General features: G+C 29.0%; 34 protein-coding genes, 1 pseudogene and 1 riboswitch. Of the genes and pseudogenes, 5 read left to right on the forward strand and 30 right to left on the reverse strand.

Annotated elements, in window-relative coordinates:
* Nucleotides 1-38: 38 nt before the first annotated feature.
* The 11 genes from KGF42_RS12255 to purE all read right to left on the reverse strand — a co-directional run bounded on the left by KGF42_RS12255 (nt 39) and on the right by purE (nt 12,764).
* On the reverse strand, nt 39-353 hold the full coding sequence (locus KGF42_RS12255; protein ID WP_227821313.1) for a FliM/FliN family flagellar motor switch protein: 315 nt from the start codon (nt 351-353) through the stop codon (nt 39-41).
* A 23-nt stretch (nt 354-376) separates the two neighbouring features.
* Nucleotides 377-805 (reverse strand): YaaR family protein, encoded by a 429-nt coding sequence (locus KGF42_RS12260; RefSeq protein ID WP_227821314.1) that lies wholly within the window; start codon nt 803-805, stop codon nt 377-379.
* 8 nt (nt 806-813) lie between these two features.
* Complete coding sequence (locus KGF42_RS12265; protein ID WP_227821315.1) at nt 814-1,482, reverse strand: transglycosylase SLT domain-containing protein; 669 nt, start codon at nt 1,480-1,482, stop codon at nt 814-816.
* Between the two features lie 448 nt (nt 1,483-1,930).
* Nucleotides 1,931-5,737, reverse strand: a complete 3,807-nt coding sequence (locus KGF42_RS12270; protein ID WP_227826422.1) for a phosphoribosylformylglycinamidine synthase — start codon at nt 5,735-5,737, stop codon at nt 1,931-1,933.
* Between the two features lie 24 nt (nt 5,738-5,761).
* A complete protein-coding gene (purD, locus tag KGF42_RS12275; protein ID WP_227821317.1) occupies nt 5,762-7,012 on the reverse strand; it encodes a phosphoribosylamine--glycine ligase in 1,251 nt (416 codons plus the stop codon).
* A gap of 10 nt (nt 7,013-7,022) precedes the next feature.
* Nucleotides 7,023-8,555 (reverse strand): bifunctional phosphoribosylaminoimidazolecarboxamide formyltransferase/IMP cyclohydrolase, encoded by a 1,533-nt coding sequence (purH, locus tag KGF42_RS12280; protein WP_227826423.1) that lies wholly within the window; start codon nt 8,553-8,555, stop codon nt 7,023-7,025.
* Nucleotides 8,548-9,141, reverse strand: coding sequence for a phosphoribosylglycinamide formyltransferase (gene purN / locus KGF42_RS12285; RefSeq protein ID WP_107618913.1), 594 nt, complete (start codon nt 9,139-9,141; stop codon nt 8,548-8,550). The genes purH and purN overlap by 8 nt, the downstream gene beginning before the upstream one ends.
* Nucleotides 9,135-10,211, reverse strand: a complete 1,077-nt coding sequence (purM, locus tag KGF42_RS12290) for a phosphoribosylformylglycinamidine cyclo-ligase (RefSeq protein WP_227821320.1) — start codon at nt 10,209-10,211, stop codon at nt 9,135-9,137. The genes purN and purM overlap by 7 nt, the downstream gene beginning before the upstream one ends.
* Complete coding sequence (gene purF / locus KGF42_RS12295) at nt 10,205-11,572, reverse strand: amidophosphoribosyltransferase (RefSeq protein ID WP_003420968.1); 1,368 nt, start codon at nt 11,570-11,572, stop codon at nt 10,205-10,207. The genes purM and purF overlap by 7 nt, the downstream gene beginning before the upstream one ends.
* An 11-nt stretch (nt 11,573-11,583) precedes the next feature.
* Entirely contained in the window at nt 11,584-12,282 is a 699-nt protein-coding gene (gene purC / locus KGF42_RS12300) for a phosphoribosylaminoimidazolesuccinocarboxamide synthase (protein ID WP_054272227.1), read from the reverse strand.
* 5 nt (nt 12,283-12,287) lie between these two features.
* Nucleotides 12,288-12,764 (reverse strand): 5-(carboxyamino)imidazole ribonucleotide mutase, encoded by a 477-nt coding sequence (gene purE / locus KGF42_RS12305; protein WP_003425290.1) that lies wholly within the window; start codon nt 12,762-12,764, stop codon nt 12,288-12,290.
* Nucleotides 12,765-12,940: 176 nt separating this feature from the next.
* Between purE and KGF42_RS12310 the strand changes: the two genes are divergently transcribed.
* The 3 genes from KGF42_RS12310 to KGF42_RS12320 all read left to right on the forward strand — a co-directional run bounded on the left by KGF42_RS12310 (nt 12,941) and on the right by KGF42_RS12320 (nt 14,380).
* Nucleotides 12,941-13,315, forward strand: a complete 375-nt coding sequence (locus KGF42_RS12310; RefSeq protein WP_227826429.1) for a nitroreductase family protein — start codon at nt 12,941-12,943, stop codon at nt 13,313-13,315.
* A gap of 550 nt (nt 13,316-13,865) precedes the next feature.
* Nucleotides 13,866-14,081 carry a hypothetical protein gene (locus KGF42_RS12315; RefSeq protein WP_003420960.1) on the forward strand — a complete coding sequence of 72 codons (216 nt, stop codon included), beginning with the start codon at nt 13,866-13,868 and terminating at the stop codon, nt 14,079-14,081.
* A 5-nt stretch (nt 14,082-14,086) separates the two neighbouring features.
* Entirely contained in the window at nt 14,087-14,380 is a 294-nt protein-coding gene (locus KGF42_RS12320) for a spore coat protein (protein WP_003425293.1), read from the forward strand.
* A 199-nt stretch (nt 14,381-14,579) separates the two neighbouring features.
* Here the strand turns inward: KGF42_RS12320 and KGF42_RS12325 are convergent, their stop codons facing one another.
* The 9 genes from KGF42_RS12325 to KGF42_RS12365 form a co-directional block, all read right to left on the reverse strand.
* Nucleotides 14,580-16,643, reverse strand: coding sequence for a sulfatase-like hydrolase/transferase (locus KGF42_RS12325; protein WP_227826424.1), 2,064 nt, complete (start codon nt 16,641-16,643; stop codon nt 14,580-14,582).
* Between the two features lie 21 nt (nt 16,644-16,664).
* Nucleotides 16,665-17,387, reverse strand: a complete 723-nt coding sequence (locus KGF42_RS12330; RefSeq protein ID WP_227826425.1) for a sugar phosphate nucleotidyltransferase — start codon at nt 17,385-17,387, stop codon at nt 16,665-16,667.
* A gap of 375 nt (nt 17,388-17,762) precedes the next feature.
* On the reverse strand, nt 17,763-18,494 hold the full coding sequence (locus KGF42_RS12335; RefSeq protein ID WP_227821325.1) for an HAD family hydrolase: 732 nt from the start codon (nt 18,492-18,494) through the stop codon (nt 17,763-17,765).
* Nucleotides 18,495-18,581: 87 nt separating this feature from the next.
* Nucleotides 18,582-19,847: a class II D-tagatose-bisphosphate aldolase non-catalytic subunit gene (locus KGF42_RS12340; RefSeq protein WP_054272223.1), complete on the reverse strand. Its 1,266-nt coding sequence runs from the start codon at nt 19,845-19,847 to the stop codon at nt 18,582-18,584.
* A gap of 103 nt (nt 19,848-19,950) precedes the next feature.
* Nucleotides 19,951-20,259, reverse strand: coding sequence for a PTS fructose-like transporter subunit IIB (locus KGF42_RS12345; RefSeq protein ID WP_054272321.1), 309 nt, complete (start codon nt 20,257-20,259; stop codon nt 19,951-19,953).
* A gap of 63 nt (nt 20,260-20,322) precedes the next feature.
* On the reverse strand, nt 20,323-21,378 hold the full coding sequence (locus KGF42_RS12350; protein ID WP_107594434.1) for a PTS fructose transporter subunit EIIC: 1,056 nt from the start codon (nt 21,376-21,378) through the stop codon (nt 20,323-20,325).
* Nucleotide 21,379: 1 nt separating this feature from the next.
* On the reverse strand, nt 21,380-21,832 hold the full coding sequence (locus KGF42_RS12355) for a PTS sugar transporter subunit IIA (RefSeq protein WP_054272220.1): 453 nt from the start codon (nt 21,830-21,832) through the stop codon (nt 21,380-21,382).
* Complete coding sequence (locus KGF42_RS12360; protein WP_227826426.1) at nt 21,829-23,859, reverse strand: PTS sugar transporter subunit IIA; 2,031 nt, start codon at nt 23,857-23,859, stop codon at nt 21,829-21,831. Before KGF42_RS12360 ends, KGF42_RS12355 begins: the two co-directional genes overlap by 4 nt.
* A gap of 260 nt (nt 23,860-24,119) precedes the next feature.
* Nucleotides 24,120-26,363, reverse strand: coding sequence for a GGDEF domain-containing protein (locus KGF42_RS12365; protein ID WP_227821327.1), 2,244 nt, complete (start codon nt 26,361-26,363; stop codon nt 24,120-24,122).
* Nucleotides 26,364-26,742: 379 nt separating this feature from the next.
* On the opposite strand from KGF42_RS12365, the gene uvrA reads away from it, so the two are divergent.
* Entirely contained in the window at nt 26,743-30,171 is a 3,429-nt protein-coding gene (gene uvrA / locus KGF42_RS12370; protein ID WP_227826427.1) for an excinuclease ABC subunit UvrA, read from the forward strand.
* 530 nt (nt 30,172-30,701) lie between these two features.
* Here the strand turns inward: uvrA and KGF42_RS12375 are convergent.
* Nucleotides 30,702-31,268: a chromate transporter gene (locus tag KGF42_RS12375; protein WP_227821331.1), complete on the reverse strand. Its 567-nt coding sequence runs from the start codon at nt 31,266-31,268 to the stop codon at nt 30,702-30,704.
* Nucleotides 31,265-31,828 (reverse strand): chromate transporter, encoded by a 564-nt coding sequence (locus KGF42_RS12380; RefSeq protein WP_227821332.1) that lies wholly within the window; start codon nt 31,826-31,828, stop codon nt 31,265-31,267. The genes KGF42_RS12375 and KGF42_RS12380 overlap by 4 nt, the downstream gene beginning before the upstream one ends.
* Nucleotides 31,829-31,890: 62 nt before the next feature.
* On the opposite strand from KGF42_RS12380, the gene KGF42_RS12385 reads away from it, so the two are divergent.
* Nucleotides 31,891-32,055 carry a hypothetical protein gene (locus KGF42_RS12385; RefSeq protein WP_227821333.1) on the forward strand — a complete coding sequence of 55 codons (165 nt, stop codon included), beginning with the start codon at nt 31,891-31,893 and terminating at the stop codon, nt 32,053-32,055.
* A gap of 436 nt (nt 32,056-32,491) precedes the next feature.
* Here the strand turns inward: KGF42_RS12385 and KGF42_RS12390 are convergent, their stop codons facing one another.
* The 8 genes and pseudogenes from KGF42_RS12390 to KGF42_RS12425 all read right to left on the reverse strand — a co-directional run bounded on the left by KGF42_RS12390 (nt 32,492) and on the right by KGF42_RS12425 (nt 41,785).
* On the reverse strand, nt 32,492-32,698 hold the full coding sequence (locus KGF42_RS12390) for a hypothetical protein (protein ID WP_227826428.1): 207 nt from the start codon (nt 32,696-32,698) through the stop codon (nt 32,492-32,494).
* A 376-nt stretch (nt 32,699-33,074) separates the two neighbouring features.
* Nucleotides 33,075-34,610, reverse strand: a complete 1,536-nt coding sequence (gene guaA / locus KGF42_RS12395) for a glutamine-hydrolyzing GMP synthase (protein ID WP_003425341.1) — start codon at nt 34,608-34,610, stop codon at nt 33,075-33,077.
* Nucleotides 34,611-34,830: 220 nt separating this feature from the next.
* Nucleotides 34,831-34,932: riboswitch (purine riboswitch) on the reverse strand.
* Nucleotides 34,933-34,991: 59 nt separating this feature from the next.
* Nucleotides 34,992-36,175: pseudogene (gene larC / locus KGF42_RS12400) on the reverse strand (nickel pincer cofactor biosynthesis protein LarC).
* An 84-nt stretch (nt 36,176-36,259) separates the two neighbouring features.
* The gene (gene larB, locus KGF42_RS12405) at nt 36,260-37,000 is read right to left on the reverse strand and encodes a nickel pincer cofactor biosynthesis protein LarB (RefSeq protein WP_227822770.1); all 741 of its coding nucleotides are present in this window, start codon (nt 36,998-37,000) and stop codon (nt 36,260-36,262) included.
* Nucleotides 37,001-37,263: 263 nt separating this feature from the next.
* Nucleotides 37,264-38,892, reverse strand: coding sequence for a chaperonin GroEL (gene groL, locus KGF42_RS12410; RefSeq protein ID WP_227822769.1), 1,629 nt, complete (start codon nt 38,890-38,892; stop codon nt 37,264-37,266).
* Between the two features lie 32 nt (nt 38,893-38,924).
* Nucleotides 38,925-39,209 (reverse strand): co-chaperone GroES, encoded by a 285-nt coding sequence (gene groES / locus KGF42_RS12415; RefSeq protein ID WP_227822768.1) that lies wholly within the window; start codon nt 39,207-39,209, stop codon nt 38,925-38,927.
* Between the two features lie 192 nt (nt 39,210-39,401).
* Complete coding sequence (gene cls / locus KGF42_RS12420; protein WP_227822767.1) at nt 39,402-40,892, reverse strand: cardiolipin synthase; 1,491 nt, start codon at nt 40,890-40,892, stop codon at nt 39,402-39,404.
* Between the two features lie 17 nt (nt 40,893-40,909).
* Nucleotides 40,910-41,785 carry a DNA glycosylase gene (locus tag KGF42_RS12425; RefSeq protein WP_227822766.1) on the reverse strand — a complete coding sequence of 292 codons (876 nt, stop codon included), beginning with the start codon at nt 41,783-41,785 and terminating at the stop codon, nt 40,910-40,912.
* Nucleotides 41,786-42,004 lie beyond the last annotated feature (219 nt).

Raw genomic sequence — 42,004 nt, forward strand, 5'->3', positions numbered from 1 at the left:
CTAATATAGAATAATCTAAGGGGATATTTTTTAAAGTATTAATTTATGTCTGAATCTTCTATTTTAGATAATCTTACATATAATGTTTCATTTGTAATAATACTTTCTCCATAAGCAAACAACCTGTCATTTGCATATATGTCTAATTTTTCATCTACATTCTTATTTAGTTTTATTATAGAACCTTCTTTTAAATCTAATATTTTTTTTATTGTTTCTGTTGTGTTTCCTATGGAAACAGCCACATTTACTTTCGCATTAAAAACATTTTGATTTTCCTCTATAATCCCAGTCTTTTCTTCTATTAATTGACCAAAATTCAATTCATATATATCTTCTTTTTTGCTATTCATAAAAATTTTCTCCTTGTGTAATCTTATCTATACATATCTATCAATAAACCTTGTATCATATCAACAGTAGAAACAATATCTATATTTTCTTTTTCTTCACTAAGTAGTTTACTAGTCATATTCTCAAGTTTGTTATCAATAATCTTTACATTCTTATAATATTGATGCTCCCAGAAACCACCACTTTTATCAAGTGAATACATATTATCTACAACAGATTTTAGGTATTCTTTTACTGCATTTTTATATCTACTAATATCACCATAATTTTGTGTAAGTACAAGCCTTTCCCCAGCCTTTTTTACACTATCTAAATTCTTTTTTATATCTTCTAGTGAAGAAGATTGTTTTACAAAGTTTAAGCTATCAGAAAACTTGTTATTTTCCTTTGTTTTTTTAACTTCTATACTTCTACTTGGACTTATATTTAGCTTGTCTATATTTATACCCATAATAAATTCTACCCTCTATAATATTTCATAACCTTAGGTATATAATTTTGTGTCTCTTTTGGCATTTTATACAAGTCCGAAATTGATTCTACGCCTCTACTTCTCATTCTACCAGGTCCACCATTATATGCCATCAATCCCATTTCTATACTACCTCCAAACATATCTATATACTCCTTAATATGTCTAGTCCCAGCATCTATATTTTGTTCTATGTTAAAAGGGTCTGTTACTCCTAAATCTCTGCAATTTTCTGGCATAAGTTGCATAAGACCCTTGGCCCCAGCAGAAGATACAGTATTTGGGTTAAAATCTGATTCAACTTTAATTATTGCCTTTATAAGATTTGCATCTACATTATATTTCTTTGATGCTTGCTCTACAGCATTTTCAATTCTCGACTTTACACTTTTATCTTTTGTATCAACTTCAATAAACTTACCAACTGTATTATTTACTACACTATCAAGTTCATTAAACAGTTTTTCAGAATTAGATGATAAATTATATCCATTAGAGGTTTGTTGATTATTTTGTGATAATGCTTTCAACAATGTCATCATAATCATGTCAAATCCAGACGAATTATTATATCCACAGTTGCATTGATTTGTGGTATTACTACCAGATAATTGTGTCAATGCCAATATATTTATTAGTGAACTTATTTCGTTCAAAATAAAACTCCCCTTTCTAAATTTTATAAACTTTAAAGTTGTCCTTATATAATTCAAGATACTTGAGTTCCTATAAAGTCTTCTTGTTATAGACTCCTTTGTTAAATTAATTTCTTTTATATTCATTAAAACTCTAAATTTAGTTTCACTACATTATGATTATCGGATAAATAAAAAAAATATTTATACTTAAATTATTTACTAATTATTTTTTTAATTGACTACTAGACTCTTTTTATTAATACTTTACTTTATTATAATTACTACTAATAAACAATCAATTTTAATTAATTATAACACAGCTTGTATTTTAACTTAAGTTGAACTTATTATTTCTTACATAAATAAAAAGAGATGTAATATTAAATGATTATCATCACATTATTACATCTCTTCAAATCTAAATATCTAAAATATATATTGTAACTAACAGTTAATCATCAGAGCTTTATCTAAAATACTTAACTCCAGATTCAAATATCTCTTGGTCTTTTTCACCTATGATATTCTTAAATACTTCCTCTCCGATTCTCTCAGAATGTCCCATTTTACCAAACACTCTACCATCAGCACTAGTTATACCTTCAACAGCATAGAATGAACCATTTGGATTAAACTCAATATCATAAGTAGCCTCATTATTAAAATCAACATACTGAGTTGCTACTTGCCCATTGGCAATTAATTCTCTCATAACATCTTCACTAGCAACAAATTTACCTTCTCCATGAGAAATTGCTATATTGTGAATATCTCCAACATTAGTTTGAGCTAACCAAGGAGATTTATTAGATGAAATTCTAGTTCTAGCAATCTTAGCTTGATGACGACCAATATTGTTGTAAGTAAGTGTTGGTGCATTTTCGCTTGGAACTCTTATTTCTCCATATGGAACTAATCCTAATTTAATTAGTACTTGGAATCCATTACAGATACCTAGCATTAGACCATCTTTTTGAGTTAAAAACTCATTTATAGCTTCTTGTACTCTAGGATTTCTAAATACAGTAGCTATAAATTTACCAGAACCATCTGGCTCATCACCAGCACTAAATCCACCTGGTAACATTATTATTTGAGAAGATTTTATTTCATTTACTATTGTATCTATAGAATCTTCTATGTCTTTATAAGTTAAATTCTTAAATACTCTTATATTTGCACTAGCTCCTGCTCTTTCAAATGCTCTTGCAGAGTCATATTCACAGTTTGTTCCAGGGAATGCTGGTATAAACACTCTTGGAGTAGCTATACTTAATGATGATTTTTTAGCCTCTCCTTGTGATATATAACTTATAGTCTCTATCTTTGATTTTACATCTTCTGTTTTAGTTGGGAATATAGGCTCTAAAGTACTACAATGTGCTTTATATAATTTATCTAGTGAAAGTTCTTCACCTTTGATAAATATACTAGCTTCTTTAACTGTACTTCCAAGCACTATGTAATTATATCCATCTAGTATACTCAAATCATCATTTGCTAATTCAAGTACTATATTTCCATAACTAGCCTCAAATAATTTATCAGCTGTAAATACTTTTTCAGCTTCTTCACTAAACTTAAATCCTATTTTATTACCAAAAGCCATTTTACTTATTGCTTCACCTACACCTGCAAATCCCAATGCGTATGTTGATAAAACTTTGTTTCCATGTATAAGTTCTCTTACTTTGTCTAAGTTTCTCTTTAATTCTTCAAAATCTATAACATCATTTTCTGCCTTGTTTACACATAACATTACTACTTTTGAATCTACTTTTTTAAATTCTGGAGATACTACTTTCTTAGCATCTACTGTATCAACAGCAAATGAAACTAGTGTTGGTGGAACTTCAATATCTTTAAATGTACCAGACATACTGTCTTTTCCACCTATAGCAGGTATCTCAAATTTACTTTGTACATAGAACGCCCCTAAAAGTGCTGAGAATGGTTTACCCCATTTTTCTGGATTGTTACCAAGTTTCTCAAAATACTCTTGGAATGTAAGTCTTGTTGTACTATAATTTCCTCCAATAGCAACCAATTTACACACAGATTCTACTACTGCATATAAAGCACCATGGAATGGGCTCCATTTTCCTACCTTTGGATTGTATCCATAAGTCATTATTGTAGAAGTATTAGTTTCTCCTCCAAGTACTGGTATCTTAGCAACCATACCTTGAGTTGGAGTAGCTTGATACTTTCCTCCAAATGGCATAAGCACTGTATTACCACCAATTGTATTATCGAACATCTCAACTAATCCTTTTTGAGAACAAACATTAAGGTCAGATAATACTTTTGTAAACTTGTCTTTCATACTTGCACACTTAACATCTTTTATTATTTCATTAGAATTAAAGAATGTATTTTCTTCATCTACTTTAGTAACATGAACATCAGTAGTTTGTTTTACTCCATTTGTATCCAAGAACTCTCTATTTATATCTACAATTGCTTTTCCATTCCAGAACATTCTTAAATATCCCGTATCTGTTACTGTAGCTACATGTGTAGCTTCTAAGTTTTCTTCTACTGCTAATTGTATAAATTTATCTTTATCTTCTTTTTTTATAGCTACTGCCATACGCTCTTGTGACTCTGAAATTGCAAGTTCAGTTCCATCAAGTCCATCATATTTTTTAGGCACTAAATCTAAGTTTATATCTAAACTATCAGCAATCTCTCCTATAGCAACACAAACTCCACCTGCTCCAAAATCATTACATCTCTTTATCATTTGAGCAACTTCTTTATTTCTAAAGAATCTTTGTATTTTTCTTTCGTTAGGAGCATCTCCTTTTTGAACTTCTGCACTACAAGTTAAGATTGATTCTTCACTATGTTCTTTAGATGAACCAGTTGCTCCTCCACAACCATCTCTTCCTGTTTTTCCACCAAGAAGAATTATTACATCTCCTGCTTCAGGTCTTTCTCTTACTACATTCTCTTTTGGCGCTGCTGCTATAACAGCACCTATTTCCATTCTCTTTGCAACAAAGTTTTCATCATATACTTCTGCAACTTGCCCAGTTGTAAGACCTATTTGGTTACCATATGAACTATATCCATGAGCAGCTTCTGTAGTTATTTTTCTTTGCATAAGTTTTCCAGGCAAAGTATCCTCTAAAGTTGTTCTTGGGTCAGCACTTCCTGTAACACGCATTGCTTGATAAACATAACTTCTTCCTGATAGTGGGTCTCTTATAGCTCCACCTAAACAAGTAGCTGCCCCACCAAATGGCTCTATTTCAGTTGGATGGTTGTGAGTTTCATTTTTAAACATTACTAAATATTTTTCCATCTTACCATCAACTTCAACATCTACATTTATACTACATGCATTTATTTCTTCACTTTCATCTAGGTCATTTAATTTTCCGTTTTTCTTTAATTCTTTTACTGCAACTGTAGCTATATCCATTAAACATATATCTTTGTGTCTATTTACATATACATTGTCTCTTGAGTTAAGATACATTTGATACGCTTCTTTTACTATATTATTAAATTTACCATCTTCTATTTTTACATTTTCTATTTCAGTCATAAAAGTAGTATGTCTACAATGATCAGACCAATAAGTATCTAGAACTTTTATTTCTGTTATAGTTGGATTTCTCTTTTCTGTATCTTTAAAATATTTTTGAACGTGTTGTAAATCTCCTAAAGTCATTGCTAACCCTTTTTCACTTACAAATGTTCTTAATCCATCTTCATCTAAATCTATAAATCCATCTAATACTTCAACTGTTGTTGGTATCTCCGTTTCCATTTTTAATGTTTCTGGTTTTTCTAAAGATGCTTCTCTACTATCTACTGGATTTATACAGTAATCTTTTATTTTAGAAAACTCTTCATCAGTTATTTTACCTGATAATATATAGACTTTTGCTGTATTAATGGCAGGTCTTATCCCTTGATTTACGATTTGGACACATTGAGCTGCCCAGTCACCTCTTTGGTCATATTGACCAGGAAGAAATTCTATTGCAAACACTCTTTCACCATTTAATTCTGGTATTTCTTCATAATATACTACATCTAGATTTGGTTCAGAGAATATTGTCTTTGCTGCATTTTCATAAACTTCTTCTGATATTCCTTCTACATCATATCTATTTAATATTCTTAAATTTTCTATATTACTTATGTGTAAACTTTCCACCAAGTCTTTTTTTAAAGCTTTAGCCTCAAGGTCAAAACCTTCTCTTTTTTCAACTAGTACTCTTCTAACCATTGAGTCTTTATTTTCAGTATTCAACATACCTTATCCTCCATTTTAGAAAAATTATCTTCCTATGTCTGTTCTATAGTGCATTCCTTCAAAGTTTATCTTCTTTATGTTTTCATAAACTTTTTCTGCTGCATCCTTAACTGTAGCTGACTTTGCAGTTATACCAATTACTCTTCCTCCATTGGTAACTAAATTACCATCAAGCATCTTAGTGCCACTATGGAATACTACTATATCATCATCCAAGTTTTCAAGACCAGTTATAATTTTCCCTTTTTCATAACTGTCTGGATACCCTCCTGATGTAAGCATAACACATACAGCTTCATCATCACTATAATTTATTTCTATATCTTTTAATTTATTATCCAATATAGCTTCCATTATCTCATGTAAATCTGTTTCTAATCTAAATAAAACAGATTGTGTCTCAGGATCTCCAAATCTTACATTATATTCAAGTACTTTTTCTCCATCTTCAGTTATCATAAGACCAACAAATAAAATACCTTTAAAGTTAAGTCCATCTTTTTTGAATCCTTCTAAAGTTTTTTCTAATACTGTCTCTTTTACTTTATTTGCTAATTCTTCTGTATATATTTCACTAGGTGAAAAAGTCCCCATTCCACCAGTGTTTGGCCCTTGTTCATAGTTGTTTACCTTCTTATGGTCTTTTGCACTTGCCATAGGAACTATTGTATCATTATCTACAAATGCCAAAATTGAAGTTTCTATTCCTTTTAAAAACTCTTCAATTACTATTTTATCTCCAGCAGTTCCAAACTTCTTATCTGACATCATTTCTTTTAAAGTTGCTATAGCATCTTCTCTATTTTCAGGTATTACAACACCTTTTCCAGCAGCTAATCCGTCTGCTTTTATTACTACCGGATATCCAAAGCTATCTATTTCTGATATAGCTTCTTCTAAGTTTGTATATTCTTTATATTTTGCAGTAGGTATGTTATGTTTTATCATAAAATCTTTTGAAAAAGCTTTACTCCCTTCAAGTTGAGCACATTTTTTATTAGGTCCAAATACTCTTAACCCTTCTTTTTCAAACTCATCTACTATTCCCATAACTAGTGGTACTTCTGGTCCTACTATTGTCAGACCTATTTTATTTTCTTTGGCAAATTTTAAAAGTTCTTCTATATTAGTATCACCTATATTTAAACATTCTGCTACATTTGCAATTCCTGCATTACCTGGCGCGCAATAAATTTTTTCTACATTCTTTTCTTTGCTTAGTTTCCAACATATAGCATGCTCTCTTCCGCCACCGCCTACAACCAATATCTTCATAATATCCTCCTTAGTGTTTGAAGTGTCTTATTCCTGTAAATACCATAACCATATCATACTTATCACAAGCTTCTATTGAATCTTTATCTTTTATAGAACCACCTGGTTGAACTACTGCTGATATTCCATATTCATGAGCTAATGTTACACAATCATCAAATGGGAAAAATGCATCTGATGCTAAAACAGCTCCTTTAAAATCTTTATTTTTGTTATTTTCAAGAGCATTTTTTAATGCCCAAATTCTTGATGTTTGTCCACAACCTAAAGCTAGAGTTTGTCCATTTTTTACTATTGCAATTGCATTTGATTTCATATTTTTTACTACTCTCATACCAAATTCCATGTCCTTAAGTTGTTCATCTGTTGGTTTTGCTTTTGTTACATTTTCACTTTTTTCTGCTAATATATTATTTCTATCTTGTATTAATAATTTTCCATCTAAATATTTCATTTCATATGGTTGTAAACTATTTTCTATCTTAGCTAATTTTAATATTCTTAGATTTTTCTTTTGCTTAAGTATCTCTAAAGCTTCTGGTTCAAAATCATATGCTACTACTATTTCTAGGAATATTTCATTTAATTTCTCTGCTGTAGCCTTATCTATAGTAGAAGTTATTCCTACTATTCCTCCAAATATTGAAATCTTATCCGCTTCATAACATTTTGTATATGCTTCAAAAGCATCTTTTCCTAGCCCTACTCCACATGAATTAGCATGTTTTATAGCTACTGAAACTACTTCTTCACTATCTTTAAATTCTCTCATTACTTCTAAACATCCATGTAAATCGTTTAAGTTGTTAAAAGAAAGTTCTTTACCGCCTAATTGCTCATAATTTAAGATTGGATTTTTTGCATTTGATTGTGAATATAAGAAACCATTTTGATGTGGATTTTCTCCATATCTTAAAGTTTGTTCTTTTTGGAAAGTTAAATTTAATATGTCAGGATACGTATCTCCAACTTCTCCAGCAAAATAACTAGATATTAACGCATCATATCTTCCTGTAGTTGAGAAAGCTTTATATGATAATTTTTTTCGGTCTTCTAATGTCATTGTGTCTGTTTTTAATTTTTCTATTATAGAATCATAATCTTTTATATCTACTACTACTATTACATCTTTATAGTTTTTAGCAGCAGAACGTATCATAGATGGTCCACCAATATCTATATTTTCTATCATTTCATCATGGCTTTTTCCAGCTTTTAAAGTTCCTTCAAAATCATATAGATTTACAGCTACTAAATCTATTGAACATATTTTGTGTTCATTTACAGTTTCTACATGAGATTCTTTATCTCTTTTATAAAGTATACCACCATGTATATATGGATTTAATGTTTTTACTCTTCCATCTAATATTTCTGGAAAGTTTGTAACATCTTCAACTTGCATTACATTAACTCCATTTTCTTTTAATGTCTTAAAAGTATTTCCTGTAGATATAATTTCATAATCTAGCTTATTTAACTCTTTAGCAAATTCCACTACACCTGTCTTGTCAGTTACACTTATTAAAGCTCTCTTACTCATTTATAAACACTCTCCTACCTTGAAGTTTTAATTTATTTTCACAAAAAAGACTTATACTTTCTTTTAAAATCCTATGTTCAACTTCTAACACTCTTTTTGCAAGTGTTTTTGCATCATCATCTTGATTCACTTTAACTACATCTTGCATTATGATTGGTCCAGTATCAGCACCTTCATCAACAAAATGAACTGTAGCACCAGTTACTTTAGCTCCATAATCTATCACACCTTGATGAACTTTTTCTCCATAGAATCCAGCTCCACAGAATGAAGGAATTAATGATGGATGTATGTTTATCATTTTGTTTCTAAACTCATTAACCAGCTTTGGGCTGATTATTTTTAAATAACCAGCCAATACTACTAAATCTATTTTATTTTCTTTAAGAATTTCTATTATCTTGTCTTCATTAGTTTCACAAATTGCCTTTATGTTATGATTTTTAGCTCTCTCTAATCCATAAGCATCTTGCTTACTTGAGATAACTACTTTAACCTGACCTTTGATTTCTCCAGACTCAGTGCCATCTATAACTGCTTGTAAATTTGTTCCTCCACCAGATATTAAAACTCCTATATTTAGCATAATTCTACACCTTCATGACTATCTACTACTTCACCAATTATATAAGCTTTATCTTCTAGTAATTCACTGTATTTTTTATCTACATAAGCAGCATTGTCATTTTCTCTATTATTTATAAAGTTTACAACATTGTCAGCATTTTCTTTATCTACTATTAAAACTAATCCAATACCCATGTTGAAACTCTTATGAAGTTCTCTCTCATCAACAGCATTAAAACCTTCTATCATTTTGAATATAGGAGGCTTCTCCCAAGATTTTTTATTGATATCTAATCCTAACCCTTTAGGTATAACTCTTGTTATGTTTTCTATAAGCCCTCCACCAGTTATGTGAGCTATAGCTTTTATGTCATGTTTCGCTAGTACATCTAAAGCTAATTTAACATATATTTTAGTTGGTGTTAAAAGTGCTTCTCCAACTGTCATTCCTAGTTCTTCAACATATTGTTCCATTTTATAATTGTAAGTTTCCAAAAATATCTTTCTTATAAAAGAAAAACCATTACTGTGTACTCCACTTGAAGATATACCAACCAATACGTCTCCTGATTTAACATTGTTTCCAGAAACAATCTTTTCTTTGTCTGCTATTCCTACAGAGAATCCTGCTAAATCATAGTCATCTTCTCCATACATTCCAGGCATTTCAGCAGTTTCTCCACCAATTAGTGCACAACCAGATATTTTACAACCATCTGCAATTCCACCAACTATTTTTTCTATATGCTCAGGAACTAATTTCCCAAGAGCTATATAATCAAGGAAAAATAATGGTTTTGCTCCTTGACAAATCAAATCATTTACACACATTGCAACTAAATCTATTCCAACAGTATCATGCTTGTCCATCATTTGAGCTATTTTTAATTTAGTCCCAACACCATCTGTAGATGCAAGCAAAACTGGTTCTTTCATACCTACAAAATCTTTTAAACTGTATAGCCCACTGAAGTTACCTAAATCTCCAACTACATTTCCATCATAAGTTCCTTTTATTTTACCTTTTATAAGGTCTACTGCTCTATTTCCTTCATCTATATCTACACCTGATTCTTTATATGTTAACATGAAAGTAGTTCCTCCTTATCAATTTTCTTAACTGGGTATTCCCCATCAAAACAAGCTTTACAGAAAGTAGACTTATGTTCTGTTGCATCTAACATTCCTTCTATATCTAGGAATTTTAAACTATCACATCCAATATATTCTCTCATTTCTTCTACGTTGTTACTTGATGCAATTAACTTAGAGCGATTTGGAGTATCTATTCCATAGTAACAAGAGTAAGCTACTGGAGGAGATGTTATTCTAAGATGAATTTCTTTTGCTCCTGCTTCTCTTAAAGATTTTACTAATTGTTTAGATGTAGTTCCTCTTACAATTGAGTCATCTACTAAAATTATAGACTTTCCTTTTATTATTGTTGAAAGAGGATTTAATTTTATTTTTACTGCTATTTCTCTTTCTTCTTGTGTAGGTTTTATAAATGTTCTTCCTACATATCTATTTTTAACTAAGCCTTCACTTATTTTTAATCCACTAGCATTTGCATAACCAATAGCTCCTGGCCAACCTGAATCTGGAACTGGAACTACCATATCTGCTTTTACAGTTTCATTCTGAGCTAATCTTTCACCACATTTAATTCTGAATTCATACGCATTTACATTGTCTATAGTTGCATCATTTCTTGCAAAGTATATGTGTTCAAATATACAACTCTTCTTAACTGGCTTATAATTTTCTGAATAAAAATATGATTTTAATTCTCCATCTTTAACTACTATTATTTCTCCTGGCTCTACATCTCTTATAACTTCTCCGCCAAGTATATCTATTGCACAATTCTCTGATGCAAATATATATTCATCACCCTTTTTACCAAGTACAAGAGGTCTGAATCCATGTGGGTCTCTAACTGCAACCAATTCTTCTTGACTCATTATTACAAGAGCATATGCACCTTTTATATAATCCATTGTCACTTTTAAGCTTTCTACTATATCCCCTTTGTAATATCTTGCAAGTATATATAAAATCACTTCTGTATCTGAATTAGTTTGGAACATATATCCATCTTCTTCTAGCATGTCTTTTAAATAATTTGCATTGACTAGATTTCCATTATGAGCTATGGCTAATTGTCTTTTTCTACAGCTTCCAACTAAAGGTTGACAATTAGAAACATGACTTCCTCCAGCTGTTGAATATCTAACATGTCCAATCCCTATGTTTCCTTTTAACTTAGATAATTCACTTTCCTTAAAAACATCTCCAACTAATCCCATATCTTTTTTGTACTTAATTTCTCCATCATCTAAAAGAGCTAAACCACAGCTTTCTTGCCCCCTGTGTTGCATAGAATATAAAGAATAATACAGTTCTTTAGTTACATCTTTATTAGAGTAAATCCCTAAAACTCCACACATACATTTGCCTCCTATTTATTATTCATTCTTGAAAGTACTTCCGTATAACCTTCTACAAGGTCTCCAAGGTCTTTTCTAAATCTGTCCTTATCTAACTTTTCATTTGTATTTACATCCCAAAGTCTACAAGTGTCTGGTGATACTTCATCTGCCAATATTATATTTCCTTGAGAATCTTTACCAAATTCTATTTTAAAGTCAACTAACTTTAGGTTTAATTTTAAGAAAAATGCTTTTAGTAACTCATTTATTTTTAAAGTTTCTTCTCTTAAGAATTTTAATTCTTCCCTAGTTGCTAACTTCATTGCTACTGCATAATCGTCATTTAGCATTGGGTCACCATAAGCATCATTTTTGTAGCTTATCTCAAAAATTGGCTCGTCGAAAACCACACCTTCTTCAAGACCAACTCTTTTACAAATAGAACCAGCAGCAATATTTCTTACTATTACTTCTAATGGTAAAATGTCTACCTTTTTAACTAACATTTCTCTATCTGATAAACTTTTTATAAAGTGTGTATTTATATTATTTTCTTTTAACATTTCAAAGATTATTGTTGATATCTTATTATTTAGTATACCTTTTGAAGATATTTCTGCTTTTTTTTCTCCATTAAATGCTGTCGCATCATCTTTATAATAAACAACATATTCATTTTCATTATCTGTAGAATATACTTGTTTTGCTTTTCCTTCATATAATAACATTTCTGTTACCCCCTTAAATTCTTGTCGTCTTCTAGCACCTTTTGTGCCATCTCTTCTCTATATGATTTCAAATCCTCTTTTAATTTTGGGTATTTTAAAGTCATTATTTGTAATGCCAATAAAGCTGCGTTTAAACCTAAGTCTATTGTAACTGTTGCAACTGGTATTCCTTTTGGCATTTGAACTATTGATAAAAGTGAGTCTAGTCCATCCATAGTTGATGATTTAATAGGTAATCCTATTACAGGAATTAATGTTTGTGAAGCTATTACACCTGGAAGGTGTGCTGCTTTTCCTGCTGCTGCTATTATTACATCTGTATCATCTTCTATTTCTTTTAGGAATATTGAAAGTTGTTCTGGTGTTCTATGAGCAGATAATGCTCTTGCTACAACTTCTATTCCATATTTTTCAAGCAGTTTTATCCCTTCTTCTAATTTTGGATAATCTGATTTTGAACCCATAACTACTGCTACTTTCATTAGACTTCCCCTCTCCGTTTATAAGTTATTTTACACTCTAAATCATTCGTATAATTATACGAATTATATATATTAAATTTTATATTAATATACATATATTATCAACTCTTTTTTGAAATTTTTTAAAAAAAATATTACTTGTAATTTTTTCATTCGCCACCTGTCGAACATTATTCATATTTTTTTGTAAAAATAAAAAAGGAGCTGTCTCAAAATCACAGCATAGAGCAAAGCATATAGAATTCGCACCATTATATATAGTCGTACTTGGAAATAGAGATAAATTCTTAAAGCCTGGTAAATGGATACAAGATTTAGGTGCTTGCACACAAAATTTATTGTTAGAAGCTACTAATCAAGGTCTAGCTACTTGTTGGGCAGGAGTATTTCCTAAAAATAAAGTGGTAAATAAGGTTAGACAAGCTTTAGACTTACCAGTAAAATTAATACCATATGCCCTTATATCTATAGGATATAGTGAAGAAAAAAATGAATTTATAGACCGATTTGATGAAAATAAAATACATAGAAATGCATATAAAAATAGATAAAGTTCTATTTCCATAGACCATCTGGGTCATAAAAATCTCCTGTATCTACTAATGCTATATTAGGGGACTTTTCTTTATTTTGAAATTGATATTAAACAAGACTTAAAACCTTGGTTTTATTTTTAAAATTCATTTTATCTCCCTATAAAATTTAAGATATAGAAAGTATAGCAGTTAAGTATTTTAAATTTGTTGATAATATCCTAAAATTAGCCATTTTTCCTTAAAGTATTTTAATAAGTTAATACTTCCCGTCAAAACTTAAAGAAAAATATACCATTTAATGATTATCATTAAAATTAATCTTTGTACAAAAATTCATATTGACTCTTGAAGAAGTACATACAAGTAAATTTTGTTTAATGAATATTTAAATAATTTATCTGATAGATATTTAATGATAACTCTCCTACAAAATTTTATTAGTATATAAGTTAACTAAACTTTGATATAAAGAGAATATAAAATACTGTAAAAAAGTGTTATGGTTATTTCGTTAAAAAGAAAGACATACTATTAAAGCATAAATTACAATATAGGAGATGATTAAATGAGAATACTTTCAGAAACTGAAAAAATATCTTTAGCAGCAGTTATAAAAATGGAATCTGATGGATTACTTATGCAAAGAGCAATAAATATGTTAATATCAGATGAAGACCTAAAAAGACAATCAGAATCTAGCATATTAGCAACAGAAGGAAGAATTAAAGCTATACAACAATTTATAGTTGAAAATGAAATACTAATTTCTGAGGAGGTATAGATAACATGAGAAATATGATAGAAAATCTAATTAAGAACAATACTTATATAGACGATAAAGTAATAATGTTAAGTATGCTTTCATCTGCTAAAGCATCTGCCAATATGTATCTTAATTCTGCATTAACAAGTAGTACACCTGAATTAAGAGCTATATATTCAGCTTCACTAACTCAAATGGTAGAAGGTCACACAGCACTTACAGAATTAAGTATTAATAAAGGATGGGTTAAACCATATGATAAACCTATTCAACAGTTAACATGTAGTTATAAAGAATCCCAAAATGTTATTGATTAATCTAAATAAAATATACTCCTAATTATTTTATTTTAACTATATAATAAAAAAGAAATATCTCAAAATAAAAATTTGAGTATCTCATTTTTTGTGTGAAAATTTTTACTCCATATAGTTCAATAGTTATATTTTAAAGACCCAGAATATTTATTAAAATACAATAAATTATATCTATTTAATATGTAAATAATTTTTAATATTAGTATTTAATATTTCTTTTTATATGATTATATACTATCTCTCTATAATATTCTAAAATATCATTATCTTTAACTTCTTTAGCTTCTTTTTTATCAAAAACAGAATCACTATATTCGTCAAAATTAATGGTTCCATCTATATTAGTAATGCCTTTTGTTTCTAATATATAACAATATTTATCATTATTGACCATAGCTTTATAAGTCTGACCAGGATATATTGATTCACTATAGGTAAACTCACGCCCCTTACCTCCTAGTGTCTTTGGAAGTACACAATCATACTTAGATAAATCATGTTCTATATTTGCTAATTTTAAAATTATAGGCATTAAATCCATATTGCTTATATACTCTGTGTTACCATTAGAGACACTTCCAGACCCTCTAACCATTAATACACTATTAGTTATATTTGATTTTAATAAAAAATCATCTTTACCTAAAAATGAAGCTCCATGATCTGAAAAAATACTAATTAAATATTCTTCTTCAGAGTAGTTTTGTAATATATAATCATAAATTCCTTTCAATTGACGGTCTAGTTCCCTAAGCGCCACATCATATTTTTTAATAGCCTCTTCATCATATTTTTGCCATGCACTTACAAACGAGCTCCTTTTTGATAAAGATGTCTCTATATCTAAAGATGTTTGATTAACAATATCATAATTAACACTATAATTTTCAATATCATCTAATATTTTATGAACATCGCTTAAAGACATAAACACAAATTGATTGGTTTCTTTAAATGATTCAATATGCTTAATCGCATCATTAATTATTGCTGAATCAGAAAATCCTAAACTATTCTTAAAAACAGTTCTATCAAACCCTCTAAAACCACTGCTATATGGTGCAAGTGCATATGTACCACTTATATTTGCAGTGAAATATTCATTTTTTTTCATAATCTCACTGAATAAATCTATATCATCAGGGTATTTATATCCTGCACTAGAATGTAAAAAATGATGATTAGTTGTATATAACCCTGTAACCACACTTGTCAAAGATGGATATGTCCACTCTCCTGCTGAATAACAATTTTCAAATATAATTCCTTTGTTAAAAAAAGCTTTTGTGTAAGGCATTGATTTATATTTTGTTTCCAATAAATATTTTTGAGATAAAGCATCTATAAATATAGTAAAAATTAATTTTTTATTTTTTTCTTTAAACCCTAGCTTGATTGGCTTACCAATTATAATATCTTTATCTGAATTTAAACTAATGCCATTATTTACTCTATAATACTTAAAAAAACCAGGTGGATCTACTTGTTGTGATTTAAAATTAGTATTTCTAATTTTAAAGTCAATAACTTGGTTATATTCAGTTGTAGCAATTGGAATAATATACTTCCCATTATCTAAACTGAATTCTTTTGTAGTCATAGATTTAAAACTCTCTATTGGACATATTGAAGATATCTCAGAATTGTTAATAGCAGCACATAATTTTTTTTGAAAATCTGATAACATATTATTATAAGTGTCAGAATAAAAGCATATATAATCATTATACTTACGACTTGAGTCTTTATTTAAATATTCTTCTATTATAACATTCCATTTATTCCCATAGAAACATGCAGGAAATTTAGCAATACTTAGTTCAATAAATCCAAAAAATTTTTTTAAGTCTTCAAGTATATTTGTGTCTTTTATATTCTCAATGCAATACTCAATTAGAGTTTTTACTTGTTCACTAGAATAAAATAGTTTGTCATTTATATAATCATATCCCTGAATCTTAGCAAAATGTTTTAAGAATGTCACACTTAATATAGCTACTTTAATAGCTTCAGAATATTTACCCATAGCAATCAATATATTTGCTAAATAAAAGTTATTATCATAATTATTTGGTCTAAATTTCAAGGCTTTTCTAATATGTTCTTCTGCAAGTTTATATTCTTCTCCAAAAAAATATGTAACTGCACGTGCAGTATGAATCTCACTATCAAATGGTAATAACTTCTCATACTCATTAATATAATCTAGTGATGTTTTTATATCAAAATGCTCTTGGTTCATTATTTCATCTAAAATTCCCATATAAATTCCTTCCTAACCTACTTACGAGTATTGTAAAATTTTTTTCATTGTAAATTCATTATTTTGAACTATACATTTTTCCAAAAATCTCAAATCTTTTTCATTATCTATTTCAAAACAATCTTTAAAATCTATTTTCTGAATGTACATATTTAAAGCATCTTTATTTTGCATTACAATATCATCCCAGAATAGACTTTCAAAGTCTCCATTTTTTATTGTTTCCTCTAATTTTTTTACTATAATATTTCCGTCTGTTAATGACCAATAGGATACACCACACAATATATACCCCTTATTATCACCAACATACATATCATAAACCTTATTATTTTCATCAAATTTAAATATAAACTCATTATTAAAATTTTCTTTATAAAGAGTAAAATAAGTGGATTTCTTTATATCTGGATCTATAAAGTTATTACATATATATACATCTCCCTCTATAACATAACTATCAGGTAAATGTTCTCTTAATAAATACATAGTATAAATATTATTATATATATCATATTTATTGTTATATATTAATTCCACATTATATTTTTCCACTAAATAATAAAATTCTTCTTTTAAATATCCTACTGCAACTTTTATATCTTTTATCCCCTTTTCTAATAGACATTCTATTTGGGTTTCTATCATTGGCTTCCCATTAACTTTAACTAATGGTTTTGGGATCTCTGAAGTTAATGGTCTTAATCGTGTCCCCATCCCAGCTGCTAAAATTATTGCTTTCATATCTAATCCTCTCTTCCAATTAAATATTGTACTTATTTATAGATTTTAACCTAGTATTATTTATAAAATCTTCAAATTTTTCCGATATAAATTTCTTTATTAGTATAAATATTAAATTTCATTTTAAATTTAGTATTTATTTTCATTCATTCCAAGGATTTAAACTTAATATGAATTTCAACTTATTATTTTTAGTATAATTCATTAAATTTTATATTTTCAAACTAAGAATTCCCTATCGTTTTATTTATCGGTCAATATTAAAAAAAATTTATATTATTAATATGGAAAATTTTTTAAATAATCCATTTTTTAATGTAAAACAGATTACTCATAATTTAAATATATAATTTTGCACAAGTCTTTTTAATTTTTTTAGATGATTCTATTGTTAAGACTTTTTTTACTACATACTTTTATAATTAAAGATAACAAATCTTTATATTCCAAAATTACATAATCTGGCTTATAAATCAAATCTTCTATCCTATGTCCCCTATGATTCATCCATATACTCTTCCAACCAGCTTTTTTAGCACCTACTACATCATTTTTATAAGAATCACCTATATAATATGTATTTTCTCTATCTAAATTCATAACATTCTCAGCTAGTCTAAAAATATTGATGTCTGGCTTAGAAGAACCAACTTCACTAGAAATAAAAATATTGCTTTTGTCAGCCCAGTTTTCAATATTCAACTGGTTTAACTTCATTCTTTGATGAGAAGATGGACCATTAGTTATAATTCCTATATTAATATTTTTTTCTTTGGCAAAATTTAAAACTCGCTCCATTTCTGGAATTAAAGTGATTTGTGATTGTTGATATATATATTCATCTTGAAAATTTTGAGCATCCTTTTCTGAAATAGGATTTTCTAATTCTTCAAAAGCCTTTATTATTCTATATATGTGCATTTTCTCAATTGGCATCTCTCCACTCTCAGTCAAATGGAAAACTTCATCACTGTACTTTCTACTAATTATATATAAATCTTCAATAGAAACATCCTTTATTGAAGAAAACACTTTATTATATGCAATATAAAAAGGTGTCAATTGATTGTATAAAGTATCATCTACATCAAAAACTAAATTAATCAAAATATTAGCCCTCCTAAATTTAATAGTGGTAAGTATAATTATAACTATAAATACCTAGTATAACAATACCTACCACTATGAGTCCCATTATTTATTTAAAATCCTTGTAGTAACACCTTTTAAATTATAACATTCTGCATAATCACGTAAAGGGCGTTTAATATGGTCTACAACAAATCTTTGACCATCAATGTTATTCTTACTTAAATTACCATAAAGCACTTTTAATTCTTTTTTAACATCATCATTATTGAATGTATAATGCCCTGCAATATCTAATATCTCATTAGATAAAACTTCATCCTCAAATATTTCTTCAGTAGTTAGATTTTTTTGTTCTCCTATTACCCACTTTCTCCAACGTCCACATTCGATTGCATTAACAAGAAGAACATGTCTAATATTAGAAGTCTTCTCAATTAACCCCTCTTCTTTTAATTTGTGTTCAACTTCTGCTAATTTTAAATATGCTCTGGTTTCTTCAGTACCATATTGAGGAGCTACATTTGTAGCAATAATTTGAGATGGTATATGTTCTAATAAGGTTACATCATCTAAGTAGTCACCATTATGTTCTTTTAAACCAACGCCATACTTCTTAGCCATTTGGGCTAAATCATAAGCATTTCTAAAGTTAAAAGTTCCTACTTGTTCTGTTTTTCTAGTTAAAGTACCTGTTTGACCAACTATAAATGTTGGCATTGGCAAACCTCTTTCATCAAGCTCAACCTTTAGCCTAGTTATAAATGTTTCATACGTCTCAGTTGAAGTTAGACCTCCATTTGTTTCTTCTGTTCCAACCTCATATCCTATTTCTGGTAAATTAAGTCTTTTCCTTTCATTCTCACAATATTCAATCAATTCTACAGTTCTCTCTAATACTACATCTAATGGAATTACCTTTCCCATCTCAAATGGGTCTTTTGTAGGGTCAATCATTAATAGGTCAAAACCTGCCTCAATATCAGCTAAATAAGATTTTTTTCCTAACTCCATTGCCTCATCAACAGGTAAATGGTCATTTCTTTCTTTATCTCTTTGCCATGGACCACCATGGTCTCTACATAAGTAATACAATCCATTGAATCCAACTTTGTCAGCTATCTTCTTAATATCCTTTGTAAAAGTTTCTTGATTCCAAGCATTTACATAACCACCACCTAGTTCATCTGCATCTACTTGATTTCTACTGGCAATAAACATTAAAGGAAAATCATCATCTTTTGCTAGTTCAAAACTTGCTTGTAATAAGTTTGGTGACATAGGACCAATCCCTAAAAGCGTTGCACTTTTCCCTTCTTCTTGTAAGTCTAGTAATCTTTGTACGACAGTCTTTATTGGTAACTTTTTCATGACTATATCTCCTTTTATTCTATTTTTAAGATGTTTTCAAAGATGTTTTTAATAAAATATTCATTAAAAACATCTTTATGTTATATGTAAAATAAATCAAACTTTATTGAAAAGTATCTTTTATTTTCTTAATCAATGCATCAGATTTCTTAATTATATCAGACACACTCATTCTTACTACTTTTTTTCCTTTAAAACGTTCCATATTTCTAATCTCAACATCATTAGTCAGTATTACACAAGTTGCTTCCTCAATCTCTTTAGGTGACAATTCATTATCTATTCCAGAACTTCCTTGAGTCTCAACCTTTATTTCTATACCAAATTTTTTTGCTGATAATTCAAGTGATTCAGCTGACATATAAGTATGTGCTACTCCACTAGGACAAGATGTTACTGCTACAATTTTCATATCCTCATCTCCTTTAAATTTATCTATATATTTACTTTTTATGTAAATCATTCCCATTTATATCTATAGTTCTTCAAATACTAATTCAATCGAATCATCTAAATCTTCTTCAATTTCTTCATCTTCTTTTACATCTTTCTTTACTAATTTCATCAATACTGCCACGACAACTGCTCCTGTTAATACTGATGCGATATACCCCAACCTATTGTCAACTACTGGTAATACTATCAGACCTCCCCAAGGTGCATGATTTAAACATCCTAATAAAAAGGCCATAATATTTCCTATAATCGACCCAGCCATAATACAAGGGATTACTCTAACAGGGTCTGCTGTTGCAAATGGAATAGCCCCCTCTGTAATTCCAACACACCCCATCAATAGTGATGCTTTCCCTGAATCTCTTTCTTCCTTACTAAATTTTTTTGGAAACAATAATGTAGCTAATCCTAACCCAATTGGAGGTATACAAATTGCAACACCAACTCCACCCATTAAATATGGAAGTGTGTCAACTTGAGTTTGAGCAAAAGTTGCAGCAACTTTATTTATAGGTCCACCCATATCGGAAGCTATCATTCCTCCTAAAATTCCGCCTAAAGGAATTTTAGAAACACCAGACATTCCATTTAACCAATTTGTCATCCATGTCATAAAAGAAGCTATAGGTTCTCCGATTAAAAATACAATTATACCACCTGTAATCAATGTACCAAGCAAAGGATAAATAAATATTGAACCTAAAGTTCTCATTGTAGGAGCCAATTTAATTTTCTTTAGTTGCAAGACAACAAATCCTGCTATGAATCCTGCTATAATACCACCTATAAAACCCGCATTTACTTCTTTTGCTAAATATGCTCCTATCATACCAGGAGCTAATCCGGGTTTATCTGCCATACTAAATGCTATATATCCACCTAATATAGGAATAAATAAAGCTAATCCAGCAGCTCCAATTTGATTCAATTTAGCTAACCATCCAGTTTCAGGAACAGCAGCTTGTCCACTTAGAGTTACTGATAAAGCAAATAGAATTCCTCCAGCAACTACAAATGGAATCATATACGATGTTGCTGTCATAAGATGTTTCTGTAAAAACTTCAAAATCCTCATTTTAATCTTCCTCCCCTATTTTTTCTTTTATAAGATTATAAACTGTTTGTTCATCTGAATTTCTAATTTGATTTCTAAAACTCTCATGCATCAGTAAACGTGCTAGTTTTGACAAAATCTTTAAGTGAAGATTATTTTCATTATCTTTTGTTACTGATATCAAAAATACTAAATCCACTTTTTCTCCTTCTTCTGTCCATGCAATAGGAGTATCAAGCTTTCCTATTGTAATGCAAGAATTTTTAACACCTATACTTTGACTATGAGGAAGACCTATACCATGTCCAATATAAGTCGATAATGTTTCCTCTCTCTTTAAAACATCCTCTAAAAATTGATTTTTATCTTTTAGATACCCTTCTTTTGATACTACATCTACTAGTGATATAATGGCTTCTTCTTTTGAATTAGCATGTATGTTAAATGAACATTTTACATTAACTAATTTACTCATACAGTGACCTCCTTCTCATATTTATGAATTAAACCTTCTGCTTCTTCTTTTGTATTTGCACCTTCTAACATAGCAATAAAATTAGTCTTATAAACCATTTTAGTTAGATTAATTATTGCAGGAATTTGCTCTTTTTTATCTCTACTTGCTAGACAAAATATGATTTTAACCTTTTTATCTCCAAAACTAATTGCTTCTTTACATATTAATAGACTTATTGAACTTACTTTGACTAATGAACTATCATTTCCATGTAATAGAGCAAATTCATTATCTTTTACAGCATAAAAACCTACATTTTTTAAAATATCTATAATATTATCAGCATATTGTGCTGATACAAAATCGCAATCAGCAAGTATATTTGAACTAATTTTCACAGCATCTTCCCATTTCATGTCTTCATCAATGATACTTATAGTATCAATTCCTATTAAATCACCTAAATTAAGTTGTCTAGATAGTATTCTCTCATCACTGTATCCAAGTTCTTGCCATATAATACTCAATACTCTTTTTTGTGCATCTTCTTCTAAAAAACCCAGTCTTTTTTTTATTGACATATAATTAGTTAGAACGTTCTTTCTTTTTATCCCTTTTTCTTCAATCTTCAAATAATCGTTTTCTTGTAAAAATGGATTTATCTCAATAATTGTTTTAGGTAAGTCTGTTACTATCTTTGATGTTGTTATAATAAAGTCAATACTTCCCCAATCTTTATAATCTTGTAACTTATATGATGGAATACTATCCACTATATTTATTTGGTAATCATTTATTAAAGTATCCTTTAACATAGCAATTACACCATAACCAAATCCACAAACTAACAATATGTTTTTATAATTGTTTCTCTCATTTCTATGTATACTTCCTAAAAAATGTATTGACAAGAGTATTATTTCATTTTCATTCTTTATCTGATTTAACACTCTATTTTTTTGAATAGAATTCTTAGTAGCTTCAAGTACATATTGGTATTTATCTGGTATGACGTGAAATAATTCTTCATAAATCTGTATATTCTGTTTGATTCTCTCTATCAATGGGGCAATATGATTAAGTAATCCTTTATAAAGAATCATATCTTCTTTGAAGTCAATCTCTAATATCTCTGACATATTATAAATTAAATCTTGAACTATCATTTCTGTACTAATCAAATCCATATCTTCATTTAAACTTGCATATTTATTTGTAAAAAATACAAAACTCTTTAACAATAAAATTTGTTCTTTGGTTAACTTTTTTTGAATGATTTCTTCAAACTCTTGGTCAAACTTATTTTCAAAATATGGCTCACTTAATGAAGAAGATTCTAAAGGATGTTTTTCATCTGAATGTATATACCATGTAAAAAGGAAAATGTTTGATACATACCATGTAAAAGATTCATCATTTAAAGTCCATCCCATTTGAAATAATAAATTTATAGACCAATTATATATATCAATCAAAGAAAGACCTTTGAATATTTTTTCAATTACATTCACTAAATACTTCTCAAATACACTTAAATCAGATTTTTCCTTACCAAAAAGATAGGAATATGATTTTAATATGTTCAATCTTTGTTTATATATAGTATCTTCATCTCCACTTATCTTGAAAATTTTATCATAAGTAATAGTTATTTGATTTCTTTCTAATTCACTTGACAAAACATTAAGGTCATTTTTAATTGAACTTCTAGAAACCTGGAATTCCTTGCTCAATTTTTCTAAATTTAGGTTATCTATTTTAAACATTGATATAATCTTCATAATAGATACTCTCTCAGTTAAGGAAAATACATATTCATTGTTGTTTATACAAACTACTTGGAAGTCATCAGGAATAATTAACACACCTTTATTCATCTTTTGTATTACTGATTTGTTCAATGAACGTAAAACAAGATTTAAATTATTTATATCATATCTAACTTTTCTTTCTTCTATATTCAGTTGTTTGCTAATATCCTTGTAACTTGTCTTACTTTTTCCTTTTAGAAAATTCATAATGAGTAACATTCTTCCACTTATCATATTTTCCCTCCTTTCAAAATAATTAGAGTTATCAACATCACAAATTTTATATTATTCTGTATCTTTTAGTTTTTTTATGTCTAAAACAGTAACTATCTTTCTATATTCAGAATAATACAATAAAGCTTTAGCCACAACTTACAACATTTGAAAATTGTTTTTACAAAATCTGTAACTGCATTTTTTAGTAGATATCCAAATAAAAAAGACAAGTTATATTTTCAGTTATATAACCTGCCTAAATTTTTTATTTTGTATATTTAATTATTAGATACTTTTAAATTTTTTATTTTATTATCTAAATATGCGAACTCTTCAAATTCAGAAATTAATAGTGGTTTAGAAAAAACATAACCTTGAATATAATCACATCCTACATTTTTTAGAAACTCAACTTGTTCTAATTCTTCAATTCCTTCAGCAATTACCTTCATACCCAGTCTTTTGCTAAGTTCAATAATAGACTCAATAACTATCTTCCCACGGTCTATATTATTTCTGCTTACAAAAAATGAACGGTCTAATTTAATTATATCAACTTTAAAAGCCTTTAATATTCCTAATGATGAGTATCCAAATCCAAAATCGTCTATAGAACACTTAAATCCCTTAGAATGAATATCATCTATTACATCTATAGATTCTGGATTTTCCAAGAAAATAGATTCTGTAAGTTCTAAATCTATTAGATATGTTGGTACATTGTATTTATTACATATAAGTTCATATTTTTCTAAAAACGACTTATCATTTAAATGTTGTCTTGATACATTAACAGAAATTCTCAGCATTTCTTTACCTTTTTTTATCCATTTAGAAATCAATTTACATGTTTCTTCAAGTACATATAAGTCTAATTTACATATAAAACCACTTTTCTCAAAAAGAGGAATAAAATCACTTGGATAAATTATGCCCTTTTCTGGATTTTTCCAACGTACAAGAGCCTCTGCTCCACTAATTTTTCCACTTTTTATATCAATTTTGGGTTGTAAACATATAAAAAAGTCTTTATCTTCAAGGGCTTTTTCCATTAAGTTCGAAATTTCCTTTTCAGATATTAATCGTTTCCTTTCTATATCACTATAAAAAGAAAAATCACTTTGATGAGCTTTATTAAAGCTTTTTCTTGCTGTATTTGCATGGTCTTGTATTGTGATTAAATCTTCATTATGATTTTCAATTGTGTAAATACCTACTGATACTCTTAAAAAGTATGGATTTTCTTTATTTTTATTAAAATAATTTATATCAGCTTCTATTTTGTATAATAACTCTAAGACTTCTAACACTGGTCTATTCTTAATAAACAAATAAAAAAGGTCTGCATCATGACGGCATATAAATTCTTCATTTTCATCAATATTTTTAGACAAAACATTATAAATATGTTTAAGTGTCATATTTCCTTTTTCACTTCCAAAACAATCATTTATTAGCTTAAAACCCTTTATATTTATTGCTATCATCACATAAGTACTATCAGGTGATTCTGAAATTAAAGGTTTGACTAACATACTAAATTTAGTTGAGTTGATACCATTTGTTACACTATCTAAATACGCAATATTTTCTATTTGATTTAAATGTTTTCTTCTTATCGTATATAAAAGCCATGTTATAATTCCAATAATACATGTAATTATAAGTGTCATTATTATTGTAAAAGAGTTTAACTTATTAAGTTCACCAAGTACAGCGTCTTCAGGCACTATAAGAACAAAATACCAATCATTTAGACCTTTTGTAATTGGATAATAACTCAATAAGCATTTTATATCTTTTGATGAGATTATTGTGATATTCCCTGATTTTTCGTTTTTAAAATCATTAAGCATCTTTTGAGCCCAAGGCTCCTCTCTAGAATCTTTATATTTGTAACTAAGATTCTTTATTAGTTCACTATTTTTACCTATGAAAAGAGTTTTTCCCTTACTATTAATAATTTCAATAGTCCCTTCTCCATTAAAGTTATCTATATTAAGAATATCATTCATGCCTTCTTTGTTAGAAACACCTATTAAAATGCTAGACACTTCATGATTATCATCAAATATTGGTACACTATAAAGAACGACTCCTAGCGACTCTATTACCTCTGAATACTCTTTACCTTCTGTTCCTTTTTTATATGAAACAGTATTCTTTAAGTCAAACTCTTTTCCACTTAAAAACTTAGCCTTTCCTCCTAAATCAATTATTCCAATATCATAATATTTATAACTAGTCTTTCTTTTAGATAAGTACTCATATCGGCTATCCCCTTCATATTGCTTAATAAAATCTGCCATTAATCTTAAGTCCGATAAGATAAATTTGATTTTAGAATCAACATTCATTACAATTTGTGTAGATACATCATTTAAATAGTTTTTAGTTTGTTTATTAGATATATTGTGCAGTTTTACAGTATTGAAAATAGTAATTACAAGGATTGAAATAATAAGTGAACATAAAATTATAGACAGAACTAAACTATTTTTCTTATACCTTGATAATTTCATTTTTTGTCCTCCAAATTATAAACCTATTTTTTAAAATGTATATTAGCACTTATGAATTTAATTACTAAAAATCCATTTACACTATATTATAGTATTCTATTTCTTAATATTCAAGAATAGCACCTTAATATTTCATTAATAGTTCATAGATAATAGCTTTATTAATCAATTATATGATATACAATTTCTAACGTTTATTGATTAAAAACACTAATGCCTGCCATCTTAAGCTCCTACTATATATAAATCATTTTTACCAATAAGTATAAAACAAACCATCTTTGTATGAAAATTAATCCTCATATTCAAAAAATTTAAATTGCCCTTGAATCTGACACCGTGTTAGGGTATATCATGCAATTAGAGAGGTGAACACTAAATGAAAATAAACAATTATAAAAAACAAAGTATTATTACAAACCCCAAAATATTTGAAAATGAATATCAAAATTTACCAAATACTCCAGTAGAATTATTAAAAGTAGTCCAAAATCTAATAATTCATGGAGACCAAGGAAAACTATATGGTATAGCCTTTAATAAGCAACAAGCCGATGAAGAATTACTTCGTACAATTCCTCAAATGTTAAAAAAAATCTTTGAAATAGATTCTAACTCACTAACTATCCCAAGAAAGCCAAAACAGAGATTAGTTGGTATGTGCAGAGACTACTCTTTACTTCTTGTATCTTTCCTAAGGTATCGAGGTTTTGAAGCTAGGATAAGAGCAGGCTTTGCTAATTATTTTGAAAGTGAGCTTCCTTACGAAGACCACTGGCTCGTAGAATACTATAATCCTATAACAAAAATATGGGTAAAAATAGATTCGCAAATAGATAACATACAAAAAAACTATTTTCAAATTGATTTTGACACTCATGATGTCAAAAAAATAAATGGTTTTTTAACTGGCTCAGAAGCCTGGATAAGTTGTCGACAAGGTCATACTCACCCAGATGACTTTGGATATAATAAAAATTGGAAAGGTTGGCACTCCATAAAGGGTAATCTTCTACATGACTTTAATAATATGATTGGTTTGGAATTGCTTCCATGGGATTTATGGACAGAATTAAGTTCTAAAAAATACAATCAATTAACAAGAGTAGAAAAAAATTTGTTAGATGAAATGGCAGAGATATTATCAAGTGGCAATATAAAAATAGAAAACCTCAATTTGTTAATAGAAAAATTGCCTAAAGATTATTTGACATCAATCTTTTCTCAGTTAAAAATATTAGGCATTTTGGAAACAAAAGAATTCGGTAATCCTCTTGAACTAGAAAAGAAATTCAAATTTACCAAATCAATAAATAAACCAATTAAAAATTCACTTTGTCACAATAAAGGTTCTATCTATTTAAAAGGAGGAAGGCAAAATAACTTAAAAGATGTTGAGGTTACAATTCCAAAGAATCAAATAACCGTGATTACAGGTGTAAGTGGTAGTGGAAAATCCTCTTTAGCTTTCGATACGATTTATGAAGAAGGGAAAAGACGTTATTTTGAAAACCTAAGTAATGGAGCAAAACTTTCAGAACAACTTCAAAAACCTGAATTCGATTTACTTCAAGGATTAACTCCTACTGTAGCTATTGAACAGAAAAAAGGAAGCCAAAATCCTCGTTCTACGGTTGGTACTCTTACAAGCATTTGGGATTACTTAAGAATGTTGTTTGTATCAATTGGAAAAAGTTACTGTCCATATTGCAAAATTCCATTAGAAAAAAAGAATACTACAAAAAATTATTGCCCACATTGCCAAACTATTTTTTCTAAGATAAATACTTCAACCTTCAATGCTAATTCCCATACTGGAGCTTGTCATGATTGCAATGGATTGGGTTTTACCTATCAAGTTAATCCTCAATTAATTGTAAAAGACCCAACTATTTCAATATTAGATGGAGCCACTTACTACTTTGGAAAATTGAGGGGGAAAAAGCCAAATGGTAATTGGATGGTAGGTGAATTATATGCAATAGCAAAAGATAAAAATATCGACCTAGATATACCTTGGAATCAATTACCAAGAAATTTTATAGATTCAATCTTATATGGTACAGGTGATAAGATATATGAGTTTAGCTTTGAATCAAAAGGTCGGGAATCAAAAATTAAAAGACCTGCCTCAGGGGCAATCAATCACATTCAAAGACTCTTTAGAGAATCCAGTTCTCAAAATAATACTTTGCATCAATATATGAACAAAATTCCTTGCCATACATGTGGTGGTGAATTGCTATGTATTGAGGCTAGATTCACTACAATCAAAGGTTATCGCTTCCCTGAACTAACAAAAATGACAATAGAACAGTTATGGAATTGGTTATGTGAATTACCAAATCAACTTCAACAAAATGAGCTATCTTTAGTAAATGATATCTTAACAGAATTAAAAATTCGAGTTAGTTATCTATTAAAAGTAGGTCTTAGCTATCTATCAACAGACAGAACAGCTCCAACTTTATCTGGAGGAGAACTACAGAGAGTACGATTGTCAAGTCAGCTAGGAAGCGAATTGATCGGATTAACCTATATTCTAGATGAACCATCTATTGGTTTACATCCAAGAGACCATAATTTAATCATCAAAACGATAGAAGAGCTAAGAGATAAGGGTAATACTGTTATAGTCGTGGAACATGATAGGGATACAATACTAGCTGCTGATTATATTATTGATGTAGGGCCAAACGCTGGTACAAAAGGAGGATTCATTATTGCAGAAGGTACGACTCAAGAAATTATAGAAAATCCAAATTCTATAACAGGCAAATATCTAAGTACATCCAATAAAATAAGTTCACAAAATAAAATTAAACCAAGTAAATGGCTAAACTTAAAGGGATGTCATGCAAATAATTTAAAAAATATTAATGTACAAATTCCTTTAAACTGTATGTGCTCTATTACAGGTGTTAGTGGTTCGGGTAAGAGTTCTCTTGTATTTCACAGTTTACTTCCTGCTCTAGAAGAAAAATTAAACCAAAAATCTATCCCAAATAAAAATTATACCGAACTTACTGGATTTGATATTATTGATGATTTTATCTTAATGGACCAAACACCTATTGGAAAATCTAGTCGTTCTACACCTGCTACTTATATCAATATCTTTGATGAAATTCGTTCTCTATTTGCTGAAACTTCACAAGCAAAACAACAATTATTGGATGAAAGTCATTTTAGTTTTAATAGTAAAAAAGGTCAATGCACAAACTGTCAAGGATTAGGCAAAACAACAATTATTCTACAATATATGGCAGACCAGTGGGTAACTTGTAGCGAATGCCAAGGTAAGAGATACCAAAAAGAAGTACTGTCTGTACAATACAAAGGAAAAACAATTGCAGATATACTTGACATGGAAGTAACAGAAGCAAAAGCATTTTTTAGTGATTGCTCTGATATATATAGAAAACTCTCTCTATTAGATGAAGTGGGACTTGGCTATCTAAAACTGGGTCAAAATACATTAGGATTAAGTGGAGGAGAATCTCAAAGGTTAAAATTAGCAAAAGAATTGGGAACAAAAACTAAAAAAAGAATGTTATACATATTAGATGAACCTACTACTGGACTTCATTTTAGAGATATAGAGAATCTGCTAATTACTTTTAGAAAACTTGTAAATGAACAACATTCACTTTTAATTATTGAACACAATACAGAAGTTATACGTGCTTCTGATTGGGTTATAGATATAGGTCCAGATAGTGGAATAAATGGAGGAGAAATTGTCGCTTCTGGAACTCCTGATGAAATAAGAATAAATCCAAATAGTATTACTGGGAATTTTATATAAAGGCAAAAGTATTACAATAGTCATATAATAAAAGAATTAACTTTAATATATGACTGTGATAAAATATGACTAATCTATAAAATAGAGCCTAAAAATTATTATATTTTTATAATAAAGAAAGGAAAATCCTCATATTTGGAAAAATAGTACAAAAATAATTAATACAATGTTGGAATGCTTTATTGCACAAGATAGTAAAATAAAAAAGGGAGTTAGCATACCTACTCTTGTCTTTAAAACACTTCATGATAGATATTTTAAAACCCAATATTTTGATAGCTATTATAATTCATTAAAATGTAAAAAGAAGCTTGTTTAAATTAATAACGTTCATAATAGTTACTATCTAGATAGTGAGAAATTTTGTAAAAAAGCTTATGATTGGTTTGTAGAAAATCAATAATGTAATTTAAATATTGTATAGGTTTTTGATTATCTTTTCAGAGTTTCTTAAATATCCAAATAGCCTTACTTTATTGGCTATTTGGGTCTAAGATATAAAAAATAGATATCATTTACTTACCAACAATTTATAAATAAAAAAACATTCCCAATATACCACTTATTAGCATAATAACAATGGGATTAATTTTCCACTTACGTACTATAAGTAGCATAATGAAAAATATTATTAGTGCAATCCAATCTAATGTCTTAAATATAGAATTGAAATACACTGTACTTGTCCCAAACAATGCAAGGATTATAATTGTAGCCGCAGCTGAGATAATTAGACCTAATGAAGCTGATTTTAGACCATTTAATATCTCAAATATATAAGTAGAGTTATGGTTCTTTTGAAAAAAATTATATAAAAATAGAGATATGACTACACCACACAATACACAACCTAAGGTAGCTGCAACTGCTCCCCAAAAACCTCCAATTTGAAGCCCAACAAAAGTAGAAGTATTAACAGCTAGTGGTCCTGGTGTCATTTGCGAAATAGTTATAATATCTGTAAAAATTTTTTCACTTATCCATCCAGTTTGATTTACTACTTGCTCTTGAATTAAAGGTATAATTGCATAACCACCACCAATACTAAGCAAGCCTATTTTTAAAAATATAAAAAATAAGTTCCAAATTGTATTCATTTATCCTCCCTCTTTTTGCAGAATACTCGCACTACACAAAAAAAGCAACAAACAATTAATATAAGAGCTACATTTATGCCCATCACAAAGTTTGCAAAGAAAGCAATAGGTATCATAGCTGATAAAAATAAAGAACGTTCTTTTAGTATCATAGAACACATGTCAATAATCAAATCCACAATTAGTGCGGCAACACCAGCTTGCATTCCTTTTAATACTGCAGCAACAATAGCACTAGATATAAAAGTTGTGTAAAATGCTGATACTAATCCAAGAATAACAAGTGGAGGTATTATAGCAGATATACAACTAATGACAGCCCCCAAAGTACCAGCTACTCGATAACCTGCTAAAGCAGATAAATTGATTGCAATTGCTCCAGGAGTTGACTGAGCCACTGCTGCCATACTCACTAAATCGTCTTCTGTAAAAAATTTCTTTTGCTTTACAAAGTAACGTCTAATCATAGGTACAACTACATACCCTCCACCAAAAGTAAATGTGCTAATAAACAAGTTGATAATTAAAAGCCAAAAATATGTTTTTTTGCTTTGCTTCAAAATCTTCCTCCTTCTTTCTGCTTCATATTATTTAGTATACCGGTTGCTTTGCAATCTGTAAAATGATAGAATTTAATGGATTAAAAAACTCATTTCCATCTCTTAAAGTGAATGTCCATGTTGAAAGCGCTAATTCAGCTATGGATATTTTAAAAAGTGGAGAAGCTGATATATGTTTTTGGGAAAGTATAGAACCACAGGGGGCATTCAGATATTATATTATCTAGATAAAATTTATTGGCTACTACCTATGCAGTTCTCTTATGAACTTCTTACACTTTCATGCAAGCACAGACTATATCTTATCCTTTGGCATTATCCGTTAAGGTCTACCCACTTCCACTACCGATAACTTGTAGTGTACTTCCCTCAAGAGGAATAGTCGTTGAAGTTTCTCCTATTTAGAGCTTACCTGCTGATTGCTCATTTTAAAGTACTTAGGGGTTTAACCTTATACCATCTAACCAATTTTTTCTACTTTCGTAGCTTTCACACTTAGGTTTATTTCATCTTTATGTTTTAGTTTGGTTAGCTTTAGGGTTTTTTAGCAATTCAAGTAGTATTGGATAGGTTCTATCCTATCTCTACATATAAGTTTCCCTATATGCTGACTATTTTAGCCACTAACTCATGACTAAAGTTACGAGTGTATGTAGCTATTTTTTAATCGAAAAAATCTCCTGCATCTACTAAAGTTAGATTTTTATCTTTTTTTCTTTCTTCTTTTACATAAGAAATTAACTCATAAGGTATAACTCCATGTAAATCAGTATTTGCTAATACATTTATTTCTGCTGTTTGTTTTGAAACACATCCAAACATTAGTAATGTAAATAAAAAAGTAATTCCTATAATTATTTTATTTTTCATAATTCCTCCATCTTCTACAAATATTTGATTTAGTATCATTGACTACTAAATTCTCTTATATATTACTATATTAATATATAAAAGTCATCAAGATATTTCATAGACATAAAATTATCACAAAAATAAGAAAAAGACTAGAAAACTCAATCTCTAGTCTTTTTCTTATTCTATTTTACTTAGAATCATTTTTAATATTATCTATTCTTTACTTATAAGTATATTTTACATATCATCCAGTTACTATTCTGTACATTAATATTTATAAAAGCTTGTCTACTTTATCATTAAATTTATCTATAATAGTATAAGCAAATAACTTGCTTTGCTCTTTTTTATTATGAATCTTTGTTCTAATTTTAATATTTTTATATACTTATTACTCCCACTCAATAGTACCAGGTGGCTTAGAAGTTATATCATAAACTACTCTATTTACTCCATCAACTTCATTTATTATTCTATTAGAAATTCTTTCTAATACATCATAAGGCATCTTATACCAGTCAGAAGTCATTCCATCAGAAGAAGTAACTGCTCTTAAACCAACTAGATAAGCATATGTTCTTTCGTCACCCATAACTCCAACAGTCTTAACATCTGGTAATGTTGCAAAAGCTTGCCATATTTCTCTATATAGACCTGCTTTTCTAAGCTCGTCCATATAAACAGCATCAGCTTCTCTTAATATATCACATTTTTCTTTAGTTACATCACCTATAACTCTTATTCCTAGACCTGGTCCTGGGAAAGGATGTCTAAATATTAATCCTTCTTCTATACCAAGCTCTAATCCTATTTTTCTAACTTCATCTTTAAATAACTCTCTTAATGGTTCGACAATTTCTTGGAAGTCTACATCTTCTGGAATTCCACCAACATTATGATGAGATTTTATAGTAGCAGCATTTCCATGTCCACTTTCTATAACATCTGGATAGATTGTTCCTTGAACTAAGAAATCCATTTTTCCTAATTTATTTGATTCTTCTTCAAATACTCTTATAAATTCTTCACCTATTATTTTTCTCTTAGCCTCTGGTTCAGAAACTCCTTTTAATTTAGATAAGAATCTATCTTCTGCATTAACTCTTATTAAATTTATATCAAATTTCTCTCTAAATATTCTTTCTACATCATTTCCTTCATTTTTTCTAAGTAATCCATGGTCAACAAATATACAAGTTAAGTTGTCCCCAATTGCTTTATGAATAAGAACTGCGGCAACAGAAGAATCAACTCCTCCACTTAAAGCACATAGAGCTTTTTTATCGCCTATTTTTTCTTTCAATTCTTTTATTTTATCTTCTATGAATGAATCTGTAGTCCAGTCACCTTTTACTTTACAAATATTATATAAGAAGTTTGTAAGTATCTTGTCCCCTTCTAAACAGTGTTCTACTTCTGGATGGAATTGAACTCCATATAAGTTTCGTTCTACATTTTCCATAGCTGCTACTGGACAATCATTAGTATTTGCAACTATAGTAAATCCTTCTGGAACTTTTTCTATTAAATCTGTATGGCTCATCCATACACTATTTGTAGTTATACCTTCAAATAATGATGATTTTCCATAAGTTATAGCTGTTTTTCCATATTCTTTTTCTTGTTTATTACCTTTTCTTACAACTCCACCCAATACATGAGACATTATTTGAATACCATAGCATATTCCAAGTATTGGAACTCCTAGTTCAAATATTTCTTTTGAAATTGTTGGAGAATCTTCTAAATACGCACTATTTGGTCCACCTGTAAATATTATCCCTTTAGGATTTTTTTCTTTTATTCTTTCTATGCTTGCAGTACATGGAAGTATTTCACAATATACATTGTTTTCTCTAACTCTTCTAGCTATCAACTGATTATATTGTCCTCCAAAATCTATTACAAGTACTAATTCATGTTTCATAAATTCACATCTCTCCTTGTATAATATAGTTTTTATATATTTATTTTAACACAAGACAGTCTAAATTATATTAAATCTTTTTACACAAAAAACCTGTATAGTAACTTCCATAATTTCTAACAAAAGTGAAATTACTATACAGGCTTCCAAAATACCTCTATCTTATAGCCAACACATAGGGAGTATAACTCGGCCTACACATTTACTTAACTAGGTCTTTTGGTATAATAATTTCACTCATAGTCAAGATATTTACGGTATCTTGGTAGAGACTCTCAGACCATATTTCTGAGCATATACGAGTGAGTTTATATTTTATATATTTTTTTCTGTTTGCTTTTATTTAATAAGGCTGAATATTAATTTATCAAAATTTATTACTTATGTCAATAAGTTTTCACTAAATTCTTCTTTTATTCTAAAATTTATATCAGCAAACACTTTTTTTATAGGAATATCTTCATTTTTTGCTATAGTTTTACATTCATTATATTCTGGAGTAGCCTTAACTAGTTCATCTTTATAATACCCTAATTTCACTGTAACCACACCATATTTTGTATCCAATTTTACAAATTTTCTATCTAGAATCTCTCTATTATACACATTATATCGCACTCCAAAAGTGCTAGTTTCTAAAAGTAATATTTTAATAAATTTTTCTAAATCTGATTTATTACATAAAATTGATACTTTTGTTGCAGGTCTATTCTTCTTCATATAAATACTCTCTGTATAAATATCTAATGCTTTCTCATCTAATATTTTTTCATACAAATAAGAATAGATTTCTGAAGACATATCATCAATATTTGCACTAATTTCATAAATTAATTCTTCTTTTTTTTTTCACCTAATACAGTTCTTAGCATATTTGGTACTTCAAACTTCTTATGACCTATTCCATATCCAATTTGTTTTGGAGAAAATTCAAACTCATCCACAAACTCATCACACAAGACTTTTATGATTGCAGCTCCTGTTGGGGTTGTACATTCTCCTTTTACATTGTTTAATTTAATTGGTACACCTTTTAAAATTTCCATAGTTGCAGGTGCAGGTATAGGTATAATTCCATGTTCACATTTTACAAATCCTGAACCAACAGACACTGTACTAGCACAAACTTTATCTACACAAAGTAAATCAACTAATATACAAGCTCCTACTATATCTACAATTGAATCTATAGCCCCTACCTCATGAAAATGTATCTTATCTATTGTAGTTCCATGAACTTTTGCTTCTGCTTCCCCAACTACCATAAATATTTTTTTTGATTTAGATTTTACATTTTCATTTAGATTACTCTCATCTATAATTTCAAATATATCAACTAAGTTTCTGTGTGCATGTGTTTCTTTTGTAATTACTTCTACTTTTGTCCCTACTATTCCATTCTCATTCTTTGAGCTGATGTTTATGTTAAATTCATCACTCATTATTAGTTTATGAATTTCCTCCAAAAAAATTTCCTTAGGTACACCTAAATTTAATAAACTCGCAAGGGTCATATCCCCTGATATACCGCTTATTATATCAAAATAAAGTATTTTTTCACTCATATACGTCTCCTCAATTTTAATAGTAAAAATATAATAGAAATTAGATTTTATTATATAATTTATGTTTAATTTATATCAATGTATTTACAGCTTATTTATCATTGCTGCTAAATATCCTGCTCCAAATCCATTGTCAATATTTACAACAGATATTCCAGATGCACAACTATTTAGCATAGCTAACAATGCTGCTAACCCTCCAAAATTCGCCCCATATCCAACAGAAGTTGGAACAGCTATTACTGGAACGTCAACCAATCCACCAACTACACTTGCAAGAGCACCTTCCATTCCTGCAACAGCTACTATTACTCTGGCACTATCTATTTTATGTCTTTTATTTAAAAGCCTATGTATACCTGCCACTCCAACATCATATATTCTATCAACATCATTGCCTAAAAATTTAGCTGTATGATAGGCTTCATCTGCTACTGGTATATCAGAAGTTCCCCCTGTAACAATCACAATTTTACCTTTTCCTATATTCTCTACATCATGATTTTGAATCTTTAGAATTTTAGATAATTCTTCATACTCAGCATGACTATAGATTTCTTTAATTTTTAGAAATGTTTCTTTTCTACATCTTGTCCCCAATATGTTAGAACCTTTTTGATTCATTTTATCAACAATCCCTAAAATATGCTCATCACTCTTACCTTCACAATAAATAACCTCTGGGTATCCATTTCTTAATTCTCTATGATGGTCTATGTTTGCATATCCAAGGTCTTCATAGGGCAAATCTTTTAATTTCTCTAATGCAAAATCTATATCAATATTTTCATTTTTAACCTGTTCAAGCAACTTTCTTAAGTCCATATTATCGCATCCTTTTAAATTTAATTTATTCTCTACCAACAATTATACCTTAATTAATATGTATCTAACATCATAACCTAAAAAATAACAATACACCTCTAAAAATATTATTATAATCTAGATACTAATTATTTGAATATGTATATTGGATTTATAAATACGCAAAAAATTAGATATATATAAAAGAACTATTTCAACTTAGACATTAAAATCTAAGTCGAAATAGTTCTTTATATTAAAATTTATATTTTAAATTTTTTAAATTACATCATACCTGGCATTCCGCCACCCATTCCTGGCATTCCTGCATCTTCTTTCTCAGGAAGGTCAGCAACAGCAGCTTCAGTAGTTAAGAAAGTACCTGCTATTGATGCAGCATTTTGTAAAGCACTTCTACTAACTTTAGTTGGGTCAACTATACCAGCTTCTATCATATTTACATATTTTTCATTTAATGCGTCAAATCCAGTTTCTGCTTCAGCATTAACAACATTTTGTACAATTACAGCACCTTCAAGACCAGCATTTATAGCTATTTGTCTTAACGGCTCTTCTAATGCTTTTTTAACTATTTGAGCACCTAGTTTAACTTCTCCTTCTAAACTCTCAACTAGTGTTCCTATTGCTGGTATGACACTAACAAAAGCAGTTCCTCCACCAGCTACTATACCTTCTTCTACAGCCGCTCTAGTTGCATTAAGAGCATCTTCTATTCTTAATTTTCTTTCTTTTAACTCAACCTCTGTAGCAGCTCCAACTTTGATAACAGCTACTCCTCCAGCAAGTTTAGCTAATCTTTCCATTAATTTTTCTCTGTCAAAATCTGAAGTAGTTTGTTCTACTTGATGTTTAATTTGAGTCACTCTATCTTCTATAGCTTTTTTATCTCCAGAACCATCTACTATTGTAGTACTTTCTTTAGTTACTTTAACAGATGAAGCTCTACCTAACATAGATAAATCAGCTTCTTTTAAATCATAACCTAATTCTTCTGATATTACTTGAGCACCTGTAAGTATTGCTATATCTTGAAGCATTTCTTTTCTTCTATCTCCAAAACCTGGAGCTTTAACTGCTACTACATCAAATGTTCCTCTTAATTTATTAACTACTAATGTAGATAATGCTTCACCCTCTACATCTTCAGCTATTATTAATAACTTTTTACCTTGTTGAACTATTTGCTCAAGAATTGGTAACAATTCTTGTATGTTAGATATTTTTTTATCAGTGATTAGTATATATGGGTCATTTAAAACTGCTTCCATCTTATCTACATCTGTAACCATATATGCAGAAACAAACCCTCTATCAAATTGCATACCTTCAACAGCATCTAATTCAGTATTCATAGTTTGAGATTCTTCAACAGTTATAACTCCATCTTTACCTACTATTTCCATAGCTTCTGCTATTAATTTTCCAACTTCTTCATCACCAGCAGATATAGAAGCAACCTGAGATATAGCTTCTTGTGTTTCTACTATTCTTGATTGATTTTTTAATTCTTCTACTGCTAGTATTACTGCCTTTTGTATTCCTTTTCTTAATAGGATTGGGTTAGCCCCTGCTGTTACATTCTTTAAACCTTCTCTTATTATAGCTTGTGCTAAAACTGTAGCAGTTGTAGTACCATCTCCAGCTACATCGTTAGTTTTTGTCGCAACTTCTTTAACTAACTGAGCACCCATATTTTCAAATCTATCTTCTAACTCTATCTCTTTTGCTATAGTTACACCATCATTAGTTATAAGTGGAGAACCAAATTTTTTATCTAATATAACATTTCTTCCTTTAGGTCCTAATGTTACTTTTACTGTATCTGCTAATTTATTTACACCAGTTTCTAAAGCTCTTCTTGTTTCTTCTGAAAATTTAATTTCTTTAGCCATTTTAAACGCCTCCTAATAAATTCATTCTATATTTATTCAATAACAGCTAATACATCACTCTGTCTTAGTATTGTATACTCTTGTCCTTCTATCTTAACTTCTGTTCCAGAATATTTTTGGAATATAACCTTGTCTCCTACTGTCAATTCCATCTTTATTTCTTTCCCTTCAAATATTCCACCTGGTCCAACTTCTACAACTTCAGCTATTTGAGGTTGCTCTTTAGCTGCTCCTGGTAAAACTATTCCACTTGCAGTTTTTTCTTCTGCTTCTACTTTTTTGATTACTACTCTGTCAGCTAATGGTCTTATTTTCATTATTAACGCCTCCTAAAATATTAAGTATAGACTAGTTCGCCTATGTTTTTAGTTATTTTTAGATTAATACTACTTTTATATGTAGATTTATATATATACTTTTTATTTATTATCACTCTATCTAATAGAGTGCTAACAATTATTATAATATACCAATCACACATAATTTTCAATACCTTTTTTAATAATTTTTTATAATATTGGTGAAAATAGTCTTGCTACAGATTCTTTGATTTTTTGTATGATATTTCTATTCTTAAATACCTCCAAATTAAGTTCTTCACAGTGACTTAAATCTTCAAAGAAATCATCTGTCATTACTCTAATAACTTCTTCATCATAAATAAATGCATTTACTTCAAAGTTAAGCATAAAACTTCTTAAATCCATATTAGCTGTACCTGCAGAAGCAATTTTATCATCTATTATTACGACTTTAGAATGGATAAACCCTTTATTGTACAAATAAACTTTGCCACCTGCTCTTAATATTTCTTCAAAATATGAATAAGATGCTATGTTTACTATCTTATGGTCTGCAATTTTTGGAAATATTATCCTCACATCGACTCCACTAAGCGCAGCACTTTTTATAGCTTTTAATAAGCTTTCATCTGGAATAAAATATGGCGTTTCTATATAAACATTTTGTCTAGCTTGGCATATTGCAGAAAAATAAGCATAATGAATATCTTCCCAGTCACTATCTGGACCACTTGCAACAACCTGTATCATACTTTCACCAATATTCCCTACACTTGGAAAGTAATTTTTAGTTACCAAGACTTCTTTTGTTGTATAATACCAGTCAATCAAGAATGTCATTTGAAGCATGTATACAGAAATACCTTTAATCCTAATGTGAGTATCTCTCCAATATCCAAACTTATCATTTTTTCCTAAATATTCATCTCCTATATTTATTCCACCTGTATATCCAATTATTCCATCAATAACAACAATTTTTCTATGATTTCTATAGTTTAATTTTCCTCCTATTATAGGAAATTTTGTAGGTAAAAATGCTGCAATTTCTATACCTACTTCTCTCATTTCTCGGAAAAATTTTCTATTAAACCAAAATCTCCAACATCCTACATCATCATATAAAATTCTTATTTTAACGCCTTCTTTGGCTTTTTTTATAAGTTCTTCTTTTAACACCCTACCTATTTCACTATCTTTGATGATAAAGTACTCTAAATGTATATGGTCTTTAGCTTCTCTTATATCTTCTATAAGTCTTTTAAACTTTTCATTTCCATCTACAAATACATCCACCTTATTATTTTTAGTAAAGGGAAACATACCAGTCTTCAACAACATATTTATTACCCTTTTTCTATAACTACCATCCTCTTCGTCTCTTAAAAGCTTATTTTGCTTTATAGATTCCTTTTCTAGTTCAACTATTTCTGTTATCTTTTCTAATGTATCAAAGAGTTTCTTTTCTTTTATATTATTAGCTAGTTTTTGAGTCTTAAATAATTTTCGTTTTCTAATATTTCTACCTGAAATAGCATATATAATTAAACCTATACCCGGAAATATAATAAACATCAATAACCAAGACATGGTTTTTGCAGGGTCTCTATTTTCAAGCAATATAATCACAGAAATTATGGCTCCAGCTAGATATGATATAATTAAATAGAACAGAAATATTGTTCCTATTACTCCCATAATTTCTCCCCCTTAATTTATTTTCCTATACCGAGTTCTCTTGCATAGTAAAATAAGTACTGTTGAGCAAATCCAGACATTTCTTTAAATTTATCAATTCCATAAGTTCTCATTTTAGGTAAACTCATATCTTCATCTATATAGAATTCTTGCATAACTCTCTTAACCCAAACATCAACTGGAAAAGAATCATATTTTTGCATTCCAAATAATGCAATACAATCACATACTTTTGGTCCTACTCCATTAAATTTTAAAAGCTCTTTTCTACAATCATCTGTACTTAAATTTGTATATTCAGATACCTTATCATTATTTTCTATAACTGCCTGTGTAGTGCTTTTTATGTACTTATCTCTAAAACCTGTTTGACATGCTCTTATTTCCTCTTGCGAGGCCTTATTCAGCTCTTCTGGTGTTGGGAATGCATAGTATTCATTACCTTCATACTCACCTATATACTTACCAAATTTTCTTGATAAATTTTCTATTGCTCTTTGTATCATAGGAATTCTATTATTAGAGGAAATTATAAATGATATAAGCATTTCCCATCCATCTTGTCTTAATATTCTTATTCCCCATCCAAATTCAGTAGCCTTATTTAAATATTCATCCATATTTTTTAGCTTATTCTTTATTTCTGTATAATCAGTTCCTAAATCAAAGTAATTATACCAAATACTATTAAACTCCTTTAAATTTGTATTATTTAAATATATTTTATCATTCTCTTTTTTGACATTTAATATTCTCCCCTTTGCAACACCAGTGTATGAGCCATCTTCTTGTTTGTGCCATCTAAAACATTGACCACACTCAAATATATGTACTGGGTCAAAATCTGTTACTCCTTCTAGTATAACTCCATTATCATTTTCATAAACATTCATATACCAAATCTCCTTAATATTTATATTTTCATTTTATTTATTTACTTAAAAACTTAACTTTAATATGTGCATTTTACTTATTTTAACACAAAGATAAGTAATATTCAAAAGATTTAATATTTCCTTAGCTCTTTTATACAATATTTGTCCACTTTCTGTTATAAAAATAGTCTTTTGCTTAATAGACCTATTTATAAGCACAACTTTAAAATAATTTTC

Source organism: Clostridioides sp. ZZV15-6383, from assembly GCF_020657735.1.
Lineage (GTDB): Bacteria > Bacillota > Clostridia > Peptostreptococcales > Peptostreptococcaceae > Clostridioides > Clostridioides difficile_D.

Excerpts from the sequence above, each read along its gene's own strand:
- KGF42_RS12375 (WP_227821331.1), bottom strand. The coding sequence starts at position 31,268 with ATGAATACAATTTGGAACTTATTTTTTATATTTTTAAAAATAGGCTTG.
- KGF42_RS12320 (WP_003425293.1), top strand. The coding sequence starts at position 14,087 with ATGAGAAATATGATAGAAAATCTAATTAAGAACAATACTTATATAGAC.
- KGF42_RS12365 (WP_227821327.1), bottom strand. The coding sequence starts at position 26,363 with ATGAAATTATCAAGGTATAAGAAAAATAGTTTAGTTCTGTCTATAATT.
- KGF42_RS12385 (WP_227821333.1), top strand. The coding sequence starts at position 31,891 with ATGATAGAATTTAATGGATTAAAAAACTCATTTCCATCTCTTAAAGTG.
- KGF42_RS12315 (WP_003420960.1), top strand. The coding sequence starts at position 13,866 with ATGAGAATACTTTCAGAAACTGAAAAAATATCTTTAGCAGCAGTTATA.
- KGF42_RS12360 (WP_227826426.1), bottom strand. The coding sequence starts at position 23,859 with ATGATAAGTGGAAGAATGTTACTCATTATGAATTTTCTAAAAGGAAAA.
- KGF42_RS12340 (WP_054272223.1), bottom strand. The coding sequence starts at position 19,847 with ATGAAAAAGTTACCAATAAAGACTGTCGTACAAAGATTACTAGACTTA.
- KGF42_RS12425 (WP_227822766.1), bottom strand. The coding sequence starts at position 41,785 with ATGAATGTTTATGAAAATGATAATGGAGTTATACTAGAAGGAGTAACA.
- KGF42_RS12390 (WP_227826428.1), bottom strand. The coding sequence starts at position 32,698 with ATGAAAAATAAAATAATTATAGGAATTACTTTTTTATTTACATTACTA.
- purN (WP_107618913.1), bottom strand. The coding sequence starts at position 9,141 with ATGCTAAATATAGGAGTTTTAATATCTGGTGGAGGAACAAATTTACAA.
- KGF42_RS12350 (WP_107594434.1), bottom strand. The coding sequence starts at position 21,378 with ATGAGGATTTTGAAGTTTTTACAGAAACATCTTATGACAGCAACATCG.
- cls (WP_227822767.1), bottom strand. The coding sequence starts at position 40,892 with ATGGGAGTAATAGGAACAATATTTCTGTTCTATTTAATTATATCATAT.
- KGF42_RS12260 (WP_227821314.1), bottom strand. The coding sequence starts at position 805 with ATGGGTATAAATATAGACAAGCTAAATATAAGTCCAAGTAGAAGTATA.
- purM (WP_227821320.1), bottom strand. The coding sequence starts at position 10,211 with ATGTTAACATATAAAGAATCAGGTGTAGATATAGATGAAGGAAATAGA.
- groL (WP_227822769.1), bottom strand. The coding sequence starts at position 38,892 with ATGGCTAAAGAAATTAAATTTTCAGAAGAAACAAGAAGAGCTTTAGAA.
- groES (WP_227822768.1), bottom strand. The coding sequence starts at position 39,209 with ATGAAAATAAGACCATTAGCTGACAGAGTAGTAATCAAAAAAGTAGAA.
- KGF42_RS12325 (WP_227826424.1), bottom strand. The coding sequence starts at position 16,643 with ATGGGAATTTTAGATGAAATAATGAACCAAGAGCATTTTGATATAAAA.
- KGF42_RS12330 (WP_227826425.1), bottom strand. The coding sequence starts at position 17,387 with ATGAAAGCAATAATTTTAGCAGCTGGGATGGGGACACGATTAAGACCA.
- guaA (WP_003425341.1), bottom strand. The coding sequence starts at position 34,610 with ATGAAACATGAATTAGTACTTGTAATAGATTTTGGAGGACAATATAAT.
- KGF42_RS12270 (WP_227826422.1), bottom strand. The coding sequence starts at position 5,737 with ATGTTGAATACTGAAAATAAAGACTCAATGGTTAGAAGAGTACTAGTT.
- purH (WP_227826423.1), bottom strand. The coding sequence starts at position 8,555 with ATGAGTAAGAGAGCTTTAATAAGTGTAACTGACAAGACAGGTGTAGTG.
- purD (WP_227821317.1), bottom strand. The coding sequence starts at position 7,012 with ATGAAGATATTGGTTGTAGGCGGTGGCGGAAGAGAGCATGCTATATGT.
- KGF42_RS12345 (WP_054272321.1), bottom strand. The coding sequence starts at position 20,259 with ATGAAAATTGTAGCAGTAACATCTTGTCCTAGTGGAGTAGCACATACT.
- KGF42_RS12355 (WP_054272220.1), bottom strand. The coding sequence starts at position 21,832 with ATGAGTAAATTAGTTAATGTAAAATGTTCATTTAACATACATGCTAAT.
- larB (WP_227822770.1), bottom strand. The coding sequence starts at position 37,000 with ATGGACTTAAGAAAGTTGCTTGAACAGGTTAAAAATGAAAATATTGAT.
- purF (WP_003420968.1), bottom strand. The coding sequence starts at position 11,572 with ATGTGTGGAGTTTTAGGGATTTACTCTAATAAAGATGTAACTAAAGAA.
- purE (WP_003425290.1), bottom strand. The coding sequence starts at position 12,764 with ATGAAAGTAGCAGTAGTTATGGGTTCAAAATCAGATTATCCAAAATTA.
- uvrA (WP_227826427.1), top strand. The coding sequence starts at position 26,743 with ATGAAAATAAACAATTATAAAAAACAAAGTATTATTACAAACCCCAAA.
- purC (WP_054272227.1), bottom strand. The coding sequence starts at position 12,282 with ATGTTATTATATGAAGGAAAAGCAAAACAAGTATATTCTACAGATAAT.
- KGF42_RS12255 (WP_227821313.1), bottom strand. The coding sequence starts at position 353 with ATGAATAGCAAAAAAGAAGATATATATGAATTGAATTTTGGTCAATTA.